47 protein-coding genes (1 of these 47 cut by a window edge) are annotated in these 57671 nt (G+C 66.5%); 24 read left to right on the plus strand and 23 right to left on the minus strand.

The annotated features are described in order from the left end of the window. The 3 genes from AC06DU_RS20380 to glyQ form a co-directional block, all read right to left on the minus strand. Positions 1 to 1140, minus strand: the 5' portion of a protein-coding gene (locus AC06DU_RS20380; RefSeq protein WP_478203101.1) for a tetratricopeptide repeat-containing sulfotransferase family protein. 450 nt of this gene lie to the left of the window's left edge; only the first 1140 of its 1590 coding nucleotides appear in the window; the start codon lies at positions 1138 to 1140; its stop codon lies off the left edge, out of view. After that, a complete protein-coding gene (gene glyS, locus AC06DU_RS20385) occupies positions 1140 to 3368 on the minus strand; it encodes a glycine--tRNA ligase subunit beta (RefSeq protein ID WP_126965084.1) in 2229 nt (742 codons plus the stop codon). Before glyS ends, AC06DU_RS20380 begins: the two co-directional genes overlap by 1 nt. Before the next feature lie 295 nt (positions 3369 to 3663). After that, positions 3664 to 4572, minus strand: a complete 909-nt coding sequence (gene glyQ, locus AC06DU_RS20390; protein ID WP_039513568.1) for a glycine--tRNA ligase subunit alpha — start codon at positions 4570 to 4572, stop codon at positions 3664 to 3666. Positions 4573 to 4662: 90 nt separating this feature from the next. On the opposite strand from glyQ, the gene AC06DU_RS20395 reads away from it, so the two are divergent. The 3 genes from AC06DU_RS20395 to AC06DU_RS20405 all read left to right on the plus strand — a co-directional run bounded on the left by AC06DU_RS20395 (position 4663) and on the right by AC06DU_RS20405 (position 8727). Then, positions 4663 to 6477 carry a GspE/PulE family protein gene (locus tag AC06DU_RS20395; RefSeq protein ID WP_054591723.1) on the plus strand — a complete coding sequence of 605 codons (1815 nt, stop codon included), beginning with the start codon at positions 4663 to 4665 and terminating at the stop codon, positions 6475 to 6477. Positions 6478 to 7017: 540 nt separating this feature from the next. Next, the gene (locus AC06DU_RS20400; protein ID WP_016904252.1) at positions 7018 to 7782 is read left to right on the plus strand and encodes a glutamine amidotransferase; all 765 of its coding nucleotides are present in this window, start codon (positions 7018 to 7020) and stop codon (positions 7780 to 7782) included. A 45-nt stretch (positions 7783 to 7827) separates the two neighbouring features. After that, complete coding sequence (locus AC06DU_RS20405) at positions 7828 to 8727, plus strand: BPSS1780 family membrane protein (protein ID WP_104569520.1); 900 nt, start codon at positions 7828 to 7830, stop codon at positions 8725 to 8727. A 183-nt stretch (positions 8728 to 8910) separates the two neighbouring features. Here the strand turns inward: AC06DU_RS20405 and tatC are convergent, their stop codons facing one another. The 4 genes from tatC to AC06DU_RS20425 form a co-directional block, all read right to left on the minus strand. Further along, positions 8911 to 9648 (minus strand): twin-arginine translocase subunit TatC, encoded by a 738-nt coding sequence (gene tatC, locus AC06DU_RS20410; RefSeq protein WP_024937600.1) that lies wholly within the window; start codon positions 9646 to 9648, stop codon positions 8911 to 8913. Continuing rightward, positions 9645 to 10283 (minus strand): Sec-independent protein translocase protein TatB, encoded by a 639-nt coding sequence (gene tatB / locus AC06DU_RS20415; RefSeq protein ID WP_478203102.1) that lies wholly within the window; start codon positions 10281 to 10283, stop codon positions 9645 to 9647. The genes tatC and tatB overlap by 4 nt, the downstream gene beginning before the upstream one ends. Positions 10284 to 10298: 15 nt before the next feature. Then, on the minus strand, positions 10299 to 10526 hold the full coding sequence (gene tatA, locus AC06DU_RS20420; protein ID WP_016904256.1) for a Sec-independent protein translocase subunit TatA: 228 nt from the start codon (positions 10524 to 10526) through the stop codon (positions 10299 to 10301). Between the two features lie 73 nt (positions 10527 to 10599). Then, on the minus strand, positions 10600 to 11502 hold the full coding sequence (locus AC06DU_RS20425; protein ID WP_016904257.1) for a lipid-binding SYLF domain-containing protein: 903 nt from the start codon (positions 11500 to 11502) through the stop codon (positions 10600 to 10602). 152 nt (positions 11503 to 11654) lie between these two features. On the opposite strand from AC06DU_RS20425, the gene hemH reads away from it, so the two are divergent. The 3 genes from hemH (at position 11655) to AC06DU_RS20440 (ending at position 13917) form a co-directional block, all read left to right on the plus strand. Then, complete coding sequence (hemH, locus tag AC06DU_RS20430) at positions 11655 to 12620, plus strand: ferrochelatase (RefSeq protein ID WP_039521260.1); 966 nt, start codon at positions 11655 to 11657, stop codon at positions 12618 to 12620. Positions 12621 to 12622: 2 nt separating this feature from the next. After that, positions 12623 to 13489: an alpha/beta fold hydrolase gene (locus AC06DU_RS20435; protein ID WP_478204465.1), complete on the plus strand. Its 867-nt coding sequence runs from the start codon at positions 12623 to 12625 to the stop codon at positions 13487 to 13489. Positions 13490 to 13629: 140 nt separating this feature from the next. Then, positions 13630 to 13917: a hypothetical protein gene (locus tag AC06DU_RS20440; RefSeq protein WP_104569517.1), complete on the plus strand. Its 288-nt coding sequence runs from the start codon at positions 13630 to 13632 to the stop codon at positions 13915 to 13917. 150 nt (positions 13918 to 14067) lie between these two features. On the opposite strand, the gene AC06DU_RS20445 is transcribed toward AC06DU_RS20440, so the two are convergent. The 3 genes from AC06DU_RS20445 to ttcA all read right to left on the minus strand — a co-directional run bounded on the left by AC06DU_RS20445 (position 14068) and on the right by ttcA (position 17686). Then, positions 14068 to 14853, minus strand: a complete 786-nt coding sequence (locus AC06DU_RS20445; protein WP_039513591.1) for a YgjP family zinc-dependent metalloprotease — start codon at positions 14851 to 14853, stop codon at positions 14068 to 14070. Positions 14854 to 15793: 940 nt separating this feature from the next. Then, complete coding sequence (locus AC06DU_RS20450; RefSeq protein ID WP_007974628.1) at positions 15794 to 16699, minus strand: recombination-associated protein RdgC; 906 nt, start codon at positions 16697 to 16699, stop codon at positions 15794 to 15796. A 66-nt stretch (positions 16700 to 16765) separates the two neighbouring features. After that, positions 16766 to 17686: a tRNA 2-thiocytidine(32) synthetase TtcA gene (gene ttcA, locus AC06DU_RS20455; protein WP_104593355.1), complete on the minus strand. Its 921-nt coding sequence runs from the start codon at positions 17684 to 17686 to the stop codon at positions 16766 to 16768. Positions 17687 to 18167: 481 nt separating this feature from the next. Here ttcA and xylA point away from each other — a divergent pair, with 481 nt between their 5' ends. After that, the gene (gene xylA, locus AC06DU_RS20460; protein WP_478203103.1) at positions 18168 to 19505 is read left to right on the plus strand and encodes a xylose isomerase; all 1338 of its coding nucleotides are present in this window, start codon (positions 18168 to 18170) and stop codon (positions 19503 to 19505) included. Positions 19506 to 19574: 69 nt separating this feature from the next. On the opposite strand, the gene AC06DU_RS20465 is transcribed toward xylA, so the two are convergent. Next, a complete protein-coding gene (locus AC06DU_RS20465) occupies positions 19575 to 20591 on the minus strand; it encodes a LacI family DNA-binding transcriptional regulator (RefSeq protein WP_311736861.1) in 1017 nt (338 codons plus the stop codon). On the opposite strand from AC06DU_RS20465, the gene AC06DU_RS20470 reads away from it, so the two are divergent. The 7 genes from AC06DU_RS20470 (at position 20542) to AC06DU_RS20500 (ending at position 32324) form a co-directional block, all read left to right on the plus strand. Next, positions 20542 to 20706, plus strand: a complete 165-nt coding sequence (locus AC06DU_RS20470) for a hypothetical protein (protein ID WP_016903660.1) — start codon at positions 20542 to 20544, stop codon at positions 20704 to 20706. The genes AC06DU_RS20465 and AC06DU_RS20470 overlap by 50 nt on opposite strands. 103 nt (positions 20707 to 20809) lie before the next feature. After that, positions 20810 to 23020 (plus strand): alpha-glucuronidase family glycosyl hydrolase, encoded by a 2211-nt coding sequence (locus AC06DU_RS20475; protein ID WP_478203104.1) that lies wholly within the window; start codon positions 20810 to 20812, stop codon positions 23018 to 23020. Next, the gene (locus AC06DU_RS20480) at positions 23017 to 24981 is read left to right on the plus strand and encodes a sialate O-acetylesterase (RefSeq protein WP_478203105.1); all 1965 of its coding nucleotides are present in this window, start codon (positions 23017 to 23019) and stop codon (positions 24979 to 24981) included. Before AC06DU_RS20475 ends, AC06DU_RS20480 begins: the two co-directional genes overlap by 4 nt. Positions 24982 to 24992: 11 nt before the next feature. Beyond that, on the plus strand, positions 24993 to 26252 hold the full coding sequence (manD, locus tag AC06DU_RS20485; RefSeq protein ID WP_167764308.1) for a D-mannonate dehydratase ManD: 1260 nt from the start codon (positions 24993 to 24995) through the stop codon (positions 26250 to 26252). Next, positions 26252 to 27946, plus strand: a complete 1695-nt coding sequence (locus AC06DU_RS20490) for a glycoside hydrolase family 43 protein (RefSeq protein WP_478203106.1) — start codon at positions 26252 to 26254, stop codon at positions 27944 to 27946. Before manD ends, AC06DU_RS20490 begins: the two co-directional genes overlap by 1 nt. Before the next feature lie 2 nt (positions 27947 to 27948). Further along, the gene (locus tag AC06DU_RS20495) at positions 27949 to 30633 is read left to right on the plus strand and encodes a glycoside hydrolase family 3 protein (RefSeq protein ID WP_478203107.1); all 2685 of its coding nucleotides are present in this window, start codon (positions 27949 to 27951) and stop codon (positions 30631 to 30633) included. 227 nt (positions 30634 to 30860) lie between these two features. Next, the gene (locus AC06DU_RS20500; RefSeq protein WP_478204467.1) at positions 30861 to 32324 is read left to right on the plus strand and encodes a mannitol dehydrogenase family protein; all 1464 of its coding nucleotides are present in this window, start codon (positions 30861 to 30863) and stop codon (positions 32322 to 32324) included. 147 nt (positions 32325 to 32471) lie between these two features. On the opposite strand, the gene AC06DU_RS20505 is transcribed toward AC06DU_RS20500, so the two are convergent. After that, the gene (locus AC06DU_RS20505) at positions 32472 to 32858 is read right to left on the minus strand and encodes a bleomycin resistance protein (RefSeq protein WP_046345114.1); all 387 of its coding nucleotides are present in this window, start codon (positions 32856 to 32858) and stop codon (positions 32472 to 32474) included. 434 nt (positions 32859 to 33292) lie between these two features. Between AC06DU_RS20505 and AC06DU_RS20510 the strand changes: the two genes are divergently transcribed. Both AC06DU_RS20510 and AC06DU_RS20515 read left to right on the plus strand, forming a co-directional pair. Next, positions 33293 to 33622: a SymE family type I addiction module toxin gene (locus tag AC06DU_RS20510; RefSeq protein ID WP_311736862.1), complete on the plus strand. Its 330-nt coding sequence runs from the start codon at positions 33293 to 33295 to the stop codon at positions 33620 to 33622. Positions 33623 to 33959: 337 nt separating this feature from the next. Continuing rightward, positions 33960 to 34964 carry a 2-hydroxyacid dehydrogenase gene (locus AC06DU_RS20515; RefSeq protein ID WP_126966944.1) on the plus strand — a complete coding sequence of 335 codons (1005 nt, stop codon included), beginning with the start codon at positions 33960 to 33962 and terminating at the stop codon, positions 34962 to 34964. A gap of 66 nt (positions 34965 to 35030) precedes the next feature. On the opposite strand, the gene AC06DU_RS20520 is transcribed toward AC06DU_RS20515, so the two are convergent. Together AC06DU_RS20520 and AC06DU_RS20525 are read right to left on the minus strand one after the other, a co-directional pair. Beyond that, positions 35031 to 35402 carry a hypothetical protein gene (locus AC06DU_RS20520; RefSeq protein WP_054591735.1) on the minus strand — a complete coding sequence of 124 codons (372 nt, stop codon included), beginning with the start codon at positions 35400 to 35402 and terminating at the stop codon, positions 35031 to 35033. A gap of 72 nt (positions 35403 to 35474) precedes the next feature. Then, positions 35475 to 35897: a hypothetical protein gene (locus AC06DU_RS20525; protein WP_046345117.1), complete on the minus strand. Its 423-nt coding sequence runs from the start codon at positions 35895 to 35897 to the stop codon at positions 35475 to 35477. Positions 35898 to 36124: 227 nt separating this feature from the next. On the opposite strand from AC06DU_RS20525, the gene AC06DU_RS20530 reads away from it, so the two are divergent. Continuing rightward, the gene (locus tag AC06DU_RS20530) at positions 36125 to 36283 is read left to right on the plus strand and encodes a DUF2256 domain-containing protein (protein WP_046346114.1); all 159 of its coding nucleotides are present in this window, start codon (positions 36125 to 36127) and stop codon (positions 36281 to 36283) included. An 80-nt stretch (positions 36284 to 36363) separates the two neighbouring features. Here the strand turns inward: AC06DU_RS20530 and AC06DU_RS20535 are convergent, their stop codons facing one another. Continuing rightward, the gene (locus tag AC06DU_RS20535) at positions 36364 to 37374 is read right to left on the minus strand and encodes a DNA-binding protein (RefSeq protein WP_208406666.1); all 1011 of its coding nucleotides are present in this window, start codon (positions 37372 to 37374) and stop codon (positions 36364 to 36366) included. A gap of 161 nt (positions 37375 to 37535) precedes the next feature. Between AC06DU_RS20535 and AC06DU_RS20540 the strand changes: the two genes are divergently transcribed. Both AC06DU_RS20540 and AC06DU_RS20545 read left to right on the plus strand, forming a co-directional pair. Further along, a complete protein-coding gene (locus AC06DU_RS20540; protein WP_478203108.1) occupies positions 37536 to 38579 on the plus strand; it encodes a Kelch repeat-containing protein in 1044 nt (347 codons plus the stop codon). Positions 38580 to 38696: 117 nt separating this feature from the next. Beyond that, positions 38697 to 39593: a DUF3800 domain-containing protein gene (locus AC06DU_RS20545; RefSeq protein ID WP_478203109.1), complete on the plus strand. Its 897-nt coding sequence runs from the start codon at positions 38697 to 38699 to the stop codon at positions 39591 to 39593. 206 nt (positions 39594 to 39799) lie between these two features. Here the strand turns inward: AC06DU_RS20545 and AC06DU_RS20550 are convergent, their stop codons facing one another. The 6 genes from AC06DU_RS20550 to AC06DU_RS20575 form a co-directional block, all read right to left on the minus strand. Next, the gene (locus AC06DU_RS20550) at positions 39800 to 40846 is read right to left on the minus strand and encodes an SMP-30/gluconolactonase/LRE family protein (RefSeq protein ID WP_478203110.1); all 1047 of its coding nucleotides are present in this window, start codon (positions 40844 to 40846) and stop codon (positions 39800 to 39802) included. A 76-nt stretch (positions 40847 to 40922) separates the two neighbouring features. Further along, on the minus strand, positions 40923 to 42041 hold the full coding sequence (locus AC06DU_RS20555; RefSeq protein WP_478204469.1) for an endo-1,4-beta-xylanase: 1119 nt from the start codon (positions 42039 to 42041) through the stop codon (positions 40923 to 40925). Positions 42042 to 42157: 116 nt separating this feature from the next. Continuing rightward, positions 42158 to 44857, minus strand: a complete 2700-nt coding sequence (galB, locus tag AC06DU_RS20560; RefSeq protein WP_478203111.1) for a beta-galactosidase GalB — start codon at positions 44855 to 44857, stop codon at positions 42158 to 42160. A gap of 163 nt (positions 44858 to 45020) precedes the next feature. Beyond that, positions 45021 to 46442 (minus strand): glucuronate isomerase, encoded by a 1422-nt coding sequence (gene uxaC, locus AC06DU_RS20565; protein ID WP_478203112.1) that lies wholly within the window; start codon positions 46440 to 46442, stop codon positions 45021 to 45023. Between the two features lie 43 nt (positions 46443 to 46485). Beyond that, positions 46486 to 47472, minus strand: coding sequence for an endo-1,4-beta-xylanase (locus tag AC06DU_RS20570; protein WP_245103849.1), 987 nt, complete (start codon positions 47470 to 47472; stop codon positions 46486 to 46488). A 10-nt stretch (positions 47473 to 47482) separates the two neighbouring features. Next, positions 47483 to 48994 carry an MFS transporter gene (locus AC06DU_RS20575; protein ID WP_478203113.1) on the minus strand — a complete coding sequence of 504 codons (1512 nt, stop codon included), beginning with the start codon at positions 48992 to 48994 and terminating at the stop codon, positions 47483 to 47485. Positions 48995 to 49276: 282 nt separating this feature from the next. Here AC06DU_RS20575 and AC06DU_RS20580 point away from each other — a divergent pair, with 282 nt between their 5' ends. From AC06DU_RS20580 to AC06DU_RS20595, 4 genes are all read left to right on the plus strand, one after another. Further along, positions 49277 to 52219, plus strand: coding sequence for a TonB-dependent receptor (locus tag AC06DU_RS20580; protein WP_478203114.1), 2943 nt, complete (start codon positions 49277 to 49279; stop codon positions 52217 to 52219). 99 nt (positions 52220 to 52318) lie between these two features. After that, on the plus strand, positions 52319 to 53806 hold the full coding sequence (locus AC06DU_RS20585) for an MFS transporter (RefSeq protein WP_478203115.1): 1488 nt from the start codon (positions 52319 to 52321) through the stop codon (positions 53804 to 53806). Between the two features lie 36 nt (positions 53807 to 53842). Further along, positions 53843 to 54877: a glycoside hydrolase family 43 protein gene (locus AC06DU_RS20590; protein WP_184429189.1), complete on the plus strand. Its 1035-nt coding sequence runs from the start codon at positions 53843 to 53845 to the stop codon at positions 54875 to 54877. Positions 54878 to 55220: 343 nt separating this feature from the next. Continuing rightward, positions 55221 to 55754: a lipocalin family protein gene (locus AC06DU_RS20595; protein WP_024937633.1), complete on the plus strand. Its 534-nt coding sequence runs from the start codon at positions 55221 to 55223 to the stop codon at positions 55752 to 55754. A 99-nt stretch (positions 55755 to 55853) separates the two neighbouring features. Here the strand turns inward: AC06DU_RS20595 and AC06DU_RS20600 are convergent, their stop codons facing one another. Then, the gene (locus AC06DU_RS20600) at positions 55854 to 56207 is read right to left on the minus strand and encodes a ribonuclease E inhibitor RraB (protein ID WP_478203116.1); all 354 of its coding nucleotides are present in this window, start codon (positions 56205 to 56207) and stop codon (positions 55854 to 55856) included. Positions 56208 to 56396: 189 nt separating this feature from the next. Then, a complete protein-coding gene (locus tag AC06DU_RS20605) occupies positions 56397 to 56969 on the minus strand; it encodes a hypothetical protein (RefSeq protein WP_435004936.1) in 573 nt (190 codons plus the stop codon). A gap of 156 nt (positions 56970 to 57125) precedes the next feature. Between AC06DU_RS20605 and AC06DU_RS20610 the strand changes: the two genes are divergently transcribed. Beyond that, the gene (locus AC06DU_RS20610; protein WP_023905744.1) at positions 57126 to 57329 is read left to right on the plus strand and encodes a YdcH family protein; all 204 of its coding nucleotides are present in this window, start codon (positions 57126 to 57128) and stop codon (positions 57327 to 57329) included. Positions 57330 to 57671 lie beyond the last annotated feature (342 nt).

Consider the following 57671-nt stretch of genomic DNA (forward strand, 5'->3'; position numbering starts at 1 on the left):
GATCGCGCCGATCGCCACTGCATTGGCCGGTAACTTGTCGATGTACCAGCGTGCCGATCCGGCTCGCCATTGCGTCTGTTCCAGGTAACGCGCGCCGATCTGCGCGTAGTCCAGCGTCGGCAAGGCCTGCAGCAGGCGCGCATCCAGCAGGCTGCGACCGGCCTGGTCGGTGCCCCAGCGCAGTTGATGGCCGAAGTCGTTCAACTCGCCAGCCGACACGATCTGGGAATGGTTGCCCAGCATCCGCTCCAGCACCGTGGTGCCCGAGCGCGGCAAACCGAGCACGAAGATCGGTTGCGGGCCGTGTGCGACGGGGGCTTGCTGCGCGGCGAACAGGCCCTGATCGGCCAACGCACCCAGCTGCGCGTACAACGCCGCCTCGGCCTCGGCGTCATGACGCAGGCGTGCATGCATCACCGCGTTGCCGTGCTGTAGCGCGTCCCAGGCGGCCTCGGTCTGGCCGAGGTCTTCCAGCTCCTTGTACAGCGCGAACGCCAGCCCGGCGCGATCTTCGCTGTCGGGCTTGGCGAGCTGCAACTGTTGACGCAGTTGTTCCACATGGTTGCTGCTGGCGCTCTGCCGGCGCAGGCGCGCACGCGTCAACGCCGCGCGGCCATAGCCGGGCGTGTGCGCCAGCGCATGCTCCAGCGCCTGCGCCGCTTCATCGAGGCGACCATTGAACTGCAACTGCACCGCTAGAAAAAACCGGAAATCCGGTCCATCGAATCCGCAGGCCTGCGCGCGCTGCATCATCGCCAGTGCGTCGACATGTTCGCCCAGCGATTGATGCACGTGCGCGAGCAAGGCCAAGGTCGCGCCGTCCTGGCACCGCATCACCGACGGGTGCCGCAGCAAGGCATGCAGTGCGCGATGCTCGCCGACCCGCAACAAGGCCTGCGCCACGCGGCAACGCATCGCCACGTCGTCGCCCAGATCGCCTGCGGCCAGCCGCAGCTGCACAACCGCCTCGCGCATCCTGCCGTTGGCCAGCACGGTGCCGGCCAGCAGCACGCGGGCCGACACATGCGCCGGCTCCACCTCCAGCAGCGCCTGCAACGCAGACGCCGCCACAGCCAGGTCGCGGCGTGCCAACGCGGCCTGCGCGGTCTGCCAGTGCACCGCGCCGGCGGACGCAGCCATCAGCTGGACAGATGCTCGATGGCGGCGACGCTGCCGAGGCGGTCGCCGAGCTTCTTCAGCAGGGCCAGACGATTGGCGCGCAATTGCGCGTCTTCGGCGTTGACCATCACCCCGTCAAAGAACGCGTCCACCTGCGGGCGCAACCGCGCCAGGCGTGCGAGCACGGCGACGTAGTCGTGCCGGTGCAGCGCATCGCCGGTATCGCCGATGGCCGCTTCCACCGCTTCGGCCAGGGCTTCTTCGGCCGGTTCGCGCAGCAGCGTGGTGTCGATGTCGCCGGGGATCTCGCCCTCGACCTTGCGCAAGATGTTGCGGATGCGCTTGTTGGCTGCGGCCAGGGCTTCGGCTTCAGGCAGCGTGGCGAAGATGCCGATCGCATCGATGCGGCGGTCGAAGTCGTAGAGGGAGCCGTGGGTCGCGCCCAGGTGCGCTTCTACGAGCCCTGTAGGAGCGCCCTCGGGCGCGACCGAGAACAGTGCGGCGACCGCGTTGAAGTGGGTGGCAGGAACGCCCTTGTCTGCGTAGTAGCCGCGTAGGCGGTCGAGGATGAAGTCGAAGAGCTCAGCCAATTCTTCCAAATGCAGCGATCGCTGATTCGCATGTGACGTGGGGGCATCTACACCTGACGCACGTGCTTTGTCTGCAACATCTTTTTTCTGCCGCAGCACAACCTCAGACATCGACTGTTTTGCAGAGCTGTAGGCGTGATAGAGCAGATCCTTGAGGTCCAGATCAAACCCACTCTCAATCACCGTCCGCGCCAGCCCCAGGGCATTGCGCCGCAGCGCGAACGGGTCCTTGTTGCCGGTCGGCTTCAAACCGGCCGCAAAGCCACCAGCCAAGGTATCCAGCCGTTCGGCAATCGCCAGCACCTTGCCCAGCGGCGACAGTGCGATGTCGTCGCCGGCAAAACGCGGCTGGTAGGCCTCGTCGATGGCCAGCGAAATCTCGCTCGGTTCACCGGCGGCCTTGGCGTAATGACGCCCGGCAATGCCCTGCAGCTCCGGGAATTCGTTGACCATGCGCGATTGCAAGTCGTTCTTGGCCAGCTGCGCAGCGCGACGCGCCTGCGCCGGATCGGCGCCCACCTGCGGCGCGATCGCCTCGGCCAGCGCCGCCACACGCGCCACCTTGTCGGCCACCGTGCCCAGCTTGGCCTGATACGTGACGCTGGCCAGACCCGCGCCCATCGCCTCCAGGCCCTGCTTGAGGTCTTCGTCGAAGAAGAACTTGGCATCGGCAAAGCGCGGACGGATCACCCGCTCGTAGCCCTTGGCGACTTCGGCTACGTCCTTGGAGACGATATTGGCGATGCCGATGAACTGCTCGGTCAACTTGCCGCCGTCGTCCAGCACCGGGAAGAATTTCTGGTTGATCTCCATGGTTTCGATCAGCGCTTCCTGCGGCACCGCCAGGAAGTCGCGCTCGAAGCTGCACAGCACCGCCGACGGCCATTCGACCAGGTTGACCACCTGCTCCAGGTTGTCGTCGCTGATGCGTGCGCTGCCGCCGGCCTGCCTGGCGGCGGCTTCGACCTCTTCGACGATGCGCGCACGGCGTGCGTCCGCATCCACCAGCACATGCGCCGCGCGCAAGGCCTCGACGTAGTCGCCCGGTGCCGCCAGCGATACCTCGCCCTGATGCATGAAGCGGTGCCCGCGGCTGAGGCGATCGCCACGCACGCCCAGCAGCTCGGCCGGAACCACGCTGTCGCCGAACAGCAGCACCAGCCACTGCACCGGCCGTGCGAAGGCGTATTCGTGCGCGCCCCAGCGCATCGGCTTGGGGATCGGCATCGCGGCGATCGCCTCGCGCAGGATGTCGGGCAGCAGGTCGGCGGTGCGCGCGCCCGGCGTCACCGCGCGGTGCACGAAGCGCTCGCCCTTGGCGTCGCTGGTGCGCTCCAGCGCGGTCCAGTCGATCCCGGCCTTGGCGGCGAAACCGGCCAGCGCCTTGGTCGGCTTGCCCTCGGCATCCAGCGCGATGTTGAGATACGGGCCCAGCACTTCGGAGCGCTGCTCGGGCTGCTCGGTGGCCACGCCCGGCAGCAGCACCGCCAGGCGGCGTGGTGTGGACAGCGGCTTGGCATCACCCCGGGTGACCGCGACGCCGCGCTTTTCCAGACCGTGCAGCACGCCATCGAAGAAAGCCTGCGCCAGACCCGGCAGCGCCTTGACCGGCAGCTCTTCGGTGCCCAGTTCGATCAGCAGGGGAAGTTGTTCGCTCATAAGACGTGGACCTTTACGTGTTCCCTTCTCCGGTCGGGAGAAGGTGCCCCGAAGGGGCGGATGAGGGTACGGGCGAAGCTCTGTGGAGTTTGGGTGCAGGAGGGCCACACCTCGTCCCCTCACCCCAACCCCTCTCCCGTGGGGAGAGAAGCTTGCGTGTTCCTTCTCCCGTCGGGAGAAGGTGCCTCGAAGAGGCGGATGAGGGGACCGGCGAAGCTCTGTGGAGTCTGGGTGCAGGAGGACTGCGCCTCCGTCCCCTCACCCCAACCCCTCTCCCGGGGGAGAGAGGCTTTGGTTACTTCTTCACTCCGGGAAAGCCCAGCTTCTCGCGTTGTGCGTAATACGCCTGCGCCACGCCCTGCGCCAGCGCGCGCACGCGCAGGATGTAGCGCTGGCGTTCGGTCACGCTGATCGCGCGGCGCGCATCCAGCAGGTTGAACGCATGGCTGGCTTTGGTGACCTGCTCGTAGGCCGGCAGCGGCAGGCCGACCTCGACCAGGTGCCTGGCTTCGGCTTCGCAGGCGTCGAAGCGATGGAACAGCTCGGCCACGTTGGCATGCTCGAAGTTGTAGGCGCTCTGCTCCACCTCGTTCTGGTGGTAGACATCGCCGTAGCTCACCGGTGTGCCGTCCGGGCCGTAGGTCCACACCAGGTCGTAGACGTTGTCGCAGCTCTGCAGGTACATGCACAGCCGTTCCAGCCCGTAGGTGATCTCGCCCAGCACCGGCTTGCACTCCAGTCCGCCGGCCTGCTGGAAGTAGGTGAACTGGGTGACTTCCATACCGTTGAGCCAGACCTCCCAGCCCAGGCCCCAGGCGCCGAGCGTCGGCGATTCCCAGTTGTCCTCGACAAAGCGCAGGTCGTGCACCAGCGGATCGATACCCAGGGCCTTGAGCGACCCCAGGTACAGGTCCTGGATGTTGTCCGGGTTGGGCTTCATCGCCACCTGGTACTGGTAGTAGCGCTGCAGGCGGTTGGGGTTTTCGCCGTAGCGACCATCGGTGGGGCGGCGCGAGGGCTGCACGTAGGCCGCATTCCACGGCTCCGGTCCCAGCGCGCGCAGGAAGGTGGCCGGATGGAACGTGCCTGCGCCCACTTCCAGGTCCAGCGGCTGGATCAGCACACAGCCTTGCTCGGCCCAGTACTGGTTGAGGGTCTGGATCAGGCCCTGGAAAGTGATCGGAACGCGCCGGGAATCGGACATGCAGCAAAGGCCGTGCGGAAGGGGTGCGCTAGTATACCGGCCGACCCGCAGCGCTTTGCCGCGGAGCACCGCCGCAGGGGAACATCGAACATGGAACAGCGGCGTACGGCCGATCCAGACAGCGCAGCGGCGATCCTGCCGCGCGGCCGGTTGATGTTCGACCCGGTGGCTGCCGCGTTGCTCGCCGATGGCATGGTGGTGCCGCACGAACACGAGCGCGTGCAGTTCTCCGCCGCCGGCGTACGCAATGCCAGCGAGGTGCATCCGCTGGTGCTGCTGGCCAATCTCAAGCTGCATGCCGCGCAGCCGCCGGCCGGCGAACTCGGGCTGGAACGGCTGACCGAATGGCTGGCCACCCGCACCGGCCTGCGTTATCTGCGCATCGATCCCACCCGCATCGATGTGGCCGCGGTCACCGGTGTGGTCTCGCATGCGTATGCGCGCCGCCACCGCATCCTGCCGCTGGCGCTGGACGCCGAGCGCGTGCTGATCGCCACCAGCGAGCCGCTGGCGCTGGAATGGCTGGCCGACGTGCAGCATCTGAGCCGGCGTCGCATCGAGCTGGCGCTGATCAACCCGCTGGACCTGCATCGCTACACGATGGAGTTCTTCGGCGTGACCCAGTCGGTGCGCGGCGCGCGCGGCGATGTGCGCAGCGCCGAACCGGGTGCCGGCCTGCCCAGTTTCGAGCAGCTGGTGGAACTGGGCCGCGCCGGCGACGTCAATGCCGACGACCACCACATCGTGCATATCGTCGACTGGCTGCTGCAGTACGCCTACGAACAGCGGGCCAGCGACATCCATCTGGAGCCGCGTCGCGAGGCAGGGCGCATGCGCTTCCGCATCGACGGGGTGCTGCACAAGGTGCTGGAAGTACCACCGTCGGTGATGACCGCGGTGGTCAGCCGCATCAAGGTGCTCGGCCGCATGGACCTGGCCGAACGCCGCCGCCCGCAGGATGGCCGCATCAAGACCCGGTCGCCGGGTGGGCGCGAGGTGGAAATGCGCCTGTCCACGATGCCCACCGCGTTCGGCGAGAAGTGCGTGATGCGCATCTTCGACCCGGATTCGGCGTTCAAGAGCATCGAGCAGCTCGGCTTCAGCCCGGAAGAGGCCGCCGGCTGGAGCGCGCTGGTCGAGCGCCCGCACGGCATCGTGCTGGTCACCGGCCCGACCGGCTCGGGCAAGACCACCACGCTGTATTCCACGCTCAAGCGCCTGGCCACGCCGGACGTGAACGTATGCAGCGTGGAAGACCCAATCGAAATGATCGCGCCCGAGTTCAACCAGATGCAGGTGCAGCAGAACATCGACCTGGATTTCGCCAGCGGCGTGCGCACGCTGCTGCGCCAGGACCCGGACATCATCATGATCGGCGAAATCCGCGACCTGGAGACCGCGCAGATGGCAGTGCAGGCCTCGCTGACCGGGCATCTGGTGCTGTCGACGCTGCACACCAACGACGCCGCCTCGGCGATCACCCGCCTGCTGGACCTGGGCGTGCCGCATTACCTGGTGGCGTCCACGCTCAACGGCGTGCTGGCGCAGCGGCTGGTGCGCACCCTGTGCGTGCACTGCAAGCGCCCGCATACGCTCAGCGACGACGAGTGGGCGGCGATCCGCGAGCCGGGCGAAGCACTGCCGCAGGTGCTGAACGTACACGCGCCGGTCGGCTGCCTGGAATGCCGCCGCACCGGTTACCTGGGCCGTGTCGGCCTGTACGAGTTGCTGCCGGTGAGCCCGCGCCTGCGCAGCCTGATCCGCGCCGACACCGACCTGGCCAGCTTCAGCCACGCCGCGCGTGGCGAGGGCCTGCGCACGCTGCGGCGCACCGGCCTGGAGAAGGTCGCCGCCGGGCTGACCACGGTGGAAGAGGTGTTGTCGGTGTTGCCGCCGCGGGACTAGGCGGATCGCCTGGGACGTGCACGGTTATCGGCCCAGGCGACCCTCACCCCAACCCCCGCTCCGCACCCGGCCCGCGTTTGCGCCACTGGCGCTCCAAGGCACGCGCGCCAGTGGCGCGCAAGCCATGCCCTCTCGCTCGGCGGGAGAGGGGGGCTCGCTCCGTTCTTCCACCGTTTGCTCCCTTCTCCCACCGGGAGAAGCTGCCCGAAGGGCGGATGAGGGTAAGTGGGCACGCACATTGCGCCATTGGCAGGGGCTCGGTCTCACCATTGACCAGGTACACGGCACGGCCGAGTACAACCAGATCGGCGGCGCACGATCACCGCGGCAACCGAGTCGGCAACCGACGTGGCAGAAACCATCTCAGCCATCACTGCTCTTACATCCACACAGCGCAAGTAACCAGCGCCCCGCCCCCCAGCCATCAGCACATAGCCATCCGGAATAACCTTAGCTGCATGCGTTGGCACGCCACTTGAAAAAAACCGCCTGGAGCTGCCTACAATCGGGCACATCAGTCGCTGCTGGATTTCCGTCCGCATGTCCGCCTTGCCGTTCCTGATCATCGAAACCGGGCATCCCGTGCCGGAGATGAAGCGATACGGCCGTTTTCGGCACTGGATCCGCGTCGCGGCCGGGCTGGCCGAGCATGAGACCGTCGCCGTCGATGTCGCCAATGGCGGCCGCCTGCCCGACCGCGACGGCTTTGCCGGCACCATCGTCAGCGGCTCGGCCGCCTACGTCACCGACCGTGCCGACTGGAGCGAACGCAGTGCCGCCTGGCTGCGCGATGCCGCCCACCAGGGCATGCCACTGCTCGGCATCTGCTACGGGCACCAGCTGCTGGCGCACGCGCTGGGTGGCGAAGTCGACTACAACCCGGCCGGGCGCGAGTCCGGCACCATCGCGCTGGAATTGCACCCGCCGGCCGAGCAGGACCCGTTGTTTGCCGGCCTGCCGGCGCATTTCCCGGCGCACGCCACCCACATGCAAACCGTGGTGCGCGCCCCGGACGGCGCCATCGTGCTGGCGCATTCGCGACAGGACCGCTGCCATGCCTTCCGCTGGGGGCAGGCCACCTGGGGCGTGCAGTTCCACCCCGAGTTCGCCACCCACCACATGCGCGGCTATGTGCAGGCGCGCGCCGAGTGCATTGCCCGCCACGGGCACTGCGCCCGCACGGTCGCCCGCGAGGTCACCGCCGCGCCGATCGCCCGCAAGCTGCTGCGCCGGTTCGTGCATCACGCACGCGGCTTGCAAACAGTGACCACTCATCCCGCCGCACACACGCAAAAGCAGCGATAATCGCGCCACGCCGGATGGTCCGGTGCGTATCGATCCGGAATGGGAATGAGCGAAATCCGCAAGGTGCCGGCGTCTGCCGGCGCAGAATGGCTGTTGACCGGTTTCTCGCTGTTGAAGCGGGCGCCGCTGGCGCTTGGCTCGCTGGGGGTGATCTGGAGCGTGGCCGCCACCCTGGTGGTGTCGCTGTCGGTGCTGGTGCCGCTGCTGGGCCCGGCCCTGCAGTTCCTGCTGGTGCTGGCCGGCCCGCTGTTCATGGGCGGCCTGCTGTGGGCGATCCGCGAGGTCGACGAAGGCCGCATCGCCAAGCCGTCGCATCTGCTGCACGGCCTGCAGGACGGCCGCGCGCCGCATCTGCTGGTGTCGCTGCTGCCGCAGCTGATCGCTGGCCTTCTGCTGGGCGTGCTGCTGCTGGTGATGATCGGCGCCAGCGGGCTGCAGCAGTTGTCCGAGGTGATGATCAAGATCAACCAGATCAGCCAGTCCGGCGCGCAGCCGGACCCGGTGCAGATCGAGCAGCTGGCCGCCAGCCTGCCGGCCGGGCGCATCCTGCTGTGGCTGCTGCTGACCATCGCCACGTTCGCGGCGATGACGCTGGCGCTGTTCGTGATGCCGCCGCAGGTGATGTTCGACCGCAGCACCGGCGGCCATGCACTGCGCGAGAGCCTGCGCGCCAGCCTGCACAACCTGCCGGCGATGCTGGTGTTCTTCGTGCTGGCCTTCATCGCCATCTTCGCCATCTATTTTGCGGTGATGATCGTGGCGCTGATCGTCGGCCTGGTGGCCGGGCAGACCGTGGCGATGTGGCTGGCCCAGCTGCTGCTGATGGCGGTATTGATGCCGGTATTCGCCGGCTCGGTGTACGCCGCCTGGAAGCAGATGTTCACCCACGCAGGCGCAACCGCGCAGCCCTCGGCACCGTCGCGCCCGGATGTGTTCGCCGCCTGATCGCCTTAACCGGCGATGTGCTGACAACAAACCCTGATCCGTAGGAGCGCACCCGGGCGCGACGAAGCCTTCCACGGGAGAGCCCCGGTCGCGCCCGGGTGCGCTCCTACGGGGGTGATTGCGTCCGGGTGATGCCGGGTTGCGCAGCTGCATGTCGGCACGCGCCTAAGCGCGGCGAGTGCGCTAGGCGGGCTTCGGCCCCACCGCGCGCGAGGCGACGATACCCAGCTCGTAGAGCAGGCACATCGGGATGGCCAGCATCAGCTGCGAGACCACGTCCGGCGGGGTGAGCACCGCGGCCAGGATGAAGATGCCGACGATGGCATAGCCGCGGCCTTCGCTCAGCTGCTTGGGGCTGACCCAGCCCAGCAGCACCAGGATCACCAGTGCAACCGGCAGCTCAAAGCTCGCGCCGAAGGCGAAGAAGATCGCCAGCACGAAATCCAGGTAGGAATTGGCATCCGGAGTAATGGCGATCACGTCCGGCTTGAACGTGGTCAAAAAGTGGAACACCGCCGGCAACACCAGGAAATACGCAAACGCGCAGCCGATGTAGAACAGCGCCACTGCCGAGGCCAGCAACGGGAATGCGAGTTTCTTTTCGCGCTGGTACAGGCCCGGCGCCACGAAGGCCCAGGCCTGGTACAGCAGCCACGGCACGCTGACGAACACCGCCACGAAGAAGGTCAGCTTGAGCGGTGCGAAGAACGCGCCGGCCGGGTTCATCGCGATCATCGTCTGCCCCAGCGGCAGCTGCGAAATCAGCGGTGCGGCCAGCCACGAATAGATCGCGCGGGAGAACGGCAGCAATGCCAGCAGCACCACGCCCAGGCCGATCAGGGCGCGCACCAGGCGCGCGCGCAATTCGACCAGATGCTCGATCAGACTGCTTTCGGCCTGTGCGTCGTCGAACAGGCTCACGGCTGTTTCTCCTGGATCTTGCGTGGCTCGGTCGGCTCGCTCGGCGCTTTCAGCGTGCTCGGCTCCAGCGGCGTGGCGGTGGCCGGCGTCTGCGCCTGCGCGCCGGTGCTGCTGAGATGCGCGGCATGCGGCGCCGGCACCACGGTGTCGTGCGGGGCCGGTACCAAGGTTTGATGGGGCGCCGGCGCAATCGGCTGGGCCTGGGCAATGACCGGTGCGGCCTCATGGTCGGCCGCATCCGCAGCGCCCGCTGCCGACACGGCAGTCGCCCCGGGCGGCAGATCCGCATGCGCCAGCTCCAGCGGCGTCGCCGCCGGTGTGGCCGGGCTGCGGATATCGATATCGCGCCCGACCTCGTCGTGCAGCGCGCGGGCGCCCTGCTCCAGATGCTGCTGCTTATTACGCAGTTGGTCTTCGGCTTCGCGCAGCGAGGCCTGCACATCCTGCAGGCTGCGCTTGAGCTCTTCGGCTTCCAGCTCGCGCTCCAGTTCCTGCTTGACCGAATCCCACTGCATGCGCGCGCGGCGCACCCACAGTCCGGCAAACCGGGCCGCCTTGGGCAGGCGCTCGGGACCGAGCACCACCAGGGCGACGATCGCAATCAGCGTCAGTTCGCCAACACCTATGTCAAACACCGACGCCGCTCCGGATCAACGCGCGTCGCGATCGCGCTCGGCCTGCGCCTCACGTGCCTGCTCGGCCGTGCGGGTGTCGTCACCGAGCTTGCCGGCCGGCTTGTCGTCGTCGTGCATGCCTTTCTTGAATTCCTTGACCGCGCTGCCGAGATCCTTGGCACCGCTGGTGAGCCGCTTGGTACCGAACACCAGCAACACGATCACCAGCACGATCAGCCAGTGCCAAATGCTGAAACCGCCCATGATCTGCTCGCTTGCTGAAGAAGAAGGAAGACGCAGGATACCCCAGCGCACCGCGCAGGGGGATGACAGCCTGTCAGCGGTTGCCGTCCAGCGATTCGGTACGGATTTCGCCATCGGACACCGGCTGGAAGCCCTGCTGCGGCGGTGGCGTCGTACTGGGCTGCATCGGCACGGTGCTGGCCTCGTTCACCGCTGGCGGCGGCGTGGTGGTCGCCTGTGCCGGCGGCGGCGTTGCCGGACGCGGCGCGCTGGCCCCGTCGTCGGCGCTGCCATCGGTACCGCGATTGGCGCGCGCGGTGTAGGTCGCCTCTTCCAGGCGGTCGCGGAAGGCGATCACGTCGGTGGAGGCACGCTCGTTGGTGCGGCCTTCGAAGATCATGCGCGGGGTGGCGCCACCACCGTAGGCGTTGAGGTCAGCGGCATCGTCGATCTGCAGCACCGCACCGTCCAGCGCCACGCCGGCGAACAGGCCACGGGCACGCGACCACGACCAGATTTCGGCCTTGAGCTGGCCGTCGGTGGCGGCGGCGGCATTGCGGCCGACCGGGCCGGCGGCCACGCCGGCATCGGCACCGAGGGTGAACTTGCCGTTGACGATGTTGTCCAGGCTGCGGTCGTTGCGGAACACCAGCACCACGTCGGAGGACTGCACGCCGGCCTGGAAGCCGATGCTGCCGCCGGTGAGCTTGACGAACACCGGCTGCGACCAGCTGCCATCGGCATTCTTCATCGACATCAGGCCGTGCCCGCGCCGGCCGCCGATCACCAGCCCGGCCTTGAGCGTGTCGGGGATGACCACGATGGCGCGCGCCTCGTCGAGCAGCTTGTCCGGGATCGCCTGCTCGGGGATCTTCATGATCTCGTTGAGCACGCGCACCGCGTTACGCGCGCGCTGGTCCTCTTCCGGGCCGGCGACGGCATGGCCGGCGGCGAAGGTCAGCGACAACAACAGGGCCAGGCGCGACAGACGAGGCATGACAAGCTCCAAAGGACAATCCGTCAAAGATAGCAATGGCGCGACGTTAGTGGTGGCGCAATGAATCGGTGGTGAGCGCAGCCAGGCGGCAGAGGCGGTCAATGGCGGCGATCGATGCGCTGTCCTCGGCAGCGCTGCTGCGCTCTGCCAGAATGGTGCGCATGAACACCACCCCCGATACCGCCCTGCTGGTCGTCAATCTCGGCACCCCCGAGTCGCCCACCGCCCCGGCCGTGCGCCGCTACCTGGCCGAGTTCCTCAGCGACCGCCGCGTGGTCGCGATCCCGCCGCTGTTCTGGAAGCCGCTGCTGTACGGGGTGATCCTGCCGATCCGCGGGCCCAAGTCGGCCGAGAAATACGCCAAGGTCTGGCTGCCGGACGGCTCGCCGCTGGCGGTGTACACGCGCCGCCTGGCCGAGGGCCTGAAAGAGGTCATGCCGGACTGGCACGTGGAGTGGGCCATGCGCTATGGCGCCCCGGCGCTGCGCAAGACGCTGGATGGCCTGCGCGCGCGCGGCATCAGGCGCATCGTGGTGCTGCCGCTGTATCCGCAGTATTCCACCACCACCACCGCCTCGATCCAGGACGTGATCGATGCCTGGCGCCCGAGCGCGCCGGAAATCGCGGTCGAGGTGATCCAGGACTATTGCGAAGACGCCGGCTGGGTCGCGGCGATCGCCGATTCGATCCGTGCGCACTGGCAGGCGCATGGGCGCAGCGAGAAGCTGATGTTCTCCTTCCACGGCCTGCCGCAGCGCGTGGCCAATGCCGGCGACCCGTATCCGCAGCAATGCGAGCGCAGCGCGCAGGCCATCGTCACCGCGCTCGGCCTGGGCGCGGACGAATGGCAGATGGGCTACCAGTCGCGCTTCGGTTCGGAACGCTGGCTGCAGCCGTACGCCGAGCCGACCTTGTGGAAACTGGCCGAAGGCGGCGTGCGCAGCTTCGACCTGGTCTGCCCGGGCTTTGCCACCGACTGCCTGGAAACCCTGGAAGAAGTGGCGCTGGGCTTTGCCGAAACGCTGGCCGAACGCGGCGCCACGCTCAGCTACATCCCCTGCCTCAACGCCAGCCCGGCGCATGCACAGGCACTGGCCGCAGTGGCGCGACGCGCGTGAGGTTGGAGCCGTTTGCGTGCGACCTGGCGATCGGCCGGGTCACCGGGCTGCGCAATCCCGAACGTGGCCCGCGCCGGGTGCTGGCACTGCATGGCTGGCTCGACAATGCCGCCAGCTTCCTGCCGCTGAGCGCGCATCTGCACGCGCAGGACCTGGATCTGGTGCTGCTGGATCTGCCCGGCCACGGCCACAGCGCGTGGCTGCCGACCGGCGCCGAATACACGCTCAGCAGCGCGATCGCGATCCTGCTGCAGGTAGCCGATGCGCTGGGGTGGGAGCGCTTCAGCGTGCTCGGCCACTCGCTGGGCGGCGGCGTCGCCAGCCTGCTGGCCGCTGCGGCGCCGGAACGCGTCGAGGCACTGATCGCGATCGAGGCCTTGGGCGCGCTGGCTGAGCCGGTCGAGAGCACCGCCACCCGCCTGCGCGATGCGGTGGCGTCGGCACGCACGCTGGCGCAGCGGCCGTTGCGGGTGTTTCCCTCGATGGAGATGCCGGTGCGCGCACGCATGATGGCCAACCAGCTCACCGAACCGGCCGCGCGGCTGCTGGTGGAGCGCGGGGTCTGCGCGGTCGAAGGCGGCTACAGCTGGTGCAGCGACCCGCGCCTGACCTTGCCCACCGCCATCCGCATGACCGAAGCGCAGATCGACGTGCTGCTGGCCTCCATCGCCTGCCCGACCCAGGCCATCTTCGCCACGCCGGCGCAGGTGTACTTCCCCGATGCCCTGCGCGATCACCGCGTGGCACTGATGCGCGATGCACGCCTGCATCTATTGCCGGGCACGCATCATGTGCACATGGAAGCGCCGGACGCGGTGGCGGCGGTGATCAATGGATTCCTGGCGTCGTTGCCGCCGCCGCACACGTGATGCGTGGAATGCGTGCATGCGTCCTGCGCGATGCCATGGCGCTGACGTTCGTGCTTGCTGCCTTGCATGCGACAGCAGACCTCAGTGCCAGCAGGCATCGTCAGCGGCGCACGGCATCCTGGCACCGTTGAGCTAGCGCAATGGGCCATCCAGACCCGCTTGTCGCCGCGATCGAATCCTTCGAGCAGTGGAGTTTGCCAGGGACGTTCCTGGAGACGGTGCACGCGTCGCCGCAACTGAATCCGGACGATCGCCGGCGCCTGGATGAGGTCTGGTCGGTGGCCTGCGACGCCGACCATTGGGGATCGGCACGCGAGCTGCAGGCCGGCATCGCGGCCATCGAGTGTGCCCTGACCAGGCGCTTTGCGTGGCTGTCGCCGCTGGCCTGCCGGCACCTTGCGCGCGCCGCGTCTTACCAATGGCGCTAGCGCAGCCGCGTGCCGCTATGTCGCTTTGCTAGCCGCGCCATCGCGCAGCAGCTCTCCGAAAGCCCGAAGCGCATTGGCGCCCCGACTTTGCGCCTTGATCGTTGCAGGAGCGCCGCCACAGCGACGGCAACTGCATCGCGACGACCCGCGTCACTCCACCTGCAACAACCGCCGCAGTTGCGCCTTGAGCTGGCGGCCGTGCTCGTGGAAATAGCTGCGCTCGTCGCGCCAGGCGGGAAAGCGCTGCTCCACCTCGGCCCAGAACGCGGGCGAGTGGTTAGCCTGCAGCAGGTGGCAGAGCTCGTGCACCAGCACGTATTCGAACGCGGACGGGCGGCCGAGCACCAGCGCCAGATCCAGCGCCATCGAGCCATCCGGTGCCAGCGAGCCCCACTGCGAGGACATCACCTTCAGCCGCACCCGCGCCGGGGCGCGCGGCAGGCCGGGCAGATAGCTCGGCAACCAGCGGCCGACATCGGCGCGCGCCTGCGCTTCGTAGAATTCTTTCAGCGTGCGGCGCAGGCCTGCATCGCCCAGGCGGGTCGGCACATGGAACTGCGCGCCGTCATCGGTGACCTCGATGCGTGCGTAGCGCCCGTCGTGCCAGCTCAGCGGCAACAGGGCACCGCGTAACGGCAGCAACCCCGGCACGCCACGCTCCAGCGCCGGAAACGCATCGACCTGCTGATAACGCGACAATTGCGTGCTCAGCCAGTCCAGATGCGCCTGCAGAAAGCGTTCGCCGGCCACCAGGCTTGCGCGCAGTGGCAAGGTCAGCCGCGCGCCGCGTTCGTCCACACTGAGCTTGATGCGCCGCGCACGCGGGTCGCGCACCCGCAGCACCGCGATCTCGCGCCCGTCCAGCTGCAGGCGCAGGCAATCGCGTTCGACAACCTGCGGGGCGGGCGCGATAAGGCGGCGGACGGGCTTGAACATGGGCACAGGATAGCGCTGCGATGTGTCAGGTGGTGAGACAAAGCGATTGATGCATTCGATGTTGGCACGACTTCTTTGAGGGACTGGCAAACGACGCTGCCCATCGCCAGGTGCGCGCAGCCGGCGTCGCTAGATCTGCGGCCTGGCTGCAGGGCTATTGCCCGCCCAGCACGGCCGAGTCTCTGTGCTTTGGGTGTCGTGCTCCGAGGGCCTGGATAGCGCTGATAGATTAGCTGCAGAGCGGATGATCTGCGGCCTGGCTGCAAGGCCCTTGCCCGCCCACCATCGCAGGACACGCCGCAAGTACGTCCGTGTAGGCTCTTACGCGGCATCCATGCCGCGTAAGGTCCCGCGACGGTAGGCGGGCAAGGACCAGTCAAGATAGTCGGTCTTTTAAAGAAGTCGCACGTGAGATAGCTCAATCGTAGAGCAGATGATCTGCGACTTGGTTGCAGGGCCCCTGCCCGCCCACCATCGCGGGACACGCCGCAAGTACGTCCTTGTAGGCTCTTACGCGGCATCCATGTCGCGTAAGGTCCCGCGACGGCGAGCGGGCAAGGGCCAGTCGAGATGGTCGGTGTGTGGTTGCAAGCAGTGCATGACCTGCGCCGGTCGGATCACTGTGCGTCGACCAGCTTTTCACTCCCCTCCTTCGCATGCCGAGCGGTGGACAGGTTTTCGACACGCAAGCTGCAAACTTTTCATTGCCTGGCGCAGCGCAGCCGGACGACACGCTTTCAAGAAAGCAGCCGGCCAACTGTCTGGTGCGGTGTCCTTGCCGGTTGCGGGACCCTTGGCGGCATGGATGCCGCCAAGGAGCCCCCACGAACGGATGCACGGCGTGTCCCGCGAGCGGTGATGGCACCGCGCACTCCACTCACCGGGCATTTGACTCGAGCATCGATCGCGACGACACCACGCCACCGCTCGACCGTTGCGCTTACTCGGCCTTGCTCAGCTTCAACGCGGTTTCCAGCAGCAGGAACAGGCGCCGGATTTCCGCGCTCATAAGCGCGAAGCGGGCATCGAGTTCGGCGCGTGCGCCGTCGTCTTCGCTGTGTTCGAGCTGGTCCAGTGCGCCGTCGAGGAACTTGAGCTTGCGGATCACCAGATCGTCGCCGAGCACGAACGACAGATTGTCGTCCAGCACCAGCGCCAGCTTGGTGACCTGCTTGCCGGCTTCCAGGTGCTTGTCGATCTCGTCGCCGCGCAGTTCCTGGTGCTGGCACTTGACCACTGCGCCGCCTTCGATCGGGTCCTTCATCTCGCACTCTTCGCCCAGGCTCAGGCCTTCGGGCAAGGGTTCGCCGGCGATCCAGCCGGTGAGGATGGCGCGCGGTGCGACCTCGGCATTCAACGGCAGTGCCGGGAAGCTGCCGAGTGCGCCGCGGATCTCGCTCATCACGTTCTCGCCGCTCTTGCGGCTGGAGCTGTTGACCGCAATGTAGCCGTGCTGCAGGTCCAGAATGGCATCGGTGCGCGAGCTCTTGACGAAGGCGCGCGGCAGCAGCTCATGGATCAGATCGTCCTTGAGGCGCTTGCGGGCCTTGCCACCGGGGCGACGGCCTTCCTTCTCTTCGATCTCGGCGACCTTGCGCTCGAGCAGGTCGTTGACCACCGCGCCGGGCAGGATCTTGTCCTCGCCACCGACGGTGAGCCAGAGGAAATCTTCCAGACGGTGCGAGAGCACTTCCTGCTCGTCGCGGCCGAACGGGGAGATGAAACCGCGCGAGCTCATTTCCAGCGGGCCGACCGGCTTGAGCTGCACTTGCGGCAGCAGCGTGTCGATCTCGGAGAAATCCAGCGTGGTCGGGAAACGGAACAGGGTGAGATTACGAAAGAACATGCGTCGGACCGAAGAGGAGGAAGAAACGGGGAGGGTGGAAAGACTGCCGGCGCCGCGATGGCCGCGTCAGTCGCTGTCGTGTGCGCTGTCGCCGGCGGCGAGCCAGGCGCTGGAATCGGGATCAGGATCGGGCGGTGCTGCATCGCCATTGCGGCCCAGCGCCAGGAAATCGAACAGGGTGCGGTCGGCCAGTTGCTCGGGCCGCACATCGCCCAGCGCGCGGGCGATCTGCTCGACCCGCCCGGGCTGCTCGCGGTCCCACTGCTGCAGCATCCGCCCGACCTGCTGGCGCTGCAGGTTTTCCTGGCTGCCGCACAGGTTGCACGGAATGATCGGGAACTGGCGCGCCTGCGCGTAGGCGGCGATATCGGCTTCGCGCACGTAGGCCAGCGGGCGGATCACCACATGCGCGCCGTCGTCGCTGCGCAGCTTGGGTGCCATCGCCGCGAGCCGGGCGTGGTGGAACAGATTCATGAAGAACGTGGCCACGATGTCGTCGCGATGGTGGCCGAGCGCGATCTTGGTCACGCCATGCGCCTGCGCGTAGGCATACAGCGCGCCGCGCCGCAGCCGCGAGCACAACGAACACATGGTCTTGCCGGCCGGAATCACCCGGCTGACCACCGAATAGGTGTCCTGCTCGACGATGTCGAACGGTACGTCCAGCCCGCGCAGGTAAGTGGGCAGCACCTGCGCGGGGAAGTCGGGCTGCTTCTGGTCCAGATTGACCGCCACCAGGGTGAACGGCACCGGTGCCTTGCGCTGCAACTGCAGCAGCATGTCCAGCAAGGTGTAGCTGTCCTTGCCGCCGGACAGGCAGACCATGACCTTGTCGCCGGGGGCGATCATGCCGAAGTCGGCAATCGCCTGGCCCACCTGGCGCTGCAGGCGTTTGCCCAGGCGCAGCTGCTCACGCTGCAACCGCTGGCGCGGGTCGCGCGGCGCGGGGTCGGCCAGGGGTTGCGGCAGCGGCAGGACAGCGGTCATAAGCCGGCCATTGTAGCTGCCCGGCGCGCGGCGGGCCGGCGCCGCGCGTACGCGGCTGAACGGGCGGTCAGCCGCTTGCGGGCGCGGTGTCCGGCGCTGGTTTGGCGGTGTCGGGGCGCTAGCGAGCCGATCACCGCTAGAGGTGTGCCGCAGGTGCTCGGGGCAGCGCACATCTCGCAGCGCAGCAAGCCTTTCGGCGCCGGGCTGGGTAAAGTCGGGCAGACCGCTTCACTCGGGATCGGCATGGCATCTTCAGCTTCGCTCCATCGCGCGGCTTTTTTCGGTCGCGATTGTGGTAGCGCTAACATTCTGCGCGGCGTGGGTCAGGCCCTGTGCCGGCGTCCGTCTCCAGCGCTGATTGAGAGTGCGCGCCGGTGGCGGCGGTGACGGCCTGCATGCGCAATCGCTGCGCTACGTGGCTGGTCACTCGCGTGTGGCACCTCTCCCTTCTCCCCTCGCCTCTCTGCAGGAGTTCCACCCCATGAGCAACACCGTCTACATCGGCGCCAAGGAATATTTCCCCGGTATCGGCAAGATCGGCTTCGAAGGCCGCGACTCGGACAACCCGCTGGCATTCAAGGTCTACGACGCCAACAAGCAGGTCGGCGACAAGACCATGGCCGAGCATCTGCGCTTTGCCGTGGCCTACTGGCACAGCTTCTGCGGCAACGGCGCCGATCCGTTCGGCCCGGGCACGCGCGCGTACCCGTGGGATATCGGCAACACCGCGTTGAATCGCGCCGAAGCCAAGGCCGATGCCGCGTTCGAGTTCTTCACCAAGCTCGGCGTGCCGTACTACTGCTTCCACGACGTGGATCTGTCGCCCGATGCCGACGACATCGGCGAGTACCAGAGCAACCTCAAGCACATGGTCGGCATCGCCAAGCAGCGCCAGGCCGATACCGGCGTCAAGCTGTTGTGGGGCACCGCCAACCTGTTCTCGCACCCGCGCTACATGAATGGTGCGTCGACCAATCCGGACTTCAATGTCGTCGCGCGTGCGGCGGTGCAGGTCAAGGCCGCGATCGATGCCACCGTCGAGCTGGGCGGCGAGAACTACGTGTTCTGGGGCGGCCGCGAAGGCTATGCCTGCCTGCACAACACCCAGATGAAGCGCGAGCAGGACAACATGGCGCGCTTCTTGACCCTGGCACGCGACTACGGCCGCGCGATTGGCTTCACTGGCAACTTCCTGATCGAGCCCAAGCCGATGGAGCCGATGAAGCACCAGTACGACTTCGACAGCGCCACGGTGATCGGCTTCCTGCGTCAGCACGGCCTGGACCAGGACTTCAAGCTCAACATCGAGGCCAACCACGCCACGCTGTCGGGCCACAGCTTCGAGCACGACCTGCAGGTGGCATCCGATGCCCGCCTGCTCGGCAGCATCGATGCCAACCGCGGCAACCCGCAGAACGGCTGGGATACCGACCAGTTCCCGACCGACCTGTACGACACCGTCGGCGCGATGCTGGTGGTGCTGCGCCAGGGCGGGCTGGCACCGGGCGGCTTGAACTTCGATGCCAAGGTGCGCCGCGAGTCGTCCGACCCGCAGGATCTGTTCCTGGCGCATATCGGCGGCATGGACGCGTTCGCACGCGGGCTGGAAGTGGCCAATGCGCTGCTGACCTCCTCGCCGCTGGAGCAGTGGCGCGCCGAGCGCTACGCCAGCTTCGACAGCGGTGCGGGCGCGGACTTCGCCAACGGCAGCAGCACGCTGGTGGATCTGGCCAAGTACGCCGCCGGCAACGAACCCAAGCAGCTCAGCGGCCGTCAGGAAGCCTACGAGAACCTGATCAACCAGTATCTGACGCGTTGATGTCGTGCCGGTGGTCGCCTGCACGCGCAGGCGACCACCGGCGGCCTGCGCGCAGAACCGCGTGCAGCGTCATGGCTGTTCCGTTGCATCCGGCACCGCCGGTGCGGCCACCGAATCCCGCTTGACCAGCAGGTGCGCGACCACATGATCGACCATCTTCGCCGTGCGCTCCTTGGCGCGAATCGTCTTCAACAGGATGTCCAGCGCAGCGTCGGCCATGGCGGCGATGGGCTGCTGCACGGTGGTGAGTTCGGGCCATACCGCAGTGGCGGCGGAGGTGTCGTCGAAGCCGACCACCGACAGATCGCGCGGCACATCCAGCCCGCGTCGATGCGCAACCGAGATCGCGGCGGCGGCCATATCGTCGTTGCTGGCGAAGATGGCGCTGGGGCGGCGTTTGCGCGCCAGCAGTTTTTCCGCAGCGACCAGGCCGGATTTGTAGGTGTAGTCGCCCGGTTGCACCAGATGCCGGTCCAGCCGCAGGCCCGCATCGGCCAGCGCGGCCTGGAACCCCTCGAAGCGACGCGTGCTGGCAGACAGGTTGGGATGCCCGGCGATGTAACCGATACGCGTGTGGCCCTGCGCGATCAGATGCTCGGTGATTTCCTTGGCGGCGGCGAATTCGTCGATGCGCACGCAGGCCACATCCGGGCTGAAATGGTTGGAGGCGATCGCCACCACCGGCACCTTGGCGCGTACCAGTTCCAGTACCGCGGCCTTGGATTCGCACAACGGCGGCGGCAGGATCACCCCGGCCACGCCCTTGGCGAGCTTGCGCGCGGCACGGCGTTCGGCGTCGGCATCCAGGTCGTCCCAGCAATCGATCACCAGCTGGATCGGCGTGCGCGAGGCAACCCGCAACACGCCCAGCAGCAACTCACGCAGGTAGGCGCCGCTGGGATCGCTGTAGATCAACGCAATGCGCGTGCTCTGCGCGGCGGCCAGGGCACTGGCCGCCAGGTTGGGCGTGTAGCCCAGCTTGTCGACCGCGCGCAGCACGCGTGCACGGGTGGCATCGCGCACGCTGCCGTTGTTGTTGACCACGCGCGAGACCGTCATCGGCGAGACCTTCGCCAGCGCCGCCACCTCGTCGATGGTGGTCGCGCGGCTGGTGCGGCGGACCGATTTCCTGACCTTCTCCAAGCGTGGCCTCTTCAAGTGGGTGGCGAACCTGCACGATGCACACAACCCGCTGCAGTAACGCAAGCGCCGACTGCGTGCATGACGATGCGACGCATGGTACCGGGAAGCAGGCAGAGCGGCGATACGCCGCGGCGTGCGGTGATGTCGCTGGAGCATGCCGCATGAGCGCGCGTGCAACGCGGCGCTGCGGCGCGTATTGCGCTGCGTTGACGCAGCCGTGGTGGCTGGCGCTGACGTTGCTGTGCGGATTGATGCTGGCCAGTGCCGGCGCGCGGGCCGAGGATGGCTACGATTTATGGTTGCGCTACCACCCGCTGGCCAACGCGGCGCAGTTGCGTGGCAGCGCAAGTGAATTGATCGTCGCCGGCGACTCGCCCACGTTGCAGGCTGCACGTGAGGAATTGCAGCGGGGACTGTCGGGCCTGCTTGGTGCTACGCCGCAGTCATCCGCCACGGTCACGCGCGATGGCGCGATCTTGCTGGGCGCGGCGGCTGCGCCGCGGATCGCGGCATTGCAGCTGCAGACCACCGGCCTGGGCCGCGAGGGCTACCTGATCCGCAGTGTCAGCGTGGACGGGCATCGCACCATCGCCATCGTCGGCGGCAGCGATGTCGGCGCGCTGTATGGGGCATTCCACTTCCTGCGCCTGTTGCAGACCGGCCAGTCGCTGGCCGCGCTGGACCTGCGCGAATCGCCGCGCTTGCAGCTGCGCATGCTCAACCACTGGGACAACCTGGACGGGGTGGTCGAGCGCGGCTACGCCGGCGCCTCGTTATGGAACTGGCAGACCCTGCCGGGTTACCTGGATCCACGCTACACCGACTACGCGCGCGCCAATGCATCGCTGGGCATCAACGGCAGCGTGCTCAACAACGTCAACGCCAAGGCCTGGAGCCTGACGCCGCAGTATCTGGACAAGGCGGCGGCACTGGCCAAGGTGTTTCGCCCTTACGGCATTCGCGTGTTTCTCAGCGCGCGCTTCAGCGCGCCGATCGAGATCGGCGGTTTGACGACCGCCGACCCGCTGGATCCGCAGGTGCGCCAGTGGTGGCGCGACACCGCCGAGCAGATCTACGCACGCATTCCGGACTTCGGCGGTTTCCTGGTCAAGGCCAACTCCGAAGGCCAGCCCGGCCCGCAGGATTACGGGCGCAGCCATGCCGATGGCGCCAATCTGCTGGCCGACGCGCTGGCGCCGCACGGCGGGGTGGTGATGTGGCGCGCATTCGTCTATTCGCACGAGCAACCGGACGATCGCGCCAAGCAGGCGTACAGCGAGTTCCTGCCGCTGGATGGCCAGTTCCGCGACAACGTGATTGTGCAGGTCAAGAACGGGGCGATCGACTTCCAGCCGCGCGAGCCGTTCCATCCGCTGTTCGGTGCGATGCGCAAGACGCCGTTGATGCCAGAGTTCCAGATCACCAAGGAGTATCTGGGCTTTTCCACCCATCTGGCCTATCTGGGCACGCTGTTTGCCGAGACCCTGCAGGCCGACACCTATGCACGCGGCAAAGGCTCGACCGTTGCCAGAACCGTGGATGGCACGCTCTTCAACGATGCCAAACGCACGCGCCTGACCGGCATTGCCGGTGTGGCCAACATCGGTGCGGACCGCAACTGGAGCGGCTCGATCTTCGATCAGGCCAACTGGTATGCGTACGGGCGGCTGGCGTGGAACCCGCAGTTGTCGCCGCAGGCGATCGCGCAGGAGTGGGCGCGCATGACCTTCTCCAACGATGCTGACGTGGTGACGCCCGTGGTCGACATGATGCTGCGCTCGCGCGAGGCAGTGGTGGACTACATGACCCCGCTCGGCCTGCATCACCTGATGGGGCGCGGCCATCACTACGGCCCGGCACCGTGGGATGCGGGCAGCGAGCGCCCGGACTGGGACCCGGTCTACTACCACCGCGCCGACCGTAACGGGATCGGCTTTGATCGTAGCGCCAGCGGCAGCAATGCGGTGGCGCAATACGCCAGGCCGGTGGCGCGCGTGTTCGGCGATGTGCAGCACGTGCCGGAGCATTACCTGCTGTGGTTCCACCATGTGCCCTGGGATCACCGCATGGCCTCCGGACGGCCGCTGTGGGACGAACTGGTATGGCGTTACGACCACGGCGTGGACGAGGTGCGCGCAATGCGCGCGATCTGGCAGGGCCTGGCCGGCAGGATCGATCCGCCGCGTTACCGGCAGGTGGCCAGTTTCCTGGCGATCCAGCAGGACGAAGCGCAGTGGTGGCGCGATGCCAGCATCGCCTACTTCCAGCGCGTGTCCGGGCGGCCGTTGCCAGCCGGCACGGCGCCGCCGGCGCATCCGTTGGCGTATTACCAGGCTTTGAAGTTTCCATATGCACCGGGGAATCCGAAATGAGCGCGCGCCTCTCGACCGTCATCATGGCAACGCTCTGCGCAGCACTGCTGCCGCGCCTGGCGCAGGCGGCCGACGCGCCGCTGCTGCATGCGCTGTTTCAGGAGCATGTGGTGTTGCAGCGCGATGCGCCGATCCGGGTGTGGGGCGATGCACCCCCTGGCGCGCGCGTGAGCGTGCAACTGGATGCGCAACAGGTGCAGGCACGCGCGGATCGGCAAGGCCACTGGGAAGCACGCCTGCCCGCGCACGCCGCGGGTGGCCCGTACAGCTTGAGCGCACGCACCAGCACGGGCGTGACGCAGCAGGTCAACGACGTGCTGATCGGCGATGTGTGGCTGTGCTCGGGCCAATCCAACATGGAATTGCAGGTGCATCGCACCCTGGATTCACGCAGCGAGATCGCCGATGCCGACAACCCGCGCATCCGCATGTTCAAGGTGCCGGCGCAGTCCAGCCCGACGCCGCAGCGCCGCTTCGGTGGCGCTGCGGCATGGCAGCTCACCACGCCGGAGACGGTGAAGGAGTTTTCTGCGGCCTGCTATTACTTCGCGCGTGAGCTGCAGAAGACCGTCGATGTGCCGATGGGCCTGATCAACGCCTCCTGGGGCGGCTCGCAACTGCAGGCCTGGATCGGCGAGAAGGCACTGCGCGCTGCCGGCGACGATGGCCCGGCGCTGGATGTGCTGGCGCGTTACGCACGCGACCCGGTGGATGCCGCACCGCATTGGGGCGCGCTGTGGGAGGCCTGGTGGCATGCGCACGGCGAAGGCGAGCCCTGGCAGGCGGATGCGCCCGGCGCCTGGCAAACCGCACCGGCGGCATTGGGCGCGTGGGACGACTGGGGCGTGCCGCAGTTGGTCGGCTTCAACGGCATGGTCTGGTACCGCACCAGCGTGGAGCTGACGCCGGCGCAGGCCGCGCAGGACGCCAGCTTGTTGCTCGGGCCGGTGGACGAGCTGGACCAGACCTGGGTCAACGGGCACGGCGTGGGCAGCAGTTACGGCGCCGACCAGCCGCGTCGCTACAGCGTACCGCGCGGGCGCCTGCATGCCGGGCGCAACAGCATCGTGCTCAATGTGCTCAACACCTATCGGCGCGGTGGGCTGCTGGGCGATGCGCAATCACGTGCGCTGCAGTTTGCCGATGGCAGCACGCTGCCGCTGGATGCGCCCTGGCAATACCGCATCGTGCCGCCGCAACTGGGCTCGCCACCGCGCGCACCATGGTCGTCGGCGGCCGGGCTGACCACCTTGTACAACGGCATGATCGCCCCGCTTGGCCAGCTCGGCCTGCGTGGCGTGCTGTGGTACCAGGGCGAATCCAATGCCGGCGATGCGGTGCATTACCCGGCCTTGCTCGCTGCATGGCAACGCGATTGGCGGCAGCGCTTCGGTGCGCAGTTGCCGCTGCTGATCGTGCAACTGGCCAACTATGGCGCGCCGCCCACCCAGCCGGTCGACAGCGGCTGGGCGCAGCTGCGCGAGGCGCAGCGCCGCTTCGTCGCCAACGATGCGCATGCGGGCCTGGCGGTGGCAATCGACATCGGCGACCGCTACGACATCCATCCGGCCAACAAGCAGGAACTGGGCCGGCGCCTGGCGCGTGTGGCGCGGCAAGTGGTGTACGGCGAGGCGCTTGCGCCCTCCGGCCCGGTGCCGCGCAGCGCGCAACGCGAAGGCGACAGCGTGCGCATCGCCTTCGACGAGGTGGACACCGCCTTGCTCAGCTATGGCGCCGATGCGCCGATCGGCTTCGAGCTGTGCGGCGCCGCGTCCAACAGCTGCCGCTATGCCGTTGCCAGCTTGCACGACCACGCCATCAGCCTGCGCGTTCCCACTGGCCTGGCCGTCACGCGCGTGCGCTACTGCTGGGCCGACAGCCCGGTATGCACCTTGTACGACCGCAGCGGCCTGCCGGCCGGCCCGTTCGAACTCCCCCTCACTGCCGCCACTTCTCCCTGAGCGAGACCACGATGTCACAGACTCCCGACTCCCCTGCTCCGCTGCAAGGCTCGGCCCGCGATCGCGAGATCGTCGAGGCGCGCGTCATCGTCACCTGCCCGGGCCGCAACTTCGTCACCCTGAAGATCCGCACCCGCTCGGGCATCACCGGGCTGGGCGATGCCACGCTCAACGGCCGCGAACTGGCGGTGGCGGCGTACCTGCAGGAACACCTGGTGCCGAACCTGATCGGCCGCGATGCCGGCCGCATCGAAGACATCTGGCAATTCTTCTACCGCGGCGCGTACTGGCGGCGCGGCCCGGTGACGATGAGCGCGATCGCCGCGGTGGACGTGGCCTTATGGGACATCCTGGGCAAGATGGCCGGCATGCCGTTGTATCAGCTGCTGGGCGGGCGCTCGCGCGAGGGCGCGCTGGTCTACGGCCATGCCAATGGCCGCGATATCGCCGAAACCAGCGATGAAGTCGGCCGCTTCCGCGAGCTGGGCTTCATCGCCATCCGCGCGCAGTGCGGCGTGCCCGGCATCAAGAAGACCTACGGCATTTCCAGCGGCGGCAAGCCGTATGAGCCGGCCGAGAGCGAACTGCCGACCGAAACGGTGTGGTCCACGCCGCGCTATCTCGGCGTGGTGCCGAAATTGTTCGAGCAATTGCGCAATGACCACGGCGATGAAATCGAACTGCTGCACGACGCACACCACCGGCTCACCCCGATCGAGGCCGCGCGCCTGGGCCGCGACCTGGAACCGTACCGGCTGTTCTGGCTGGAAGACGCCACCCCTGCAGAAAACCAGCGCGCGTTCGAGGTGATCCGCCAGCACACGGTCACCCCCTTGGCGGTGGGCGAGGTGTTCAATTCGCTGTGGGATTGCAAGCACCTGATCGAGCAGCAACTGATCGACTACATCCGCACCACGATCGTCCACGCCGGCGGCATCACCCATGTGCGCCGGCTGGCCGATTTCGCCGCGCTGCATCAGGTGCGCACCGGCTTCCACGGCGCCACCGATCTGTCGCCGGTGTGCATGGGCGCGGCATTGCACTTCGACACCTGGGTGCCCAACTTCGGCATCCAGGAATACATGTTCCATTCCGACGAGGCCAACGCGGTGTTCCCGCACGATTACGTATTCCGCGATGGCCGCCTGCATTGCGGCGAAACGCCCGGGCATGGCGTGGACATCGAAGAGGCCCTGGCCGCGAAGTATCCCTACGTGCCCAAGCAGTTGCCGATCGCGCGGCTGGAAGACGGTGCGATGTGGGACTGGTGATGCGCTGGCTGCCGGCCGCGCTTGCAGCACTGCTGTTTGCGGTGGCCGCGCCTGCGCGCGTGCAGGCGCAAGCACACGCCGATGTCGCCTTCGACTGGTTCGAGTATCGCGGAGACGATGCGGTGTTCGCCACGCCGTTACCGCCCGGGCACTACCGCAACCCGGTGCTGGCCGGGTTCTACCCGGACCCCAGCGTGACGCGCGTGGGCGAGCGCTATTACCTGGTCAATTCCACGTTCGCGTATTTCCCGGCGATCCCGGTGTTCGAGAGTACCGACCTGGTGCACTGGACGCAGATCGGCAATGTGGTCGAGCGCCGCGAACAGCTCGACTACGACGGGCTGGGCGTGTCACGCGGCATGTTCGCTGCCAGCATCCGTCATCATGACGGGCGTTTCTATGTGGTGGGTACCTCGGTCGACAGCGGTGGCAACTTCATCGCCAGCGCCAGCAATCCCGCCGGCCCATGGTCGGCATTGACGTGGTTGCCGGGCATCGACGGCATCGACCCGTCGTTGTTCTTCGATACCGACGGCAGCGCTTACCTGCTCAACAACGGCCCGCCGGAAGGCACGCCGTTGTACGAAGGCCATCGCGCGATCTGGATGCAGCGCTTCGACCTTGTCAGCAATCAACCGGTCGGCCCGCGCAAGGTGTTGCTCAACGGTGGGGTGGATCTTGCCAGCAAGCCGATCTGGATCGAAGGCCCGCATCTGTATCAACGCGACGGTTGGTATTACCTCTCGTGTGCCGAAGGCGGCACCGGGCCGCAGCATTCGCAGGTGGTGCTGCGCAGCCGCACTGTGTGGGGGCCGTTTGAGCTCTCGCCGCACAATCCGATCCTGACCCAACGCGACCTGCCGGCTGATCGCGCGCACCCGGTCAGCAATGCCGGGCATGTGGATCTGGTGGACACACCGGACGGGCAATGGTGGGCGGTGTTCCTGGCCAGCCGCCCGTATGCGGGCGAACGCTACAACACCGGGCGCGAAACCTTCCTGCTGCCAGTGCACTGGCGCGATGGCTGGCCGTCGATTCTGCCGCCCGGCGAGCCGATTCCGTCTGTCGCACAGAGCCCGCGCGGCGCCAAGACCCCGGCAGATCAAGCGCCGTTGTCGGGCAACTTCACCTGGCGCGACGACTTCGCCGGCACCTCGCTGCAGCGCGAATGGCTATCTCTGCGTGTGCCCAAACATGAAGTGGCCGATCTAAGCGCACGCACCGGTTGGCTGACCCTCCATGCCAGTGCGCAAGGGTTGGATAGCACCGCCACACCCGCCTTCCTCGCGCGGCGCCAGCAACACACGCGCTTTGCCGCAAGCACCGCGTTGGCGGTGCCCACGCAGGCCGGCGTCAGCGCCGGGCTTGCCGTCTTGCAGAATTCCAAGGCGTGGTATGCGTTGGGCGTGCGACGCAATGGCGATGCGCTGGACGTCTTCCTCGACAAGCGCGAGGGCGCAAGAACCACCACGCTCGCACGCACCCGCATCCCCGCAACGGCGCAGCTGCGCCTGCAGATCAGCGGCGACGGCGGTGCGTACAGCTTTGCCTTCGATGCCGATGGGCGCGGCTGGCAATCGTTACACCGCAACGACGATGCGGGCATGCTCAGCACCGCACAGGCCGGCGGCTTCGTCGGCAGCATGATCGGGCCCTTTGCCCAGCTGGAACCGCACCGCACCCAGGAGGACTGACCATGCATTCGCACCCCGCCCACCGCGCCACCACCCCGCGTCGCCCACCTGCGCGCGGCTTACTGCTGGCGATGGCGCTGGCCGCCACCGGCACGCAGGCCGCAACGCCGCCGTATCTGGACACCCAACGCCCCTTCGACGCGCGTGCGGCCGACCTGGTGTCGCGCATGACGCTGGAAGAAAAGGCCGCGCAGATGCAGAACGCCGCCCCGGCGATCCCGCGCCTGCAGGTGCCCGAATACGATTGGTGGAACGAAGCGCTGCACGGCGTGGCGCGTGCCGGCGGCGCCACCGTGTTTCCGCAGGCGATCGGCCTGGCTGCTACGTTCGATACCCCGTTGATGGCCGAGGTGGCCACCGCCATCAGCGACGAAGCGCGCGCCAAGCACCACGCCTTCCTGGCGCGCGGCGAGCACAAGCGCTACCAGGGACTCACCTTCTGGTCGCCCAACATCAACATCTTCCGCGACCCGCGTTGGGGCCGCGGGCAGGAAACCTATGGCGAAGACCCATTCCTGACCGCACGCATGGGCGTGACCTTCGTGCAGGGCCTGCAGGCGCAACAAGGGCCGTACCGCAAGCTCGATGCCACCGCCAAGCACTTCGCCGTGCACAGCGGCCCGGAGGCCGACCGTCATCACTTCGACGTGCATCCCAGCGAGCGCGATCTCCATGAAACCTATCTGCCCGCCTTTCAGGCCCTGGTGCAGGAAGGCAAGGTCGCTGCGGTGATGGGCGCCTACAACCGCGTCAATGGCGAATCCGCCTCGGCCAGTACGCGGCTGGAAGGCATCCTGCGCCGCGACTGGGGCTTCGATGGTTACATCGTCAGCGACTGCGCCGCCATACGCGATATCTGGCAGAACCACAAGATCGTGCCCACGCCCGAAGCGGCCGCCGCGCTCGGTGTCAAGCACGGCACCGACCTGGATTGCGGCGACACCTATGCCGCGTTGCCGGCGGCGGTGCGTGCCGGCCTGATCGACGAGGCCAGCATCGATACCGCGCTCAAGCGGCTGATGACCTCGCGCATGCGGCTGGGCATGTTCGACCCGCCAGCCAGGGTGCCGTGGGCGCGGATTCCCGCATCAGTCAATCAATCGCCAGAGCACGATGCACTGGCCCGCCGCACCGCGCGCGAATCGCTGGTGCTGCTGAAGAACGACGGCCTGCTGCCGCTCAAACCCACGCTCAAGCGCATCGCCGTGATCGGCCCCACCGCCGACGACCCGATGTCGCTGCTGGGCAATTACTACGGCACGCCGGCCGCGCCGGTCACCATCCTGCAAGGCATCCGCGACGCCGCACCGCAGGCACAGGTGGTCTACGCGCGCGGCAGCGACCTGGTGGAAGGGCGCGAAGACCCCAATGCCGCGGCACCGATCGACACCCGCTATCTGCGCCCGGCGCCGGATGCCAAGCAGAACGGCCTCACCGGCGAATACTTCAAGGGCCGCGCCCTAGCCGGCCAGCCGGTGCTGACCCGCATCGACCCGCGCATCGCCTTCCGCTGGGACCGCAATGCGCCCACCGACGATGCCGTCGGCCGCGGTGAACTGCAAGCCGATCGAGCGCTGGCCAAGGACGACTTCAGCGTGCGCTGGCATGGCCAGCTGCTGCCGCCGGTGTCGGGCACCTACGAGCTGCAGATTGCCGCCGACGATGGCGTGCGCCTGTTTCTGGACGGCAAGCTGCTCATCGATCAATGGAGCGAGGCCCCGCGCATGCGCGGCGGCAATGCCAGCGTCGTGCTGGAAGGCGGCAAGGCCTACGACCTGCGCGTGGAATACTTCGAAGCCACGCGCGATGCCGGCGTGCGTCTGGCCTGGCGCATGCCCGGCGCCAAGCCGCCGCTGCAGGAAGCGGTGGACGCCGCACGCAACGCCGAGGTGGTGGTGTTCGTCGGCGGACTCACCGGCGATGTCGAAGGCGAGGAGATGGACGTCAACTATCCCGGCTTTGCCGGCGGCGACCGCACCGACACCCGCCTGCCCAAACCGCAACGCGAGTTGCTGCAGGCAGTGCAGGCCACCGGCACGCCGGTGGTCGCGGTGCTGACCACCGGCTCGGCGCTGGCGATCGACTGGGCGCAGCGCCACGTGCCCGCCATCCTGCTGGCCTGGTACCCCGGCCAACGCGGCGGCAGCGCGGTCGGCGATGTGCTGTTCGGCCAGGCCAGTCCCGGCGGCCGCCTGCCGATCACCTTCTACAAGGAAGACGAGCGCCTGCCCGCCTTCGACGATTACGCCATGCGCGGCCGCACCTATCGCTACTTCGCCGGCAAGCCGCTGTACCCGTTCGGCCACGGCCTGTCCTACACGCAGTTTGCGTATTCGGATCTGCAACTGGACCGCACCACCGTTGCCGCCGATGGCACGCTCACGGCCACGGTCACATTGAAGAACACCGGACCACGCGCAGGCGATGAAGTAGTGCAGCTGTATCTGCATCCGCTCAAGCCGCAACGCGAACGTGCCATCAAGGAACTGCGCGGCTTCCAGCGCATCACCCTGCAACCCGGCGAGCAGCGGCAGCTGCGCTTCACCCTCAAGGCACAGGACGCCCTACGCATCTACGACGAGCAGCGCAAGGCCTACGCAGTGGATCCTGGCGACTACGAAGTACAGGTCGGCGCCTCCAGCGCAGACATCCGCAGCACACAACGCTTCACCGTCACCGACAAGTAGCAGCCGTTGACACCCTCGCCATGCGGACGTGGGCGAAGAACCCACTCAGCCGCGATTGCCCTAAGCCCCTCTCGCCGGGGCGAAGAGGCACCGCTTGCGCGCCACTGGCGCGCGTGCCTTGGAGCGCCCGCGTCGCAAGACGTGGGCCGGGGCGCAGAGCGGGGGTTGGGGTGAGGGTACGGCCACAGGCGAACTTGCAGCACCCCCACGATTTCAAACAAAAACCCATGCCAATTCCAACGCTCTCCATCGCAACACTCGCGCACCTACCACCCACCGTCCTCACTCCCAGCTACGACCCCAAACAGACCACCATCGGCATCGTCCATCTAGGCGCAGGCGCCTTCCACCGCGCCCACCAAGCCGTCTACATCGACGACCTGCTAGCGCAGGACCTCACCTGGGCCATCTGCGCCGTCTCGCTACACAGCCCAACGGTGCGCGACGCCCTACGCCCGCAGGACGGCCTGTACACCCTCGCCCTGCTCGACGAGCACCCGCAGCTACGCATCATCGGCGCCGTCCGCGAGGTGCTGTGCGCAGCCGACGAACAAACCGCCGTGCTCGCGCGCCTGGCCGATCCCGCCGTGCGCCTGGTCACCCTCACCGTCACCGAAAAAGGCTATTGCCTGGCCGGGGACACGCTCGACCTCGCCCATTCCGACATCGCGCACGACATCGCCAACCCCGGCACACCGCGCAGCGCCATCGGCTATCTGGTCGCCGGCCTGCAACAACGCAGGCAGCAGGGCAGCGCACCGTTCACCGTGCTCAGCTGCGACAACCTGCCCGACAACGGCAGCCTGCTGCGTAGCGCGGTGTTGCGGCTCGCCCAACAACACGATCCAGCGCTTGCTGCATGGATCGACCGGCACGTCACCTTCCCGCGCTCAATGGTCGACAGCATCACCCCCGCCACCGACGATGCACTGCGCGCCAACGTACAAGCGCAAACCGGTCTGCACGACACCTGGCCGATCCAGCGCGAGCGCTACAGCCAGTGGGTGATCGAAGACCGCTTCTGCAACGGCCGCCCCGCCTTCGAAAGCGCAGGGGTGATTCTCAGCGACGATATCGCCGGCTATGCACGCGCCAAACTGCGTCTGCTCAACGGCCCGCACTCCGCACTCGCCTATCTCGGCAGCCTGCTCGATCTGGAAACCGTCGCCGACGCCATGCGCCACACGCAACTGGCCACCTTTGTCGAAACCCTGATGCGCGAGGACATCGCCCCCACCCTGCAACCGATGCAAGGCTTCGACCCGCAGCACTACTGCGGCGCCATCCTCGCCCGCTTCCGCAACCCCGCCATCCGCCACCTGCTCGCCCAGATCGCCTGGGACGGCTCGCAAAAGATTTCGGTGCGTCTGCTCGGCGTCATCAGCGATGCATTGGACGCCGGGCGACGGATCGACCGGCTCTGCATTCCGGTAGCGGCGTGGCTGCAGTTCGTGCGCAGGCAGGCGGCCAACGGCGTGGTCTTGGTCGATCCGCTGAGCAAGGTCCTCTGCGACATCGCCCATTCGACCACCGGCAATGCCAGCCATGACATCGCGGCATTCCTCACCGTGGATGCGGTGTTCGCTACGCTCTCTGGCGATGCGCGTTTTGTGGAAGCATTGCGCGCTGCCTACGCTGCGCTGGGCACTGCAACACCGGCAGAGATACAGCTGGCAATCGATGCAAGGTGATGTGCGGCAAACGCATCGCCGGCTGCCATCGCATGCAAGCAAAGCCCGATGTCTGCAGCGTGCGATGTCGGGCAGCGTGTATATCGTGCCACCTGACCGATGGCCTGTTCCGGATAGCCAGGTACGCAAATGCGGGCGATTGGACGTCTAGCCACCGATTACCTGCCCAATCCTGATCAGATTTCCGCTCTCATCGACAAGCGCAAATTCCCGCATCCCCCACGGCTTGTCGCTGACAGCATCGAGCCTGGGGATGCCGTGCGCCGGAAGCTGCGCGCCGCGCATGGCGGCGTAGACCGCATCGACATCGCCAACCCGGATATAGCAGCCCGCATAGCAGGCCGCAGGATCAAGATCCGGGTGTGCGAAGAAATGCAGCTCCACCTCGCCACGCGTCAGGATCGCGTAGCCCGCATCGTGCGGGTGCGCGTCGCCGACAAAGCCCAGCCGCCGATAGAAGGCGACGGTGCGTTCGATCGAGCGACCGGGGAGCAGTGGAATCGCACGGTCTGGCGTTTCGGCAGTGGAAGTCATCGCTTTCTCGTAGTGGGATAACGAAGCCGTCTTTGAGCACAACGATACGCCAGATACGAGGGATCGGTTGGGAGCCGTGCCGTGCTGTCTTGACTCGCTGTGTTGGCGAGTAGCAAGATCGCTCTGCTGCGGCACATTCCGCAGCCGGGTTTAGCAGCCCGTAATCACAAGGCGCACCAGCGCCCATTGCACGATGTCGGCGCTTTTCTTTTGCCCGACTTATCGCATGGGCAGGCGTGCTCGCTTTACGGCGGGCGGTGCGCGGAGACCGCAAGGTCTGCCGGTTCCTTGTGACCGGTCTGCTAACCGCGCATCGTCCGCCACCCTCGTTTAGCAGCGATGCGGCGGACTTCCTATCGCACAAGGAGTTCGATATGACCCGTCCCAAAGCAACCACCCGTGCACGCGCTGCATCGCCTTCCAGGCGATCTGTTGTGACACGCGCCAGATCCAAGCACCGCCCGGCCGCCAGCATGACCGGTGCTGAGCCAGCGGTGGATCCAGCGCTTGCGCCTACCCCGCCCTTGCGCAAGCCCGGCTTCCGCATTCCCGAGCGGGTCACCATGAGCTACCAGCACTACGACGTGCGGCGTGCCGAGGATGTCATCGGTTGCGCGGTGCCCAAGCTGCGGCTGTCCGGGCGCTGGCTGGAACACTGCGGTTTCGCAGTGGGTGATGCGTTGCGGGTAACGGTGGGACGCGGCGTGCTGTTGATCAGCCGCGTGGCGCCTGCGGTACCGGCGGTGAGATCGCGCCGCAGGTGACACGCCTGGGGCGAGCGCCCTTGCCCAGCGCTTTGCGGTCCCTTCTCCCGTGCACGGGAGAAGGGACGCATTCTGCTCCTGTCTGGATTGCAGAAGGGAGGCCGGCTGTTTGCCCCTGAGAGCAGAGGTGCCTGTTGCGGTGCGGAGCAGCAAAGCAAGGCTGCGTAGCGCAGGGGCTGTCAGCGGCAGAGAGCTTCTCGCCTGCAATGACATCTGCACCGCATCGCTCGACATGACATGCTTGGCCTCACCTACGCCCCGCCCACGTTCGGACAAGTTCAAGCGCCATATGGCCATGCGCAAGCTACCGTATTCGCGCACCGATGGAGTTTTCTGCATGAAAATGGCTGTCTTCAGCACGCGCCCTTACGACAAGCGCTTTCTCGATGAAGCGAAACTACGCCCAGGCACGCAATGTGCAGCCGAGTTCGTTTATTTCGAGGCATCGCTCGATCTGCGGACGGCAGCGTTGGCGCAGGGCTGCGAGGTGGTCTGCGTGTTCGTCAACGACCAGCTCGATGCGCCCGTGCTGCAGGCACTGCACGCGACCGGTGTGCGCGCGGTGCTGCTGCGCTGCGCCGGTTTCAACAATGTGGATCTTGCTGCGGCCACCGCACTTGGGCTGTTCGTGGCACGCGTGCCGGCCTACTCGCCCGAAGCGGTGGCCGAGCACACCCTGGCGCTGGTCATGACGCTCAACCGCCAGACGCACCGCGCCTACAACCGCGTGCGCGAGGGCAACTTCATGCTCAATGGCCTGCTCGGCCGCACCTTGCACGGCAAGACGGTGGGCCTGATCGGGCTGGGCAAGATCGGGCTGGCGACTGCGCGTATCTTTCAAGGGATGGGCTGCGATGTGCTGGGCTTTGATCCTTATCCCACGCCTGGCTTCGATGCGCTTGGGCAGCGGGTGGAGCTGGAGACACTGTTCGCCCGCTCGGACATCGTCTCGCTGCACTGCCCGCTGACACCGGCAACGCAGCACCTGATCGATGACACGGCGCTGGCGTCGATGAAGCCGGGTGCGATGCTGGTCAACACCTCGCGCGGTGGCTTGGTGGATACCGATGCGGTGATCCGCGCGCTCAAGTCCCGCCAGCTCGGCCATCTGGCCATCGATGTCTACGAACAGGAAAGCGCATTGTTCTTCCAGGACCGCTCGGGCGAAATCATCGACGACGAAGCGTTTCAGCGCCTGATGACCTTCCCCAATGTGCTGGTGACCGGGCACCAGGGGTTCTTCACCGCAGAGGCATTGCAGGAGATCTCCGACATCACCCTGCGCAACCTTGCCGATTTCGCTGCCGGTTCCCCATGCGCGAATCGTGTTCCGGCACCTTAGCGGCACCTTCTCGCTCACCAGCCGCGCAGGTTCGACGCATCGACTCCTCTGTCGTGGTACTCGGGTTCAAGCCGGTACGGCAGTTGCCTGGCGACGCAGCGCACAGATCCGCGTGCAACCAACCGCGGCGGCCAGCCCCAGCTGACCGGTGTACCAACTCACCTGCCGCAAGTATCCACCCAGGCGGCAGTTGACTGCATGGCCCAGTGGCCGCACCCGCCTGTGGCCCCGGCGCATGTATGCATCCCGGATCACCGGCGCCACGCCCTGCAGCAGAACCGGGCCCAGCCGGCTTGCCAACAAGTATGCAAACACGTCGATACCCACCATCTCCAGCAGTGGTATGGCCGCTGCAACCTCCGGATTGGATGCGATGCAGGCAATCGCCAGCGTGGCGATGGCAATGACCGCCCTGCGGTTCAAGTTGACCGGCCACATGTCGATGGTCCTGAGCGCCCTCTGGATGTCATGCAGATCTGCACAATTCAGACATCTTGGCTTGCCTGTGGGTCACGATACCCGGACGCCCTGGCTGCCGCCGGATGTATTGAAGATGCGCGTCAGCACCAGCACGAGCAGGACCACAAAGCTCAACTCCCACACATAGAATGCGGCGCCCACGTGATCGATCATGACTTGCTGGCCAGCCTCGTTCTTGTCGAACCGGGTTGCGCGAAAGGTATCCAACCCGATCAGGCAAGCCGCTACCAACAGGGCCGCCGCCATCTTGTCCGCCTTGAGGAAATAACACAGCCATGCCAACAGGAACACCGGGTTACTCATCCAGGCCAGGCACTGGCCATCGAGCACCTGCATCCAGCCAAACAGCAGGATGACAAATCCACCCAGTTGATCATTACCGCCATGCAGTGCAGGAAGGCACAGCGAAATGCCGTACAGCAGGGCAGATAGCAGAAGTGGAAACAGCTTCATGGGCGTCCTTGTCTGATGATGAGGCGAGTGCATGTCCCCGCGTTGGGGAGGCTCGTTCCATCTCGGCACAAGCCAACCTGCATCACTATAGACACTGCGCGTGCCGCTTTCACGACCACGCTGCCAAGCCCGCCGACGCATCTCGTGGAGCGGCGGAGGCTTCGGCCCAATGCATCGCTATGGCATGCTTGAACCCCTGCCGCACAGCGTCCGACGTCCGCATTCCCATGGCCGCCCACAAGAAGCAGAACTTGCCGGAAAAGCTCTGCGTTCAATGCAGGCGACCCTTCTGCTGGCGCAAGAAGTGGGAAAAGGTGTGGGACGAGGTGAAGTATTGTTCGGACCAATGCCGCCGAAACAGCAAGCGGCAGCGCCCGGAACAATAGTCTGCTTACGCGCAACCCATCTCTCCCGTGCCGTCGCGCGTGAGCCGAGCGGGTTCGGCCATTCTGACAGCCGGTTGCGGCTAACGTTTACCAGCTTTTTTCGCAGCACCCGATCCACTCGCCCGCTTGGCAGCGCTGCCTTTACCTGCCACTGCCATGTTGTCCACCAGATTGGGATAGGGGCGGCCTGCTGCCTTGGCACGTTGTCTGGCCTGTGCCTTCTGCGCCGGGGACAGCGGACCTGAGCGCGAGCGACTCTTGGGGTTGGGCTTTTTCCATGGCGCAGACGTCTTGCTTGTGCCTTTCTTCGCTGCACCGCGCGTGGAAGCGCTCTTCCCGGCTGCAGTTCGGCGGGCGACCGTCTTGTTTACCGCTTTCTTCGTCGATGCTGCCTTCTTTGCAGGAGATTTCCTGGCCGCAGTCTTCTTGACTGCCTTCTTGACTGCCTTCTTGCCGGTCGCCTTGCGGGCGCCGGCCGAGGGCGCCGACTTGCGCGTCGCTGCGCTAGCGGCGCTCGTTTTCTTGGTCGCGGCCCGTGTTGCCGACGGTTTCCTCGCTGGCGACGTTCCGGTTGCCTTCTTTGCGACCGCCTTCTTTCTCGCGGTCTTCTTCGGGGTGCGCTTGTCCGCGGCACTGGCATGGGCGGCGGCCGTCGTGGTCGCGCTTGCTCGTTTTCCTGCCGGGGTCTTCGCGCTCGCCGCCTCTTCCAGACGCTGGTACTGCCGTGCCGCCCAGCGCTGGCCGGCATCGCCGCCCCAGAGCAGCCAGGCAATGTAGCCGGCCGATGGCGCGCTACGGTCGGCCCAGCCCTTGCCAGTCTTGTCCACGCTGTGGCGCGCGAAGTACGCATGCATGCGCCGGATGGTCTGCGTAGAAAGCGATTTCCGTGCCGAAAGATCGCGCGCACGCGCAACGCCGATTGCGGTGCCACCACGCCCATGCTGCTCGCGCAACCGCAGTCCGCGTGCCGCCGCGTCGGCAACTGTCTTGGGCGGTGTTGTCGAAGACGCCTGCTTTGCCGGTTTGCGTGCCACACCTTTCTCCTGTCGTATCGCGTTGCCGTAGTGTTCGCATGCGCGGTGCTGCTGCATGTGAAGAAGCCGGCAGCCAGGACTGCCTAGGCAGCCTGCCGGGGACATCACGGCAATGCGCAAGCACGCGCGACCTAGCCCTGGATCAGCCTGCTTGTGCGAGTGGATCATCGCGCACGTGTCGCTACACTGGCCTGCCCACGCCATCGGAAGAGTGCTGCATGCGCCTGTTGACGAGCTGGTTCCGCGCAAGCCTGTTTGCTGCCGCGGTCGGCACTTTCCCCGCGCTTGGTCAGGCCACCGACAAGGCGGTGCCGGTGGCCACCTCGGCACAATCGAAGCAGGTGGCCTCCTGGCAGACGCTGACCCCGCACGACAAACCGCACGCGCGCCATGAGAACAGCCTGGTGTCGGTCGGCGACAGGCTCTATCTGATCGGAGGGCGCGACGACCGCCCGCTGGACATCTTCGATACCACAACACGCCGCTGGTCCAAGGGCAGCACGCCGCCGCTGGCGGTCAGCCACGCGCAGGCCGTGGTGTCGTCGGGGAAGATCTACGTCGTCGGCGGCCTGACCGGCGACTACCCGGAAGAAGCCGCGCTGACCCACCTGTTGATCTACGACCCTGCCACCGATCGCTGGCAGGCAGGCGCGGAGATTCCCAAAGGCCGTCGCCGCGGCGCGGCAGGCGCGGTGGCGCACGACGGCGTGCTGTACCTAGTCGGCGGCAACACGCGCGGCCATATGAGCGGGTACGTGCCTTGGCTGGATGCGCTCGACACCAGGACGCAGCAATGGACGCAGCTGGCCGACGCACCGCGTGCGCGCGATCACTTCCATGCAGTGGTGCTCGACGGCAAGCTGTACGCGGCCGGTGGCCGCAGGTCATCGCACGAGAGCGGCAACACCTTGGCGCAGACGATTTCCGAAGTCGATGTCTATGACATCCAGCGCGGCACCTGGAGCGTTGCCCCGGCCGCGCTGCCGACGCCGCGCGCCGGTGCCGCCGCCATTGCACGCAATGGCCAGCTGCTGGTCATGGGCGGCGAGAGCACGCGCCAGGTGAAGGCGCACGACGAGGTCGAAGCCTACGACCCGGCCACCTCCACCTGGCAGACCCTGGCTGCGCTGCCGCAAGGGCGCCACGGCACCCAGGCCGCAGCGGTCGGCGACGCTCTGTACATCGTGGCGGGCAGCGGCAACCGCGGCGGCGGGCCGGAGCTGGATGATGTGCTGGTGTTGCATGAAAGCAGCGCGCAATAGGCCATGCCGACTCCCGCGTACGGCATGCTGCAAGAGACCTGGTTGAAGATTGTGCCTCTGCAGACGAGGATCTAATCTGCTGCATCGTTGTTCAATGTGCAGTGCCAGGGAGCGGTCATGCCGAAACGTGGATCAGATCACACGCCATCAACGATGCCTGGCGTTGCCGGGCAATTTTCGCTGCCACTGGTACAGGCGGAAGGCGAGCCGGCGACATCGCCACTGCTGGCAGCTACCGACCCGCGTTACAGCAATTACATCGTCTATGTCGATGAAAGCGGCGACCACGGCCTGGAGTCGGTAGATCCCAACTATCCGGTGTTTGTGCTGGCCTTGTGTGTCTTCCACAAAGGCCACTACGCGCAACGCGTGGTTCCCGCGATTGAGTCATTCAAGTTCAGGCATTTCGGGCATGAGGTGGTGATTCTTCACGAGCATGACATCCGCAAGGAAAAGGGACATTTCCGCTTCAGTGATCGATTGGAGAAGACGATTTTTCTGGACGAGCTGACGGGCATCATCGAGTCGCACAACTTCATCCTGATCAGCTGTGTCATCGACAAGACACGGCTGAAGGAAAAGGCCCAGACCGCAGACAATCCCTACCACCTGGCGCTCGCATTCTGCCTGGAAACACTTTTCGAACTGATGCAGGAAAAGAAGCAGGACGCCGTTGCCACGCACGTGGTGGTTGAGTGCCGTGGCAAGAAGGAAGACCGCGATCTGGAGCTGGAATTCAGGCGGATCTGCGACGACGCAAACCGCTGGGGCCGGCAACTTCCGTTCACCATCGTCTTTGCGGACAAAAAGGCCAACTCATCTGGCTTGCAACTGGCTGACCTCGTTGCGCGGCCCATCGGGCTATCGGTACTGCGCCCGGATCATCCCAATCGCGCATTCGACGTGCTGCAGCGAAAATTCTTCTGCAAGCAAGGCCGGCGCCAATTGGGTGTCGACTATGAAGGCTGGGGCCTGAAAATTTTCCCGCCGCCAGAAAGCGAAAAGCCCCGGTGATCTCACCGAGGCTATGACGCCGACCGGGAACCCCCAGTCCACTTAGGGTGCGAGTCTAGAGTTCTGGACCGCAGAATTCAAGGTTGCCTGCTACAAAACCGGTCTGTCAGCACATCGTATCCATCAGCTGTTGTGACTGCTGAAAGCAGAACGATTTGCAACACAGGGTGACCGGTACAGCTCCATCGCGGCCAGGGCCGCTCCTACTAAAGCGGCGATTGGGCAAATTCCAAGCCAAGCGCTTTGACCCGCACCCGCGCCAGCATCGCGTGCGAGGTCATGTACAGCGTATGGCCGTCGTTGCCGAAGGCGCAGTTGGAGATGGGTTCGCCGGTTTCGATGCGGCCCAGCCTGCGGCCATCGGGGGCGAACACGATGACGCCGCCGGGGCCGGTGGCGAACAGGTGGCCGTCGGCGGAAACCGCCATGCCGTCGGGCAAGCCGGGCGCGTCCTTGGCGACCAGATCGGAGGCGTCGGCGAACACGCGCTTTCCGGTCACTGCACCGGCTGCGTCGAGCGTGTAGGCCATCCAGATCGGGCGCTCCGGATCGGAGTTGGCCACGTACAGGGTGCGCGCATCGGGCGACAGTGCGATGCCGTTGGGAAGGCTGAGACTGTCGTCCAGCAGATGCACGCTGCCGTCGGTGTCCAGCCGGTAGACGCCGTTGTAGCGCAGCTGCTTGACCGGCGAATCGTTCATGCCCTTCAGGCCGTAAGGCGGGTCGGTGAAGAACACCACGCCATCGCTGCGGCGGACCAGATCGTTGGGGCTGTTGAAACGGTGGCCTTCGAACTGCGTCGCCAGCGGCGTCTTCTTGCGCGTGGCCGGGTCGAGCCTGGCGACGATGCGCGTGCCCGAATCGGCCAGCAACACGGTGCCGCCCGGTTCGGCATACAGCCCATTGGCGCCGGCTTCGCGCAGCGTGGCCTGCTCCGGGCCGCTGTAACCGGATGGCGACAGCAGGACCGACAGGCCTGCGTCCTCGGACCAGCGATAGAGCTTGTTTTCAGGCACATCGGTGAACAGCAGATAGCCACCGTTGCGGACCCAGGCCGGGCCCTCGGACCAGGTGAAGCCTTCGCTGAGCTTCTCGATGCGCGCATCGCCAGCGACCACGTCGCTGAAGCCGCGATCGAAGCTCTGCAGATGCCCGATCGCGGCAAAGCGCGGTGGCGGCACCTCCTTCCTGGTGCAGGCGGCGAGGATTGCCAGCAGCGGAACGGCCAACAGCAGATAGGGCGGCAAGCGCATCGGTCAGTCCAGTAACGAAGTCGGGCCATGATGCCACCATGCGCGTGCAGGCCTGCTGCGCATGCCGGCAGCCGTGCTAGCGCTCGCCAGCGTGCGCGGGTACCGCCAGCACCGCATCCAGTGCCGGTTTGGGCTGGTAGTTTCGATCGAACAGCAGCGGATAGTTGGTACGGCCGGGCACGGGGTAATCGTTCTTCCAGGACATGCCATCGCTGACGCCCCATACGCTGACGCGTGCGAGCTTGTCGCGCTTGCGCCAGAACAGCGCGAACAACTCGGCGTAGCGATCGCGCAGCTGCGCCTGCACCTGCGGTGGCAAGCCCTCGCGATACGGGTCGAGAAAGCGCTTGAATTCCGGCAGCTGGAACTGCTTGTGCGCAAGTCCGGTCCCGATGACCTGGCCTTCCCTGGTCAGTGGCAACACGTCGATGTCCAGCTCGGTGATCATGACCTTGATGCCGAGCGCGGCGTAGGCATCGATGGTGTCTTCGATATCGCGCAGGCTGGGATAGTTGAGCCCCCAGTGTCCCTGCATGCCGACGCCATCGATGCGGATGCCCGATTGCTGCAGCATCCTGACCATGCGCACGATGCCATCGCGCTTGCTCGGCCGCCATGCGTTGAAATCGTTGTAGTAGAGCTCCGCATCCGGCGCATACCGTTGGGCAAAGGTGAAGGCGTTGCGCACCACGGTGTCGCCATCGCCGACGCGCTGCACCCAGTTGGTATCGCGGTAACGTCCGTCTTCGTCGATGATCTCATTGACCACGTCCCAGGCCTGCACCTTGCCGACGTAGCGCCCCGCCACGCGCTCGATGTGCGCGCGCATGCGCTCCAGCTGCGCGTCGGCGCTGTTGGGCTTGCCCTGTGCATCGACGAAGAACCACTCCGGCGTCTGGTTGTGCCAGACCAAGGTATGGCCGACCACGAACATGGCGTGATCGCGCCCATAGGCGACGAAGGCGTCGGCCGCGCCGAAGTCGAACACGCCCGGGCGCGGAGCGACCACTTCGGCCTTCATCACGTTCTCGGCAGTGACGGCATTGAAGTGGCAGGCGACCAGCGCGGCAGAGGCAGCGTCCTTGCCGGAGACGATGTCGGCATTGACGGCGGTGCCGATCAGAAAGCGGTCGGCGTAGGCGTGCTTGAGCGAGGTGCTGCGGGTGTCGCAGTCAGCCAAGGCCGGCACTGCCATCACAGCGCCGATCAGGGCCAGAACAAAACGCAAGCATGCTGCTGGGCGCTCGTGGGTCTGCTGCATCGCCGGATTCCTGTGCAGGTACCGCAGGTAGTGCGTCATCGGGAACCCCATCACTCCACCACCACCTGCGCACTGGCGGCCTGCAAACTGTCGGAGTCCACATGCAGCGTGATGGTGCCACGCGCGCCGGGCTTGGCACGCACGATCGCCAGGCACAGCCCGTTGAACGCATTGCGCTGCGGCGCGGCGAAGGATTCCAGGTTGGTGGGATCGCCGTTGTCGGTGGCGACCAGCTCGCCCGGGCCTTCGATGCGGAAACGCAGGCGGTCGCCGGCGGTCGGCGCAGGGCGTCCATCGCGATCGAGCAGGCGCACGGTGACGAAACTCAGATCCTGCCCGTCGCCACGGATGCTGCCGCGGTCGGGCGTCACCTGCATGCGCGCGGCGCTGCCGGCGGTTTGTACGCGGTCGTCGGCCCAGGGTTTGCCTTCCTTGTACGCCTGCACGCGCAGCTCGCCGGGTTGGTAGACCACCGCGTCCCAGCGCAGCCGGTACTGCAGCGGGCCCTTGCGCTTGCGCCCCTGCGAGAGGCCATTGACGAACAGCTCGGCCTCGTCGCCGGAGGTGAACACATGCACCGGCGTGACCTGACCCTCGCGGCCGGGCCAGGTCCAGTGCGGCAGCAGATGCGCCATCGGCAGGTCGGGGCGCCAACGCGATTGATAGAGCCAGTAGCGGTCCTTGGGAAAACCGGCCAGATCGAAGATGCCGGAGTACGAACTGCGCGAGCTGTAGTACGGCGTGGGCTCGCCCAGATAATCGAAGCCGGTCCAGACGAATTCGCCGGCGACATACCGATGCCGGTCCTGTGCCGCGAACACCTTGTCGGCGCTGGAGCCGAAGTCCACCGCATGCAGCTCGTAGGCGCTGACCTGGTGCGCGACCGAATCGCCGCCGCGCCCATCGCGCACCGGCGCGCTAATGTCTGGCGTCACCGGAAACAGATACACACCGCGGCTGCTCAACGCCGAGGCGGTCTCGCTGCTGAGAATGGCCTTGTGCGGGAACTTGCCATGGAACGCGGGATATTGCGGTTGTTTGCGGATGCGCTCGGTGCCTGCGAATTCCGGAGCGTCGCGGATGCCTTCGCCCTGGTAGTTAAGACTGATGACATCCAGTGCAGCGGGCAACGGCATCTCGGGCGAGGCGTAGTTCATCGCCACCGTGGCGGGGCGCGTGGGGTCTTCCTCATGCACCATGGCGTGCAGTGTGCGTGCGATCGCCGCGCCCTGCTCGCCGGTGTACTGCTCACCGACTTCGTTACCGACGCTCCACAAGATCACCGAGGGATGATTGCGGTCGCGCCGCAGCATCGCGCGCAGGTCCGGCTCGTGCCACTGCGGGAACACCAGGTGGAAATCCAGCGGGGTCTTCTTCATCTCCCAACTGTCGAACACCTCGTCCGCCACCAGCAGGCCCATGCGGTCGGTCAGCTCCAATAGCTCCGGTGCGGGCGGGTTGTGGCTCATGCGGATGGCATTGGCGCCCATCTGCTGCAGCAACTGCAGTTGCCGCTCGGCGGCGCGCAGGTTGAACGCCGCACCCAGCGCGCCGAGGTCGTGATGATTGTTCACGCCGCGAATCGGCACATGTTCGCCATTGACCAGCAAGCCCTTGTCGGCATCGAACACGATGCTGCGGACACCGAACGGTGTTTCGTAGCGATCCACCACGTGCCCGTCCTGACTGACCTCGGTCACTGCGATATAGCGGTGCGGGCGCTGGGTCGGCGGCGGGCCCCACAGACGCGGGCGGTCGATCTGCGTGCTGCCCTGCACACGGGCGCTGCCACCGGCGGCAACCGCAACCTGCACGGCGGCAATGCGCGCGACCGGCGCGCCGCTGCGTGTGCCGCGTGCATCGTCGAGCACATAGATGGCGGTGCTGACCTGTGCCTGCATTGCACTGCGCGCGGCGTTGTCCAGCGTGATCGCCAGCTGCACCTGCGCGGTGTCGGCCGACACCTGCGGCGTGGTCAGCTGCGCGCCCCAGTGCGCGACATGCAGCGGCGCAGCTTTGGTCAGCCACACATTGCGATACAGCCCGCCGCCCGGATACCAGCGCGCCGAGTCGGGCGGGTTGTCCAGGCGGATCGCCAGCTGGTTGCGCGCACCAAACACCACATAGGGGCTCAGGTCCACGCGCCAGGAGCTGTAGCCATACGGCCAGCCGCCGACCAGTTTGCCGTTGAGCCAGACCGTGGCATAGGCCATGGCGCCATCGAGATCCAGAAACAGCGCGCGCCCGCGATCGCTGGCGGGGATGTCCAGGCGCTTGCGATACCAACCTACGCCCCAGCTCGGCAAGCGCCCCATGCCGCCATAGGGACCATCGGCCAGGAACGGCCCGGCGATGGCCCAGTCGTGCGGCAGATCCACGCGCTCCCAGCCGCTGTCGTCGAACTGCGGCTGCACGAAGGCGACGCTGCTGCCGGGGTGGCCGGGCGGGCGTTCGTGCCACTTCGCGGGATCTGCAATCAAGGCATTGGCCGTAGGCAGGATCCATGGCTTGAGCACGCGGGTTGCGGCGGCATCGAGGCGCTGCGCCTGCTCGGGCTGCGCATCGGCCACCTTGCCGTCTTCGCTACGTAGCACGTGCGGGCGGATGTCGTAGTCCAGGATTTGCCGATTGCCTGAAGGATCGCCGCGATGGAAGCGCCACTGCGCGTTGAGCGAGACGCGCTCGCGCGGCAACTGGTTCGACGCCGGTGGTGCTGCCAGCGCGGGCACTACCAGGCAGATGCAAAGCATCGCGACACGCGCGAGGCGTGCGCAATCCCTGAGCGCGCGCATCACCCTCGCCTGCATGCCCGTGTGCGTCATATCGCGTCTCGCATCGACCATGCATGCAGGCGTGTCCCATCCGCACCGCCTGCACGCGTGCAGGCATCGCTGCGTGCTGCCTCGCTCCGCCTCACAGCTTGTAGGCTTGCTTGGGCAGGCGATACGCCAGATCGATCGCAACCTCGGCCGCCTCGTCCTCGTCCAGCCTGTGCTCGGCGACAAGCTTGGCGAGAAAGGCACTGTCCACGCGCCGCGCCACATCGTGCCGCGCCGGAATCGACAGGAAGGCGCGGGTATCGTCGTTGAAGCCCACGGTGTTGTAGAAGCCGGCGCTGGCCAGGGTCTGCTCGCGGAAGCGCCACATGCCTTCCGGCGCGTCATGGAACCACCAGGCCGGCCCCAGCAACAACGACGGGTAATGCCCGGCCAGTGGCGCCAGTTCGCGGCTGTAGCTGGTTTCGTCCAGGGTGAACACGATCAGGCGCAGGCGCGGGTCGTTGCCGAACCGGTCCAGCAAGGGTTTGAGCGCGTGCACGTAGTCGGTGCGCATTGGAATATCGGCGCCCTTGTCGCGCCCGAAGGTCTGGAACAGCTGTCGGTTGTGATTGCGGAAGCACCCCGGGTGCAACTGCATCACCAGGCCATCGTCCAGGCTCATCGCCGCCATCTCGGTCAGCACCTGCGCGCGGAACAGCTCGGCCTGCGCCGGTGTGGCGGCACCACGCCCCACGGTGTCGAACAGGCGTTGCGCCTCGGCCGGCGACAGATCGGCCGTGGCCGCGCTGGGGTGGCCGTGGTCGGTCGAGGTGGCGCCGTGCGCGGCAAAGAACGCGCGGCGCTGCCGGTGCGCACGCAGATAGCCTTGCCAGCTCAGCACATCCTCGCCGGTGAGCGCGCCGAACTGCTGCAGCGCACCGGCAAACTGTTCGTGTTCGGGGTCGACCACCGGGTCCGGGCGGTACGCGGTGAGCACGCGTCCCTTCCAGCCGCTGTCGCGAATGGTCGCGTGGTGCTGCAGCGTGTCCAGCGGCGACTCGGTGGTGGCAATCACCTCGATGTCGAAGCGCTCGAACAGGGCACGCGGGCGGAATGCCGGCGTCTGCAGCGCAGCGGTGATGTGGTCGTAGTAATGATCGGCAGTGCCGGCATCCAGCCGGATGCGCAGATCGAACACGTCATGGAAGACATGATTGAGCCACAACGCAGAGGGCGTGCCGCGCAGCAACGTGTAGTGCTCAGCGAACACGCGCCACGCTGCGCGCGGGTCCACCGCCGCGCGCGACCCATCCGCACGCGGAATGCCCAAGGCATCCAGTGCGACGCCCTGGCTGTAGAGCATGCGGAACACGTAGTGATCCGGCACCAGCAACAACTCGGTGGCATTGGCGAACGGCGCGTCGGTAGCGAACCACGCCGGTTCGGTATGACCATGCGGGCTGATGATCGGCAGTGCAGCGATCTTCGCGTACAGGCGGCGCGCGATCGCACGCGTGCCGGGGTCGGCGGGCAACAGGCGGTCGGCGTGGAGGGTCAGCGGAATGGAGGTAGACATCAGTCGGTCGCCGAACGGGCAGGAAAAAGGCAGGGCACCGGGATCACCGCGCCGCACCGTGGCTGGCAACGTAATCGCGCAGCCAGGTCAGCGCCGGCCGTTCGGTGCCATCGGCCCGGATCAGGTACGCCGCTTCCTTGTCGCGCCACAGCCCGGGACGAAAGCCCCACAGCGTGATGCCGCGCACGCCGGTGTGCTCCCAGAACACCGGGAACACACGTTGGTAGGCGGCCAGCTGCTGCGCATCGGTGGGCCCGTCCAGGTCGAACTCGGTGATGTAGATCGGCAGGCCGGTCGCGGCCAGTGCATCGAGATTGTCGCGGTGCACCGACATCGCCACATTCGGCGTGGTTTCGAAGGCATGCTCCTGCACGCCGATCGCATCGACCAGTTGCTCGCGCTGCAGCAACTGCACGATCTGCAGGTACTTCTGCGTGGCCTGTGGACTGTTGGTGATGCTGTAGTCGTTGATCATCAGCCGCGCACGCGGAAAGTGCTGGCGCGCCAGCCGGAACGACTGCAGCACCCACTCCCAACCGCTGGCGCCGTTGCCGCCGAGCGCCTGCAGATAGTTGCCGCCGCCGGTGTCGTCCTTGCTGGGCGGGTCGTTGAGCGGCTCGTTGACCACTTCCAGCAGGTCGATCTCCGGATAGCGCTGCGCCACCGCGGCAAACCACTGCTCGATCTCGCGGCGCTGCTCGGCCGGCCGCAGCGACTTGATCCACTCCGGCTGCTGATTGCCCCACACCATCACATGCATCTGAAACGGCATGCCGTTGGCCTTGGCCAGCCGGTAAGCAGTATCCAGCCCGCTCCAGTCCATCTGGTCGCGCACCGCTTCCACGCTGCCCCACTTGCCGCTGTTTTCCGGCGTGAGCTTGTTCCAGTACTGCGCAAATCCCGGGGACTGTTGCGGACTGTAGGCGCTGCCCAGGAACTTGGGCGCGCCGGAAGCCAGCGGTGCGGCCTGCGCAAGCGTTGCGACGTTCGCCGCCAACAACAACCCGATTGCCAGTGTGCGTAATTGCATGATGATCCCCTCAGGAAGATGCGTTGGCGGTCGGTGCGGCGGCATCTGCCGGCAGCTGCGCCGGCGCCAAGCGTGGCACCAGCATGTGTACCACCGCCAGCGCCAGCAGATACGCCGAGCCTGCCATCAGAAACACCGGCACATAACTGCCGGTGGCCTGCAGCAGGAACCCGATGAAGGTGGCGATCAGCATGCCACCGACCGCGCCGGCAAAGCCGCCGATGCCGACCACGGTGGCGACCGCGTGGCGTGGAAACATGTCCGACGGCAGCGTGAACAGATTGGCCGACCACCCCTGGTGCGCAGCGGTGGCCAGGCCGATCAGGCCCACGGCCAGCCACAGGTTATCGGCGCGTGCGGCGAACACGATCGGCACCACCGAGATCGCGCAGATCAGCATCGCGCTCTTGCGCGCGCGGTTGACGCTCCAGCCGCGCGCGATGAAGCGCCCGGCGACCCAGCCGCCGGCAATGCTGCCGATGTCGGCCAGCACGAAGATCACGATCAACGGCGCGCCCAGTTGCAACAGACTCAATCCGTATTCGGCATGCAGGAACTTGGGCAGCCAGAACAGGAAGAACCACCAGATCGGGTCGGTGATGAACTTGCCCAGCACGAACGCCCAGGCCTGCCGGTGCCGCAGCACCTGCAACCACGACAGCCGCCGTTGCACTGGCTCGTGCGCATCGCTGCGGATATGCGCCAGCTCTGCCGCCGACAGGCCGGGTTGCTGCTCGGGCGGGTGATAGCTGAGCCACCACACCAGCAGCCAGGTGGCGCTGAGCACGCCGGTGAACAGGAATGCCGCCTGCCAGCCCCAGGCGGTGGCGATCAGCGGCACCAGCAACGGCGCGACGATCGCACCGATGTTGGAGCCGGAATTGAAGATGCCGGTGGCCAGTGCGCGCTCGCGACGCGGGAACCACTCGGCCACCGTCTTCAGCGCAGCGGGGAAGTTGCCGGACTCGCCCAGCCCCAGGAAGAAGCGCGCAATCGCAAAGCCCACCACGCTGGTGGCCAGCGCATGCCCCATCGCCGCCAGGCTCCAGATGCCGATCGCCAGCGCGTAACCGACGCGCGTGCCGAAGCGGTCGATCACCGCACCGCTGCACAACAGGCCCAGCGCGTAGGCGGCCTGGAACGCGGTGACGATATAGCCGTACTGGATCTCGTTCCAGCCGATCTGCGTCTGCAGAAACGGCGCCAGCACGCCGAGCACCTGGCGGTCGACATAGTTGATGGTGGTGGCGGCAAGCAGCAGTGCGCAGACGCGCCAACGCATGCGGCCCAGGCGCGCCAGCGTGCCGGCAGGTGCAGCCGCTTGCGGCAACTCGCTCATGCGCGCGGGCGCCATAGCGCTGCTGGACACAGCCTGCGATGGGCAGTCGCGCAACGGCCACTGCAATGCGCTACCACATGTCGCGTGTGGCCCGGCCTCTGATTGCCGCGTTCTTTGGTTCGATTCATCGAGCACTGCACCTGCACGAAGGTGGCCTTGCGCCACGGGTGATAGCGCTACCATTACCACGCTGCCGGGCAAAAACCATCGCGCAGTGCAACACGCCAGTGCGCCATATGCAGCCGGCACCATTCCGATCAGCGCCACTGCCGCAGCCGCCACGATGCCTTCCGTCGCCTATGCTGCCCTGCAGCGTGATGTTCTGAATTTGGTAGCGCTAACATCGGCCACCGCTGATCGCCCGTCTCCCCCATCGCACCATCGCCGCGCCGCTACCGGCAGCGGCACTCCCTACGCAGGGGCGATGCGTGGGACATCTGCTCACCTGTTAGGGAAGGGATTACGGTGAAGAACAGCTACGCACAAACCGCGTTGTCCTGCGCGTTGGGGTCCATCCTGCTGGGCATGACCAGCACCGCCGCCTGGGCGCAGTCCAGCGATGCCGACAGCGCTGCCGCCACCGCACAACCGCCCACAGCCGCCGCTGCCAGCGGCGATGCGGTGACCCAGCTCGACACCGTCACCGTCTCCGGCTACCGGCGCAGCATCCAGTTTTCCACCGACGCCAAGCGCGACTCGGTGGGCTTTGCCGACACCGTGTTTGCCGAGGACATCGGCAAGTTCCCGGACATGAACATCGCCGAGTCGCTCAACCGCATCCCCGGCGTGCAGCTCTCGCGCGACGTCAATGGCGAGGGCCTCAATATCGCCATCCGCGGCCTGGGCACCAGCTTCACCAAGACCACGCTCAACGGCGCCAGCATCGCCACCGCCTCGATCGGCCTGAACGCGCAGAACCAGAACCGCGAAGTCGATCTGAACCTGTTTCCCACCGAGTTCTTCACCCAGCTCACCGTCAGCAAGACGCCCACCGCCAGCATGCTCGAAGGCGGCGTCTCCGGCGTGGTGGACATGCGCAGCGCGCGCCCGTTCGATCGCCCCGGCGTGCACTTCACCTATCAGGCCCAGGCGGACTGGAACAGCACCAGCGAAAAGACCACCCCGCGCGGCGCCTTCATGGGCAGCTGGACCAACGAGCAAGGCACCTTCGGCGCATTGCTGGGCGTGGCCTCGGTCCGCGGCAAGCTGGGCGTGCGCGGCTTCGAAAGCGTGGGCTGGACCAACCCCGGCCTCACCTACACCCAGTGCGGCCTCACCCCGCCTGCCGGCACCCCGGCCACCAATCAACCGGCCGCGTGCAACGTCAATGGTGGCGGCAACTGGCGCATTCCCGACCGCGTGCCGGCCACCGCCGGCAGCGGCCTGACCACCGGCGAGACCATCGATGCGGCCTGGCTGCTGGCGCGCAACCCGGGTCTGAGCATCGACCAGATCAGCGACGCGCTGATTCCGCGGCTGGGCCGCAGCGTCTACATGAATGGCGATCGCGACCGCGATGCCTCGGTGATGTCGCTGGAATGGCGCCCGTCCGACAGCATGCATTTCTATCTGGACACGCTGTATTCGGAAGCCAAGCGCACCACCGAGCGGATCAGCATGAATCTGATCGGCCGCAACGGCAACATGATCCCGCTGGGCATGCAGCTGGACCAGAACAACGTGGTCACCAGCGCCACGTTTGCCAATGCGCAGTACTTCCTGGAAGCGCGCCCGTACCGGGAAGAGGTCAAGTTCTGGAGCGTCAATCCGGGTGCCGAGCTGTTGTTCGGCGAGAACCAGGACATCAAGCTCAACGTGCAGGCCAATGCCACGCGCAGCTGGCTGCAGCGCGAGTCACCCAGCATCCTGGTCACCTCGCCGTTCACCACCGTCGATTACCGCAACGAAGGCGGCGACCGCCCCTCGATCAGCAGCCCGCTCGATCTCAACGACCCCAATCTGGGCTGGGGCTGGAACGGCGGCCGGGTCAATATCCAGAACGAAAAACGCGTGACAGAAACCCGGGGCGCACGCGCCGACCTGCAGTTCGGCGAAGACAAGCGCAACATCAAGATCGGCGCCGCCTACGACCAGGCCGAGCGCACCATCCGCGGCTTCGACAACAGCATCGCCTGGGAGCAGGTGGTCTGCCGCGGTGGCGGCGGCAATGTCTGCAACGGCGGCCCCGGCTCGGCAATCCCGAATGCGGCGCTGGCCGGCTATCTGCGCCCCGGCCCGGATGGCTTCATCACCGCCGATTTCAACCGCTTCCTGGGCGACACCAATTACTACGCGCTGCGCGATTCCGCACCGGAGACCAACTCCGCCAATACCGGCGCCTCGGCCGGCGGCATCCGCGAAAAGAACCTGGGCTTCTACATCGAAACCAACGCGGAAACCGAAGTGTGGAACCGCACGCTGCGCTTCAATGCCGGCGTGCGCTACGTGACCACCGACCAGACCATCACCGGCCCGGTCACCATCAACGGCATCCGCCGCGTCCAGGTGCTGGATTCGGACTACAAGGAGACCCTGCCCTCGTTCAACGCCGCCTGGGACGTGGCCGACAACCTGGTGCTGCGCCTGTCCAGCTCGCGCACGCTCACCCGCCCCGACCCCAGCGCGATGCTGCCCAACACCAACTTCAGCGACCCCTCCGCGCAGACCGCAACCCAGGGCAATCCGAACCTGGCGCCGTACCTGTCCACCAACGTGGATTTCGGCGGCGAGTGGTACACCGGCGGCGAAGGCTATGTGGGCCTGACGTTGTTCAACAAGCGCATCAGCGGCTTCACCGTCAACGGCGTGCGGCGCATTCCCTTCAACGACCTGGGCGTGCCCTACGACAGCCTGCTGCCGATCCAGCAGGCCGGCCTTGACCAGCGCGGCGGCCCGAATGCGGCCACCGTGGATGTCCAGACCCAGGTCAACGCCGACGGCGTGCTCAACATCCGCGGCACCGAGGCGATCTGGGTGCAGCCGCTGGACCGGCTGGTCGACGGCCTGGGCTTCAGCGTGAACTACACCCATGTCACCCAATCCTCCGAAGGCGAAGGCATTCCGGCAGTGGCGGTCGGCGTCGCCCCCAACCTGTGGAACGGCACCGTGTACTGGGAAAAGGACGCCGCCTCGGTGCGCCTGTCCTACACCTGGAACGACGACATGGTGATCTCCGGCGCCAACCAGAACGGCATCCCCTACGCGCGCCTCAACGCCGACGCGCGCGGGCAGCTGGATCTGTCTGCCAGCTACACGCTGGAATCGCTGCCGTCCAAGCCGCAGATCACCCTCAACGTCACCAACCTCACCGACGAGCCGCTGCGCACCACCTACGCCTGGCCCAACGCCACCTACGATCTGTACGAGCCCGGGCGCACGGTCATGCTCGGCATACGCGGTACCTTTTGAGTGCTGTGTTTGCCGGTCGCGATCACCTCCCATCGCGACCGGCAGCCTGGCGCGCGCCGCGGCGTTTTCCGCAGCACTCCCTGAGCCCCGCCCCACCTCATGAACGATCGCTCACAACAGCTCTCCTTGCGCGAAAAGATCGGCTACAGCCTGGGCGACCTGGCAGCCAACCTGATCTTCCAGACGCTGGTCACCTTCCTGGCGTTCTTCTATACCGATGTGTTCCGCATCCCGGCGAGTGTGGCCGCCACCCTGATCTTCGTGGTGGGCATGCTCGGCGCGTTCGTGTTCACGCCCATCATCGGCATCCTGGCCGACCGCACCCGCACGCGCTGGGGCAAGTTCCGCCCGTGGATCCTGTGGACGGCAGTGCCGTTCGGTGCCTTGTCGCTGGCCGCGTTCAACACACCCGCACTCGGCGAGCAGGGCAAGATCGCCTACGCCTTCGCCACCTACACGCTGCTGATGCTGGTGTACGTGGCCAACAACCTGCCGTACTCGGCATTGAGCGGCGTGCTCACCGGCAGCATGGAGCAACGCAACAGCTTGTCGGCGTACCGCTTCCTGGCGGTGACGTTTGCACAGTTCATCATCCAGGTGTTGTTGCTGCCGCTGGTGCTGATCCTGGGCAATGGCGACAAGGCACAGGGCTTTCGCAACACCATGGCGCTGTTCGCCGCCGTCGGCACGCTGTGCTTTCTGATCACCTTTTTCACCACCCGCGAGCGCGTGCTGCCGATCAGCGAACAACGCAGCAGCGTGCGCCAGGACCTCACCGATCTGGTCCGCAACAGACCCTGGCTGGTGATGCTGTCGCTGACCATCCTGGTCTTCATCAATCTCGCCATGAAGGGCGGGATGTACATCTACTACTTCAAGTACACCCTCGACGCGAACGCGTTGACGCTGTTCCTCGACAACGCCGGCTTCAACCGCCTCATCGCTGCGATCAACAGCATGCTCACCGGCGCCGGCCTGAGCGCGCTGCAATGGCCTCAGGACGCACCCACCTCGGCCTTCAGCGTGTTCAGCGCCGGCGGCATCCTGGCGATGATCGTGGGCATCGGCTTTTCCAAGCGGCTGGCCGATCGCTACGGCAAGCGCAACGTGTTCGGCGGCGCGCTGCTGATCTCCACGCTGTTCCTGCTGGCGTTCTACGTGTATCCGCCGACTGCGATCGCCTGGGTGTTCGCCTCCTACGTGCTGCACGGCTTCTTCTACGGCATCACCATCCCGCTGCTGTGGGCGATGATCGCCGACGTGGCCGACTACTCCGAATGGAAGAACCACCGCCGCGCCACCGCGATCATTTTCTCGGCGATGTTGTGCGGCCTGAAGATCGGCCTGAGCGTCGGCGGCGCGCTGGTCGCCGGCATCCTGGCGTTCTATGGCTACGACGCCGCCCTGCCGCTGCAAAGCGATGCCGTGACAAACGGCATTCGCCTGGCCATCAGCGTGTATGCGTCCATCCCGTTCCTGCTCGGCACCGCGTTGCTGGCGCTGTACGAGATCGACAAGCCGCTGGAAACCCGCATCGAACACGAGCTGGGCCTGCGCCGACGCGGCACCGCGCTCGCCACCAGTTGACGCCCTCTCCCTCCCACCTCATGCACAGGTACGCGCATGTCCGATGAACTGCACACCGCTGCACTGCAGGCGCTGGCGCGCACCGCCATTTCCGCACCGCTGGTCACCCACCTCTATACCGCCGACCCTTCCGCACACGTGTTCGACGGCGCCTTGTACATCTACCCCTCGCACGACATCGATGCTGGCGTTGCCTTCAGCGACGACGGCTCGCACTTCGACATGGCCGACTACCACGTCTTCCGCATGGCCCATCCCGGTGCACCGGTGGAGGACCTGGGGCAGGTCCTCCACGTGCGCGACGTGCCGTGGGCACAGCGCCAGATGTGGGCACCGGATGCCGCGCAGCGCGACGGCAAGACCTATCTGTATTTTCCCGCCAAGCGGGCCGACGGCATCTTCCAGATCGGCGTGGCGGTCGGCGATGGCCCGCAAGGCCCGTTCGTCGCCGCAGCCGAACCCATCGCCGGCACCTACTCGATCGACCCGGCGGTATTTGCCGACCACGACGGCGCGCATTACCTGTACTTCGGCGGCATCTGGGGCGGCCAGCTGCAGCAGTACCGCGACAACGTCTATGCGCCGGACCATCAGGAACCGGGCGACGACGCGCCCGCACTTGGCCCGCGCGTCGCCCGCCTGCACGAGGGCATGACGCAACTGGCCGAACCCACCCGCGAGATCATCATCCTCGACGAACACGGCACCCCGCTACGCGCAGGCGACCACGCCCGCCGCTTCTTCGAAGGCCCCTGGGTCCACCACCATGCCGGCCGCTATTACCTGTCCTACTCCACCGGCGACACCCACCGCATCTGCTACGCCACCAGCGATACCCCGTACGGGCCATTCGCCTACCAGGGCGTGCTGCTCGCACCGGTGGTCGGCTGGACCACGCATCACTCCATCTGCCTGTTCAACGGCCAGTGGTACCTGTTCTATCACGACGCCGTGCTGTCGGGCGGGCAGACGCATCTGCGCAGCATCAAGATGGCACCGCTGGAGCACGACGCGGATGGAAGGATCGCGACGATTCATCCATATGGGGAAGACGCGGTATCGCCCTGGTGAATGCCGTCGGGCTAGCGCTTGCCGGGACTATCAGCGCGTCATGGCTCAACCGCCGGCGCTGAACGACACGTCCTGCCACCGCTGCGCTTTCAAAGCGCGCCGTAATCCTCGTGCGGCTGATCGTCGACCCGGCGCTCACCGCTCCGTGATCGCGCGTTTCCTGGCATGCGCAAGGCGTCGGCCTGGCGCTTCAACGCCGCCATGACATGTCGAGCGTTACGGTCATCCCGCTGGCACACCACGCCAGCGTGCACCCAGTCCGGAACTGCATCGCATGGGCTTGCATCCGGATGCACAGTAACGCCGTAGGCCTATCTACGGGTTCTTTCTGGTGGAGGTTGCCATGCGAGGTGGTTCGATGCTGTTGTTGCTGACGCTAGCGGTCTACGGGAGTGCCAGTGGGAGCGAGTCGCGTGCCGCCCTGCCACGCGCAGACAGCGTCGACGTGCCGCGCTTCATGGGCGACTGGTACGTCATCGCGCACATTCCCACCCGGCCCGAGCGCAAGGCCTACGATGCCGTGGAGCGCTATGCGCTGCGGCCGGACGGCCGCATCCAGACCACCTTCACCTACCGCAAGGGCAGCTTCCAGGCACCGCTCAAGTCCATGCATCCGATCGGCCAGGTGGCGAAGGAAGGCAATGGTGCGCTGTGGAGCATGCAGTTCTTCTGGCCGTTCAAGGCCGAGTACGTGATCGCCTGGCGGGATGCGGCGTATGCGCAGACCATCGTGGCGCGCAGCAAGCGCGATTACGTCTGGTACATGGCGCGTACCCCGCAGGTGTCCGATGCCGACTATCAGCAGGCTGTCCAACGCATCGCCGCCATGGGCTATGACGTGTCAAAGCTGCGCCGCGTACCGCAGTCACAGCGGTAACGCGGTAACGCGGTAACGCGGTAACGCGGTAACGCGGTGATGATGCAACCAGCTCAGCGATGCAGTGACTGCATCGCCGGCTCTCGCACACGGGCTGCGTCAGGCGTCCTTGTCAGCCACGGAAAACTCCCAGCCGTCATTCAGGCCACCCAGGGGCTTGGCCTCCACGGCCAGCTCCTCCTCGAATGCCGAAATCGCCTTGTGCGACGGCACCATGGTCGGATACACCGTCACGTCCATCGGAAACGCGGTGTTTTCCGGATAGTGGCAGCAACGCACCTTTTGCTCGAAGCGCAGCAGCATCACCGAGAACTCCAAGGCCGACTCCTTCGTGGGGAAGACCACGGAGAACGCAATCTCGCGCGGCTTCGACAGGTCCACGCCTTGCTGGGCAATGTGCCAGAGGGTGTCGCCATTATCGTCGTTGGGATACAGGTCCGGATGTCGTTGCATGTGAGCTTCGGTCTTTGGCGGCCGGTGGCCAGGGAAGAGCGCTGGCGCTGATTGTGCGCTCTGATCGCGTGTCGCCAGGATCCAGACCTCGGCTGCTGGAGCCTACCGTCTCCCGGTGTTCGAGGTGCCTGCTCAGGCAATGAACCTGCTACGCAGATGGCCGCCCGATGTGCGACCACCTCGGGCAATTCACGGCAGCCAAACCAGATTCATCAGCTGCGGGTCCGCGGTCACCTTGACCAGCTTGCCGCTGGGGCCGAACTGCACCTGGTACTCGGAGAAGCTGTCGCGCCAGTAGCGCCACAGCGAGGCGTCCAGATTCGGGTTTTCGCTGCTGATCGGGTAGCCGACGGCCATCAGCACCTGTTCGCGGGTCATGCCGCCGGTGAGCTTGCCGTCATTGATGGCCTGCCGGATCTTGGGCGGAAAGGTGGCCAGCTTGAGCTTGGGGTCGGCGGTGACGACATAGCGGGCGGCGAAGGCGGTGTTGTCCAGGTCGCGGCTGTAATCGTTGCCGATGGACTGCTTTTCGCCGGCGATCTTGAGGTTGACGCGGTTGCGGCCGAAGCCGGTGACGCTGACCGGGGTGCCTACGGGAAGCATGCGCTTGCCGTCTTCGGCGTAGTTGCTGTCGCTGATCCAGCTGCCGTCGGTGCGCAGGTTGCAGCACAAAAAGCCGTCGTACTTGGCGACGTCGGCGGCACTGGCCTGGTTGGCAGCGGTGAGCAGGCTCAGGGCCAGCAGGGAAGAACGCAAACGCATCGTAAAGACTCCTTTCTCGACGGCCATGGCCGCGCGGCGATGATGAGGTGAGGCGCGCCGCCGTTTCCCCAACGGCGCGCAGGCATTGTCGCAGCCCCGGGCGGCTTGGCAAGCACAGGTGACGCGGCCGGCCCGTGGTTGTGTATGCTCGGAGCCGTGGAAACTCTCTCACCCGCCGAGATCGCCGAGCAGATCGCCGAGTTGCGACGCGCCCACCGCGCGTTGGACGAGGAGATCCAGCGCGTGCCCGCCAACATGGACGACGAGCTGCAGATGAAGCGCCTGAAGAAGCGCAAGCTGCATCTCAAGGACTGCATCACGCGGCTGGAAATGGAGCTGGTGCCTGACGAGCCGGCGTGAGGTTGGTGCGTGCGGCCGCCTGGGTCTGCTTTGCGGTCGTGGATATCAACGTCGCGGTGACAGGAAGTTGAGTCAGTTGGTGACGCAGGCAGGGTTTTATCGGCATGGCGCCGGCTTGAGTTGAGGCGTGTCGCGTTGGTCGCTTGGGCCAAACCCTCACCCCACTCCGCGCCCCGGCCCGCGCCTTGCGACGCGGGCGCCACTGGCACGCGCGCCAGTGGCGCGCAAGCGGTGCGGCTTCGCCCCGAGGGGACAGGGGCTTGATATGCCGGCCTTGGAGAATTGTCGATCTCTTCGGCCGATCTGGGCACCGGATCCGGGCGCTTGTTCGCGTCAGCGGAC

This window comes from Xanthomonas sp. NCPPB 3200 (assembly GCF_056393585.1).

Bases quoted from the DNA above. Each gene is read 5' to 3' on its own strand.
- glyS (WP_126965084.1), bottom strand. From the start codon at position 3,368: ATGAGCGAACAACTTCCCCTGCTGATCGAACTGGGCACCGAAGAGCTG.
- glyQ (WP_039513568.1), bottom strand. From the start codon at position 4,572: ATGTCCGATTCCCGGCGCGTTCCGATCACTTTCCAGGGCCTGATCCAG.
- AC06DU_RS20395 (WP_054591723.1), top strand. From the start codon at position 4,663: ATGGAACAGCGGCGTACGGCCGATCCAGACAGCGCAGCGGCGATCCTG.
- AC06DU_RS20400 (WP_016904252.1), top strand. From the start codon at position 7,018: ATGTCCGCCTTGCCGTTCCTGATCATCGAAACCGGGCATCCCGTGCCG.
- AC06DU_RS20405 (WP_104569520.1), top strand. From the start codon at position 7,828: ATGAGCGAAATCCGCAAGGTGCCGGCGTCTGCCGGCGCAGAATGGCTG.
- tatA (WP_016904256.1), bottom strand. From the start codon at position 10,526: ATGGGCGGTTTCAGCATTTGGCACTGGCTGATCGTGCTGGTGATCGTG.
- AC06DU_RS20425 (WP_016904257.1), bottom strand. From the start codon at position 11,502: ATGCCTCGTCTGTCGCGCCTGGCCCTGTTGTTGTCGCTGACCTTCGCC.
- hemH (WP_039521260.1), top strand. From the start codon at position 11,655: ATGGTGCGCATGAACACCACCCCCGATACCGCCCTGCTGGTCGTCAAT.
- AC06DU_RS20440 (WP_104569517.1), top strand. From the start codon at position 13,630: ATGGGCCATCCAGACCCGCTTGTCGCCGCGATCGAATCCTTCGAGCAG.
- AC06DU_RS20445 (WP_039513591.1), bottom strand. From the start codon at position 14,853: ATGTTCAAGCCCGTCCGCCGCCTTATCGCGCCCGCCCCGCAGGTTGTC.
- AC06DU_RS20450 (WP_007974628.1), bottom strand. From the start codon at position 16,699: ATGTTCTTTCGTAATCTCACCCTGTTCCGTTTCCCGACCACGCTGGAT.
- ttcA (WP_104593355.1), bottom strand. From the start codon at position 17,686: ATGACCGCTGTCCTGCCGCTGCCGCAACCCCTGGCCGACCCCGCGCCG.
- xylA (WP_478203103.1), top strand. From the start codon at position 18,168: ATGAGCAACACCGTCTACATCGGCGCCAAGGAATATTTCCCCGGTATC.
- AC06DU_RS20475 (WP_478203104.1), top strand. From the start codon at position 20,810: ATGAGCGCGCGTGCAACGCGGCGCTGCGGCGCGTATTGCGCTGCGTTG.
- AC06DU_RS20480 (WP_478203105.1), top strand. From the start codon at position 23,017: ATGAGCGCGCGCCTCTCGACCGTCATCATGGCAACGCTCTGCGCAGCA.
- manD (WP_167764308.1), top strand. From the start codon at position 24,993: ATGTCACAGACTCCCGACTCCCCTGCTCCGCTGCAAGGCTCGGCCCGC.
- AC06DU_RS20490 (WP_478203106.1), top strand. From the start codon at position 26,252: ATGCGCTGGCTGCCGGCCGCGCTTGCAGCACTGCTGTTTGCGGTGGCC.
- AC06DU_RS20495 (WP_478203107.1), top strand. From the start codon at position 27,949: ATGCATTCGCACCCCGCCCACCGCGCCACCACCCCGCGTCGCCCACCT.
- AC06DU_RS20500 (WP_478204467.1), top strand. From the start codon at position 30,861: ATGCCAATTCCAACGCTCTCCATCGCAACACTCGCGCACCTACCACCC.
- AC06DU_RS20505 (WP_046345114.1), bottom strand. From the start codon at position 32,858: ATGACTTCCACTGCCGAAACGCCAGACCGTGCGATTCCACTGCTCCCC.
- AC06DU_RS20515 (WP_126966944.1), top strand. From the start codon at position 33,960: ATGAAAATGGCTGTCTTCAGCACGCGCCCTTACGACAAGCGCTTTCTC.
- AC06DU_RS20520 (WP_054591735.1), bottom strand. From the start codon at position 35,402: ATGTGGCCGGTCAACTTGAACCGCAGGGCGGTCATTGCCATCGCCACG.
- AC06DU_RS20525 (WP_046345117.1), bottom strand. From the start codon at position 35,897: ATGAAGCTGTTTCCACTTCTGCTATCTGCCCTGCTGTACGGCATTTCG.
- AC06DU_RS20530 (WP_046346114.1), top strand. From the start codon at position 36,125: ATGGCCGCCCACAAGAAGCAGAACTTGCCGGAAAAGCTCTGCGTTCAA.
- AC06DU_RS20535 (WP_208406666.1), bottom strand. From the start codon at position 37,374: ATGCAGCAGCACCGCGCATGCGAACACTACGGCAACGCGATACGACAG.
- AC06DU_RS20540 (WP_478203108.1), top strand. From the start codon at position 37,536: ATGCGCCTGTTGACGAGCTGGTTCCGCGCAAGCCTGTTTGCTGCCGCG.
- AC06DU_RS20545 (WP_478203109.1), top strand. From the start codon at position 38,697: ATGCCGAAACGTGGATCAGATCACACGCCATCAACGATGCCTGGCGTT.
- AC06DU_RS20550 (WP_478203110.1), bottom strand. From the start codon at position 40,846: ATGCGCTTGCCGCCCTATCTGCTGTTGGCCGTTCCGCTGCTGGCAATC.
- AC06DU_RS20555 (WP_478204469.1), bottom strand. From the start codon at position 42,041: ATGGCAGTGCCGGCCTTGGCTGACTGCGACACCCGCAGCACCTCGCTC.
- galB (WP_478203111.1), bottom strand. From the start codon at position 44,857: ATGCTTTGCATCTGCCTGGTAGTGCCCGCGCTGGCAGCACCACCGGCG.
- uxaC (WP_478203112.1), bottom strand. From the start codon at position 46,442: ATGTCTACCTCCATTCCGCTGACCCTCCACGCCGACCGCCTGTTGCCC.
- AC06DU_RS20570 (WP_245103849.1), bottom strand. From the start codon at position 47,472: ATGCAATTACGCACACTGGCAATCGGGTTGTTGTTGGCGGCGAACGTC.
- AC06DU_RS20575 (WP_478203113.1), bottom strand. From the start codon at position 48,994: ATGGTAGCGCTATCACCCGTGGCGCAAGGCCACCTTCGTGCAGGTGCA.
- AC06DU_RS20585 (WP_478203115.1), top strand. From the start codon at position 52,319: ATGAACGATCGCTCACAACAGCTCTCCTTGCGCGAAAAGATCGGCTAC.
- AC06DU_RS20590 (WP_184429189.1), top strand. From the start codon at position 53,843: ATGTCCGATGAACTGCACACCGCTGCACTGCAGGCGCTGGCGCGCACC.
- AC06DU_RS20595 (WP_024937633.1), top strand. From the start codon at position 55,221: ATGCGAGGTGGTTCGATGCTGTTGTTGCTGACGCTAGCGGTCTACGGG.
- AC06DU_RS20600 (WP_478203116.1), bottom strand. From the start codon at position 56,207: ATGCAACGACATCCGGACCTGTATCCCAACGACGATAATGGCGACACC.
- AC06DU_RS20605 (WP_435004936.1), bottom strand. From the start codon at position 56,969: ATGCGTTTGCGTTCTTCCCTGCTGGCCCTGAGCCTGCTCACCGCTGCC.